The organism is Escherichia sp. Lx600-2 (assembly GCF_036662595.1).
In the GTDB taxonomy this organism is placed as follows: domain Bacteria; phylum Pseudomonadota; class Gammaproteobacteria; order Enterobacterales; family Enterobacteriaceae; genus Escherichia; species Escherichia coli.
On the sequence record NZ_JAYQWM010000031.1, the window covers coordinates 1 to 47494 of the forward strand.

The 47494-nt window shown below is 53.3% G+C and carries 39 protein-coding genes and 3 pseudogenes; 21 read left to right on the forward strand and 21 right to left on the reverse strand.

The window, feature by feature from the left end; translation table 11 throughout:
• Positions 1–74: 74 nt before the first annotated feature.
• The 6 genes and pseudogenes from OQV04_RS13040 to cusR form a co-directional block, all read right to left on the reverse strand.
• Positions 75–194 (reverse strand): annotated as a pseudogene (locus tag OQV04_RS13040) (AraC family transcriptional regulator); the annotation flags it as partial.
• Positions 195–376: 182 nt separating this feature from the next.
• Entirely contained in the window at positions 377–1267 is an 891-nt protein-coding gene (locus OQV04_RS13045; RefSeq protein ID WP_045176839.1) for a DUF4434 family protein, read from the reverse strand.
• The gene (nfrA, locus tag OQV04_RS13050) at positions 1268–4240 is read right to left on the reverse strand and encodes a bacteriophage adsorption protein NfrA (RefSeq protein WP_247806709.1); all 2973 of its coding nucleotides are present in this window, start codon (positions 4238–4240) and stop codon (positions 1268–1270) included. It abuts the gene before it with no gap.
• Positions 4227–6453 (reverse strand): annotated as a pseudogene (nfrB, locus tag OQV04_RS13055) (cyclic di-3',5'-guanylate-activated glycosyltransferase NfrB). Before nfrB ends, nfrA begins: the two are co-directional and overlap by 14 nt.
• 149 nt (positions 6454–6602) lie before the next feature.
• Complete coding sequence (cusS, locus tag OQV04_RS13060) at positions 6603–8045, reverse strand: Cu(+)/Ag(+) sensor histidine kinase CusS (RefSeq protein ID WP_032280452.1); 1443 nt, start codon at positions 8043–8045, stop codon at positions 6603–6605.
• Complete coding sequence (gene cusR / locus OQV04_RS13065) at positions 8035–8718, reverse strand: copper response regulator transcription factor CusR (RefSeq protein WP_332642022.1); 684 nt, start codon at positions 8716–8718, stop codon at positions 8035–8037. The genes cusS and cusR overlap by 11 nt, the downstream gene beginning before the upstream one ends.
• Before the next feature lie 156 nt (positions 8719–8874).
• On the opposite strand from cusR, the gene cusC reads away from it, so the two are divergent.
• From cusC to pheP, 5 genes are all read left to right on the forward strand, one after another.
• Positions 8875–10257, forward strand: coding sequence for a Cu(+)/Ag(+) efflux RND transporter outer membrane channel CusC (gene cusC / locus OQV04_RS13070; protein WP_032280453.1), 1383 nt, complete (start codon positions 8875–8877; stop codon positions 10255–10257).
• A 23-nt stretch (positions 10258–10280) separates the two neighbouring features.
• Positions 10281–10613 carry a Cu(+)/Ag(+) efflux RND transporter periplasmic metallochaperone CusF gene (gene cusF, locus OQV04_RS13075; RefSeq protein ID WP_032280454.1) on the forward strand — a complete coding sequence of 111 codons (333 nt, stop codon included), beginning with the start codon at positions 10281–10283 and terminating at the stop codon, positions 10611–10613.
• 15 nt (positions 10614–10628) lie between these two features.
• Positions 10629–11852 (forward strand): Cu(+)/Ag(+) efflux RND transporter periplasmic adaptor subunit CusB, encoded by a 1224-nt coding sequence (gene cusB, locus OQV04_RS13080; protein WP_032280455.1) that lies wholly within the window; start codon positions 10629–10631, stop codon positions 11850–11852.
• Between the two features lie 11 nt (positions 11853–11863).
• Positions 11864–15007, forward strand: coding sequence for a Cu(+)/Ag(+) efflux RND transporter permease subunit CusA (cusA, locus tag OQV04_RS13085; protein ID WP_032288167.1), 3144 nt, complete (start codon positions 11864–11866; stop codon positions 15005–15007).
• A 101-nt stretch (positions 15008–15108) separates the two neighbouring features.
• Entirely contained in the window at positions 15109–16485 is a 1377-nt protein-coding gene (gene pheP, locus OQV04_RS13090; protein ID WP_032280457.1) for a phenylalanine transporter, read from the forward strand.
• 67 nt (positions 16486–16552) lie between these two features.
• Here pheP and ybdG read toward each other — a convergent pair whose 3' ends face one another.
• The 5 genes from ybdG to OQV04_RS13115 form a co-directional block, all read right to left on the reverse strand.
• The gene (ybdG, locus tag OQV04_RS13095; RefSeq protein ID WP_001153148.1) at positions 16553–17800 is read right to left on the reverse strand and encodes a mechanosensitive ion channel YbdG; all 1248 of its coding nucleotides are present in this window, start codon (positions 17798–17800) and stop codon (positions 16553–16555) included.
• Between the two features lie 107 nt (positions 17801–17907).
• A complete protein-coding gene (gene nfsB / locus OQV04_RS13100) occupies positions 17908–18561 on the reverse strand; it encodes an oxygen-insensitive NAD(P)H nitroreductase (protein WP_000351480.1) in 654 nt (217 codons plus the stop codon).
• Positions 18562–18654: 93 nt separating this feature from the next.
• On the reverse strand, positions 18655–19023 hold the full coding sequence (locus OQV04_RS13105) for an MmcQ/YjbR family DNA-binding protein (RefSeq protein ID WP_032280458.1): 369 nt from the start codon (positions 19021–19023) through the stop codon (positions 18655–18657).
• A 63-nt stretch (positions 19024–19086) separates the two neighbouring features.
• Positions 19087–19335 (reverse strand): DUF1158 domain-containing protein, encoded by a 249-nt coding sequence (locus tag OQV04_RS13110; RefSeq protein WP_032280459.1) that lies wholly within the window; start codon positions 19333–19335, stop codon positions 19087–19089.
• Between the two features lie 65 nt (positions 19336–19400).
• The gene (locus tag OQV04_RS13115; RefSeq protein WP_032280460.1) at positions 19401–20519 is read right to left on the reverse strand and encodes a YbdK family carboxylate-amine ligase; all 1119 of its coding nucleotides are present in this window, start codon (positions 20517–20519) and stop codon (positions 19401–19403) included.
• Positions 20520–20577: 58 nt separating this feature from the next.
• Here OQV04_RS13115 and OQV04_RS13120 point away from each other — a divergent pair, with 58 nt between their 5' ends.
• A complete protein-coding gene (locus OQV04_RS13120; RefSeq protein ID WP_032280461.1) occupies positions 20578–20706 on the forward strand; it encodes a hypothetical protein in 129 nt (42 codons plus the stop codon).
• A gap of 26 nt (positions 20707–20732) precedes the next feature.
• Here the strand turns inward: OQV04_RS13120 and OQV04_RS13125 are convergent.
• Positions 20733–21000, reverse strand: a pseudogene (locus OQV04_RS13125) (hypothetical protein).
• Between OQV04_RS13125 and hokE (OQV04_RS13130) the strand changes: the two are divergent.
• Together hokE (OQV04_RS13130) and hokE (OQV04_RS13135) are read left to right on the forward strand one after the other, a co-directional pair.
• Positions 20969–21121: a type I toxin-antitoxin system toxin HokE gene (gene hokE / locus OQV04_RS13130; RefSeq protein WP_000956467.1), complete on the forward strand. Its 153-nt coding sequence runs from the start codon at positions 20969–20971 to the stop codon at positions 21119–21121. The pseudogene OQV04_RS13125 and the gene hokE (OQV04_RS13130) sit on opposite strands and share 32 nt — an antisense overlap.
• A gap of 350 nt (positions 21122–21471) precedes the next feature.
• A complete protein-coding gene (hokE, locus tag OQV04_RS13135) occupies positions 21472–21624 on the forward strand; it encodes a type I toxin-antitoxin system toxin HokE (RefSeq protein WP_000956465.1) in 153 nt (50 codons plus the stop codon).
• Positions 21625–21745: 121 nt separating this feature from the next.
• Here hokE (OQV04_RS13135) and entD read toward each other — a convergent pair whose 3' ends face one another.
• Both entD and fepA read right to left on the reverse strand, forming a co-directional pair.
• Positions 21746–22366 carry an enterobactin synthase subunit EntD gene (gene entD / locus OQV04_RS13140; RefSeq protein ID WP_077757356.1) on the reverse strand — a complete coding sequence of 207 codons (621 nt, stop codon included), beginning with the start codon at positions 22364–22366 and terminating at the stop codon, positions 21746–21748.
• 174 nt (positions 22367–22540) lie between these two features.
• Positions 22541–24781 (reverse strand): siderophore enterobactin receptor FepA, encoded by a 2241-nt coding sequence (gene fepA / locus OQV04_RS13145; RefSeq protein ID WP_032280463.1) that lies wholly within the window; start codon positions 24779–24781, stop codon positions 22541–22543.
• Between the two features lie 242 nt (positions 24782–25023).
• On the opposite strand from fepA, the gene fes reads away from it, so the two are divergent.
• The 4 genes from fes to wzz(fepE) all read left to right on the forward strand — a co-directional run bounded on the left by fes (position 25024) and on the right by wzz(fepE) (position 31674).
• Positions 25024–26226, forward strand: coding sequence for an enterochelin esterase (fes, locus tag OQV04_RS13150; protein WP_032280464.1), 1203 nt, complete (start codon positions 25024–25026; stop codon positions 26224–26226).
• 2 nt (positions 26227–26228) lie between these two features.
• Entirely contained in the window at positions 26229–26447 is a 219-nt protein-coding gene (gene ybdZ / locus OQV04_RS13155) for an enterobactin biosynthesis protein YbdZ (RefSeq protein ID WP_000885782.1), read from the forward strand.
• Positions 26444–30325, forward strand: a complete 3882-nt coding sequence (gene entF / locus OQV04_RS13160; protein ID WP_274446672.1) for an enterobactin non-ribosomal peptide synthetase EntF — start codon at positions 26444–26446, stop codon at positions 30323–30325. The genes ybdZ and entF overlap by 4 nt, the downstream gene beginning before the upstream one ends.
• Positions 30326–30540: 215 nt before the next feature.
• The gene (gene wzz(fepE) / locus OQV04_RS13165) at positions 30541–31674 is read left to right on the forward strand and encodes an LPS O-antigen length regulator Wzz(fepE) (protein ID WP_032280467.1); all 1134 of its coding nucleotides are present in this window, start codon (positions 30541–30543) and stop codon (positions 31672–31674) included.
• On the opposite strand, the gene fepC is transcribed toward wzz(fepE), so the two are convergent.
• Genes fepC through fepD form a run of 3 tightly spaced genes read right to left on the reverse strand, consistent with a single transcriptional unit; the run spans position 31671 to position 34476 of the window.
• Positions 31671–32486 carry an iron-enterobactin ABC transporter ATP-binding protein gene (fepC, locus tag OQV04_RS13170; protein WP_032280468.1) on the reverse strand — a complete coding sequence of 272 codons (816 nt, stop codon included), beginning with the start codon at positions 32484–32486 and terminating at the stop codon, positions 31671–31673. The genes wzz(fepE) and fepC overlap by 4 nt on opposite strands.
• A complete protein-coding gene (gene fepG / locus OQV04_RS13175) occupies positions 32483–33475 on the reverse strand; it encodes an iron-enterobactin ABC transporter permease (protein WP_021556580.1) in 993 nt (330 codons plus the stop codon). The genes fepC and fepG overlap by 4 nt, the downstream gene beginning before the upstream one ends.
• Complete coding sequence (fepD, locus tag OQV04_RS13180) at positions 33472–34476, reverse strand: Fe(3+)-siderophore ABC transporter permease (RefSeq protein ID WP_001298899.1); 1005 nt, start codon at positions 34474–34476, stop codon at positions 33472–33474. The genes fepG and fepD overlap by 4 nt, the downstream gene beginning before the upstream one ends.
• Before the next feature lie 110 nt (positions 34477–34586).
• Between fepD and entS the strand changes: the two genes are divergently transcribed.
• Positions 34587–35816 carry an enterobactin transporter EntS gene (gene entS / locus OQV04_RS13185; protein WP_274446673.1) on the forward strand — a complete coding sequence of 410 codons (1230 nt, stop codon included), beginning with the start codon at positions 34587–34589 and terminating at the stop codon, positions 35814–35816.
• Positions 35817–35840: 24 nt separating this feature from the next.
• Here the strand turns inward: entS and fepB are convergent, their stop codons facing one another.
• Complete coding sequence (fepB, locus tag OQV04_RS13190; RefSeq protein WP_032280470.1) at positions 35841–36797, reverse strand: Fe2+-enterobactin ABC transporter substrate-binding protein; 957 nt, start codon at positions 36795–36797, stop codon at positions 35841–35843.
• A gap of 188 nt (positions 36798–36985) precedes the next feature.
• Between fepB and entC the strand changes: the two genes are divergently transcribed.
• From entC to OQV04_RS13225, 7 genes are all read left to right on the forward strand, one after another.
• Complete coding sequence (entC, locus tag OQV04_RS13195) at positions 36986–38161, forward strand: isochorismate synthase EntC (protein WP_001307665.1); 1176 nt, start codon at positions 36986–36988, stop codon at positions 38159–38161.
• Positions 38162–38170: 9 nt separating this feature from the next.
• Positions 38171–39781, forward strand: coding sequence for a (2,3-dihydroxybenzoyl)adenylate synthase EntE (entE, locus tag OQV04_RS13200; protein ID WP_032280471.1), 1611 nt, complete (start codon positions 38171–38173; stop codon positions 39779–39781).
• Between the two features lie 13 nt (positions 39782–39794).
• Positions 39795–40652 (forward strand): enterobactin biosynthesis bifunctional isochorismatase/aryl carrier protein EntB, encoded by an 858-nt coding sequence (gene entB, locus OQV04_RS13205; RefSeq protein ID WP_032280472.1) that lies wholly within the window; start codon positions 39795–39797, stop codon positions 40650–40652.
• Positions 40652–41398, forward strand: a complete 747-nt coding sequence (gene entA / locus OQV04_RS13210) for a 2,3-dihydro-2,3-dihydroxybenzoate dehydrogenase EntA (protein ID WP_000347651.1) — start codon at positions 40652–40654, stop codon at positions 41396–41398. Before entB ends, entA begins: the two co-directional genes overlap by 1 nt.
• Before the next feature lie 2 nt (positions 41399–41400).
• Positions 41401–41814, forward strand: coding sequence for a proofreading thioesterase EntH (gene entH, locus OQV04_RS13215; RefSeq protein WP_032176060.1), 414 nt, complete (start codon positions 41401–41403; stop codon positions 41812–41814).
• Between the two features lie 180 nt (positions 41815–41994).
• Positions 41995–44100, forward strand: a complete 2106-nt coding sequence (gene cstA / locus OQV04_RS13220) for a pyruvate/proton symporter CstA (protein ID WP_001624841.1) — start codon at positions 41995–41997, stop codon at positions 44098–44100.
• A gap of 181 nt (positions 44101–44281) precedes the next feature.
• Positions 44282–44479 (forward strand): YbdD/YjiX family protein, encoded by a 198-nt coding sequence (locus tag OQV04_RS13225; protein ID WP_000460431.1) that lies wholly within the window; start codon positions 44282–44284, stop codon positions 44477–44479.
• 9 nt (positions 44480–44488) lie between these two features.
• Here OQV04_RS13225 and hcxA read toward each other — a convergent pair whose 3' ends face one another.
• A complete protein-coding gene (gene hcxA, locus OQV04_RS13230; RefSeq protein ID WP_032280474.1) occupies positions 44489–45577 on the reverse strand; it encodes a hydroxycarboxylate dehydrogenase HcxA in 1089 nt (362 codons plus the stop codon).
• Positions 45578–45685: 108 nt separating this feature from the next.
• On the opposite strand from hcxA, the gene ybdL reads away from it, so the two are divergent.
• Complete coding sequence (ybdL, locus tag OQV04_RS13235) at positions 45686–46846, forward strand: methionine-oxo-acid transaminase (protein WP_032280476.1); 1161 nt, start codon at positions 45686–45688, stop codon at positions 46844–46846.
• Here ybdL and OQV04_RS13240 read toward each other — a convergent pair whose 3' ends face one another.
• Both OQV04_RS13240 and OQV04_RS25065 read right to left on the reverse strand, forming a co-directional pair.
• Entirely contained in the window at positions 46847–47437 is a 591-nt protein-coding gene (locus OQV04_RS13240; protein WP_274446674.1) for an IbrB-like domain-containing protein, read from the reverse strand.
• Positions 47434–47494: IS1 family transposase (locus OQV04_RS25065; RefSeq protein ID WP_071528444.1), on the reverse strand; the 61-nt coding region annotated here is incomplete at its 5' end. The genes OQV04_RS13240 and OQV04_RS25065, both read right to left, overlap by 4 nt.

Consider the following 47494-nt stretch of genomic DNA (forward strand, 5'->3'; position numbering starts at 1 on the left):
ATAGAAACAGAAGCCACTGGAGCACCTCAAAAACACCATCATACACTAAATCAGTAAGTTGGCAGCATCACCTTGCACGCGAAGGCGGCCAGGTAGTTTTTCGGAAGGGTAAACGTAGCATGGTTATTGACGCTTACCTCTACCTCTTTTTCGGTCAGGATCACCACGCAAGGTTCACTGCTGCTCAATTGCATTTCGCACTCCTCAGATATCAGAAACTCCGCTCAAAGGATCTATGCTTCCTGCATGAGTGATCGGCCCGTTCGCCGATAACGATCTTCTTTCTTTAGCACGCTTTTTAGCAATTAATCTTGATGGAATTCTGACGAGAGCGAAAGAGGTAAGCCAGGTCGTACCCGACTTACCTGGAGGAGATTTAATACTCGAGAATGCCGTGCGCGACGGGCAAATAGCGCAGAGAGAAATAGAGAGTGTCTTTACCGCAAGAGGAACGTTTCGCTAACAGCGAGGCAATTTCTGCGTCCGGTTTCGGTTTCGCTGTAAAGGTTTTGCCTTTGCCGGCGACAAACAGTTCATAAACAACGCCGCTGGCTGGGGCGGAGCTTTGGCAATCGGCGCTGGCCTGTAGATAACGTTCACGCTGTTCAGCGGTAAGTTTATCCACGCCGCTGCCATCCTGTACCCAGACATTAACTCCGGTTGCTTTAACGTGTTCCAGCAGTTGGCGATAGCCATCGGGCGACATGTTTCCGGCGAAAAAACTACTGATATAAACCGGTTTTGCTGAAACATCGCTAATCAGCCGCTGCGCGTTGTTTAACCATGTTAGCAAAGGCTGACGGGCGGCTTCGCTGCGCCAGTTCAGGTCGTCAATTTCCGCGCTGATGTACCAGCCATCCGGCGTTACGCCAGGCGCGGCGCTCCATAATCTGGCTTGCTGGAGATCGGCAGCCAGCAGGCGATTAAGATAGCTTTCCAGCGCTGCAGACGACTGTTTCTGGTGCATAAAAAATTCCGGATCGGCGTTCAGCCCGACAATCAGCTTCAGGCCAGCCTGTTGCGCAGCTGCGGCACGCTTAAACAATAACGCGCGCTGTTCTGGCTGGGTGAATGCATCGCCGTAACGGGTCCATTGCAAAACCAGGGTATCGAAGCCTTGCAAACGTAACTGACTCATCAGCCCCTGCCACTGGGTATCGGTAACCTGACTATCACGGTTTTGTGGTTGCCAGATAATACCTTTCATCGCAAAGGAAAAAGGGCTGACCAAAAGCAGTGTCAGCAATACGAAAATGAACTTACGCATTTACCAGTGCACTCCAATGGTGAGAAACGCGTTGTTGCGCTCTCCGTTACGTTGATTAATCGCCTTAAAGGTATGTTGATACTCGACGCCGAGACTGACTTTGTGCGGCCAGGCGTCGTAGTGCGTCTCGCCGGTCCAAATATTCCAGCGGACCCCGACACCGCCAAGCTGCGCGCCCTGAGTGCCTTTATCACGATAGCCGTTGTCCTGAACGTGAGCGTAAGGCTCAATAGTCTGTCCGTTAGCTACCTTCTGATGCCAGCTGACGCGATAATCTGCCGTCCACGCCTGAATATCCTGGCGGATATATTGCGCCGCATCGAGGTACAGGTTTTGGGCAAACCAGCCTGAACCGTTCGGGTGCCATTCGTCGCTGTATTTGCCGCTATTAAAGAATGAGGCGCTGGCGCGCAGCATGGTATCGGATGCGCCATTTTGCCCGTTCAGCGGCAACTGCTGTTCGACGGCGAGGAAAAAGATCTGATCGCTCAGCGGCTTCCAGCGTAGACCGGTGCCGGACATCGGATTTTTCACCGGCATCATCACCCCGTTTTCTCCGGTATCGGCAAAGACGCGGCTATAAACTGAGAGCAGGTCGCCTTCCAGCAGCATATTGCGTCCGATGCGGTACTCGGCTTCCAGTTGCCCGTAGCTACGATAGCTTTTCCCTGGCGCTGCGCCGCCAACATTATTGTTAGCGGTACTCATTGCCCCGGAACGCAAGCCGATGGAAGAATCGAAACTGAACGTCCAGCGGCGACCGACCTCCTCATGCAGACGGCGGAAATTGAAGCGTTGCTGATTTTGCTCTGGGGTCAGTGGGGTTATCAGCGCCTGATTATCAATGTCATCAATCACCAGCCGGGCGTAGTACTGCGTCGCAGGCATGTCATCCAGACGCTGGTTCACATAGGCCAGTTGTCGGATCAGTGCCGGATCGTCCGGTAGCCCTTTATGCGCCTGTTCGAGCATTTCCCGCGACTGTGCGATATCACCGCTATCCCACAAGGCGTAACCAAGCGCTGCCTGGGTGTTGCTATTATTCGGTTCCAGTTCCAGCGCGGCGCGCAAATCACTCACCGCGGCCGGGACATTATGACGTTGGCGATAAATTGTCGCCCGCGCAACGTAAGCGTTGGCAGAAGGCGCAATATTGATTGAGCGCGTGAGATCGTTCAGTGCGAGTTCCGGCTGACCAGGAATGTAACGTTGCGCATGCAGCCACCAGTAGAGCGCATTGCTTCCCAGTCCACGTTTTTCTGCCTGTTGTAGCCAGCGATCGCGAGCCGCACCATTTCCTGCCGCCTGGGCGGTATTGGCAGCAGCAAGCAGATCCTCATTGCTCATGTCGTGAAGACTGATTTTCTGCCAGGCCGCCAGTGCGGTGGCGTAGTCCTCAACCTGATACGCCTGATAGGCTACCGCACGATGTTGCCAGGCGTTCGGTTGTCGTTGTTCGGCCTGAAGCCATGCATACAACGCCACACCGGGTAGCGTGTCCCGATAACACTTTGCCAGACGGTTCCAGGCGGCAGCATCGTAGGAAGGCGACATATCGCCCAGCAAGCGAACTATTGCCGGGCAATTATCTGCAATACCCGGCAACTGACTTTGCCACTGACGTTGCTCCGCCAGCGGTAAGGGTTTCGATAAAATCGCCACCTTCGCTGGAGTTGCCAGGTAAGGATGACTTTCCAGAAGAGACGCCAGTCGCGCCATTAAAGTCTGGCTGACACGCGCATCGCCCTGGAAAGGATAGCGTTGCAGCAATAAATCGGCAGCTTCGCGTGACTGCTCGCTCTGTATCAGTTGCCAGGTTAGTTGATCCAGGCGGGTAAGATTTGCCGGTTCTTGCTGATACAGCAAGCGTGCCAGACGCAGAGCTTCAGCCTTGTTACGGGTCGCCACGCTGACAGCATAACGCTCCTCAAGCATTTCATTGGCGGGGAGGGTGGCGAGCAGTTTTTGCGCTGCGTCGTACTGACCTTCTTTTAACAGCACCGGTAGCGTCGCGCCAACAACATACTGGCGGTTATCGGCAAACTGCACCGTATAATTCGCCAATGCCTGAACGGGGTTGGCGCTGTATTTAGATAACAGATAGAGCCAACTTTTCTCTTGTGCGTCCGTGGTAAACAGCGGCTTATTTTCAATGAGATAATGCTGGAGGCGTGCTTTTTCGCCACGATAAGCCAGCGCGGTCGCGTAAGTAATATATGACTGAGGATCGGTGAAGATCCCCTGTGATTGCAGTGCCAGGATCCGATCGTCCAGCTGCCCGGCAAGAAGCACGTCAAACCACTGACGGCGTTCTGCCGCGCTTAATGTGTTCTGCTGGCGTGCTTCATTGTATAGCGTATCTGCCTGGGACCATTGTTTCAGGTAGATTGCCCGTTGCAGCAGATCGGTTCGCAGCGTTTTTCCTTCCGGCGATGCAGCAAACGTCGCATCGTTCAGTTGCGCTCTGGCGACAGGTAACTGTGCCAGCCGCAGGGCATTCTGCCCGACTTCACTGCGACAACGCAGGGTCGGCGCAGCATCGCACGCTTTTTGCTGGGCAAGCAGTTCTTCAACTGTCGTAACGCTTTTCACTTCAACTGGAATAGCCGCCAGACTGCGCTCAAGTCGGGCATCTCCTGGGTGACGTTTCAGTTGATCCTCAAGCAACAGCCGCGCCCGGTCATCATGACCAAAATGGCGATAGGCTTCCGCAAGGTATAAAGTCAGCGGAATATTATCCGGCACCTGCTGGTGTATATATTCATATTCGCGGATGGCGGTTGCTTCGTCGTTATTTTTCTGTGCCTTCAGCGCCTTATCGAGACGGGGATAAATAACAAAATGGCGATAATCGCTCAGCCCCAGCTCTTCTGCGCTGGTGCCGATATTGTCTGCGAGTGCGCTGGTACTCAATAAAGACGTCAGCAGTAAACCAGACCATCCGATGACGCGATTAAGGTTATTCTCCTTCATTTTCGGACTCCAGTTGCGCAACCTGTTCTGTGTTTAAACCTGCTTTGAGTAATAGTGATTGCATCGAAACTTGTAATTCGCGTTGAATTGTCAGGACGCGATCCAACGTTTCCTGGCTGATAACGCCTTCGGTGACCAAAAACTTGCCGAGCGGCAGAGAACTGCGTTCATGGCGCAATAACAACACGTTAATTGCTGAACGATTAATATGACCGAGCGTGGTCAGTATTTCGGCGAACAGGAACTGATGCGGCACATATTGCCGCCAGATTTCACCGGCCTGCTGTTCCGTGAGCCACTGATGCTGAACCGCATTGTACAACATTGCCCGCGGATCGTGACCGCGTCGGCGTGCATACCAGTGACGTAACCCCGTGACAATTTATCCCCGCAGAACAATGACGTAACGCACTTTGCGTCCGACTTTACGCGTCAGGGCCGCCAGCGAAACCGGGTCAATACCATCTTCACTGCCGACAATTAACACATCATTTTCCAGACGCAGCGGCAGCACTGCATAATGCAGCGCCACGGAGGCTGGCATTTCGGCAATCAGCGAGGACGGGATCTGCCAGGCATCGATGGATTCCCACGCCACGCCGTTTTGCTCTGCCAACGCCTGTGCCAGTTATCAGCCCCTGCATCAGCATTGAACCGCCCAGGCGTAGACCTTCGACGCGATTACGCAGTGCTGTATCGAGTTGTTCTTCAGTGATGACCTGATTTTCCAGCAGAATTTGACCTAACGGGCGCAACGAGCGGGTATCGCCAGTGACGCTGGGGAAGTCATGCGTTGTTTTATCCCACGCCACGCGACGTGGATCGCCGTGTTGAAGTACCTGTTTTAACGCGCGCCAGTTGGCCATGAAGTTAATCAGGTTGCCCCAGAAAAGACGCAGGACGGAAAGCAGCCCCTGCGTCAGGCCGTAGTAGCCAGTAACGAAAATCACCCGCTGCACGATGCGGTTAACCATCAAACCAAAGTTTAGCCACAGCAGGGTCATTAACCATGCGCTGCCGCTGAAAATAGAAAGGAAATGCTAGGCATCGGGCCACAAACTTTCATACGCCAGCAACAGCAAAAGCTGGATCATCACCAGCATCGCGAGGAAGCTGACAAAGTTACTGATTGCCCCTTTGCGGTCGCGCCAGAGAAAGTAGTTCAGCGTCAGGCTGGAGGTCCATTTATGGGTTTTAAAACCCTGGAAAACAATGCCGATGATCCAGCGGGATTTTTGTCGAACCGCAGTCGAAAAGGTATCGGGGAAATATTCGCGCACGCAGATCATGTTTGACGTCCGTGCGTGCTGTAAAAATTTACGCTGCTCGCGTTCTTTGGCTTCGTCCACCACCGGAAAACGGACAAAAATTTCCGTCATACCTTTTTCTTTCAGGCGGAAGCCAATGTCGTAATCTTCAGTAAGACTCTGCACGTCGAAAGCAATACCGTCACCGTCAGCTAACAGTGCGGTCACGGCGCGGCGGCTGAAACAGGTGCCGACGCCTGCGCTGGGCACTTGTCCGGCGAGGGCTTCACGCACCGGAACATCTTTGCCATGCAGTTCTGAAAACTCATCAATGTAAGTCATGCTGGTGAAGTGCGTCCATTCGCGTTCGAATGGGTATACCGGGATCTGAATCAGATCTTTACGCTCGACCAGATAGTTGAACAGACGCAACTCCATCGGTGAAATCACATCTTCGGCGTCATGCAGAATAAAACCAGCAAAAGCGAAATTGGCGCTACGCTCAAACTGGGTGATGGCGTCCAGCACGTTGTTCAGACAGTCGGCTTTGCTGGTGGGGCCAGGACGCGCGCAGACTACCTTATGCACATTCGGGAAGCGAGCGCACACTTCGTCAACATCACGCTGAGTGTCCGGGTCGTTGGGGTAGGTGCCAACAAAGATATGATAGTTTTCGTAGTCGAGCGTGGTCGCCGCCAGCTCGGCCATATTGCCGATGACGCCCGTTTCATTCCACGCCGGAACCATAATCGCTAACGGTTTTTCATCTGGTTTATACAGTTCGCGGTAACTCATTCGCGGGTAGCGGCGATAAACACTCAACTTGCGTTTAATGCGGCGTACCCAGTAGACGACATCAATAAAAAAATCGTCCAGCCCGCTGATGAACATGATGACCGCTAACGTTATCGCGATTACTTTTAAGCCGTAGAGCCAGGTAGCAAAAACATCAAGAAGCCAGTCCACACAAAAACCTTACATTAACGCTGGTTATGTTTAGGGTGGCGTATATTAAGGTTTTTTATGAATTGTGACAGCTTTTTACCATTAATAGGTATGACTATTGCGGCACGTTATTTTTACACTGGTTATAAAAGTTGCCGTTTGCTGAATAATTAAGCGGGTAATGTGATAACAAACCTTGTCCCCCGCGCATCTGACGTTACTGCAACCGTGCCTTTATGCGCGACAACAATCGATTTCACTATCGCCAGCCCAATGCCGCTACCTTCGCCTTTTCGTTGGCGGGAGGGGTCAACGCGGTAGAAACGGTCAAACAATCGCGGTAAGTGCTCGGGCGCAATGGGCGTACCGGGGTTTTCGACGATAACTTGCACCTGATGATCGACCGTCTGGCAGCGCACTACAATAGCCTCTCCGGGTGGCGTATAACGCAGGGCATTAGAAAGCAGGTTGCTTAATGCCCGACGCAGCATCAGCGGATCGCCCGCAACCTGACATTCGTCGCCAACAAATCGCAACTCCACGCCGCGATCTTCCGCTAACGCCTCGAAAAAATCGAACACTTTGCCGACTTCATCCGCCAGGTTGAGCATTTTCTTTTCGGGGATTAGCTGGTTGTTATCGGCCTGAGCGAGAAACAGCATATCGCTGACCATTTTCGCCATTCGCGTCAGCTCTTCGAGATTAGAGTAGAGCACATCTTCCAGCTCCTTCTGGCTGCGAGACTGGCTGAGGGCGATTTCCGTTTGCGTGATGAGATTGGTAATCGGCGTGCGAATTTCGTGAGCGATATCCGCTGAGAAATTGGACTGGCGGGTAAAGACATCCTCAATACGCTCGATCATATGGTTGAACGACAGTACCAGCTGTTCCAGCTCAATCGGCACGGTCTGCGGGTCGAGGCGAACGTCGAGATCTTTCGAGGTGATATTCTGGATTTGACGGCTGACGCTGCGGATCGGCGCGTGACCTTTATGTACCGCCAACAGCACGATAAAGACGATCAGGATGCTGATTACCGATGCGGTCATAATAAGTTTATTCATCAAATCATTTATGTAATGAAGATGAAAATCGATCGACAGCGCGATGTAGAGCGTATAAATCGGTTTGCCGTCCACCAACGGGCCAACCGGCAAGTTAATCATCCGCCAGTTGCTGTGTTCCATATGCCCGTGACCGTGGCCTGGCATCATAATTGTCGGGCCGGAAAGGAGATACACCTCGCCACCCCGCGCGTCTTTATCGGGTATGGCATCACGTGCAAACTCGCGGATATCCGGCGCACCGGGGGAGTGATACACCGTTTTGCCGTGGCTATCTGCCAGGGAAATCAACACGTTGGAATAACCACTGACGATATCTTCCAGCGTCATTAAGCGTCGGGCTTGCGTTTCGTCAGGGTGATTTAGTACCCGTTCAAGGGTGGCGCTAATCTCTTTTAAATCATTAATATCCTGCTCGGCAAAATGCACTTTTACTGAGTGGATCATGATCCATGCAAAGGCGAAAAACGCCGCGATGGTGGCCAGGCTGATAAAAAAGGTCAGGCGGGTTGCCAGCGAAAACGGGCGCTGAAATGGCTTACTGACCATCCGGCACCTCAAGCATGTAACCCACGCCGCGCACGGTTTGAATCAGCTTCGGCTCAAAGTCGTTGTCGATTTTGCCGCGTAGCCGCTTCACCGCCACATCAATAGCATTGGTATCGCTGTCAAAATTCATGTCCCATACCTGCGAGGCGATAAGCGAGCGGGGCAGCACTTCGCCCTGATGGCGAAGGAAGAACTCCAGCATAGTAAACTCTTTACTGGTCAAAGTGATGCGCGTGCCGCTGCGGGTGACTTTGCGGCTGACGAGATCGACCATCAAATCGGCAACCTGAAACTGACTTTCGATAATCACCGCCGCCCCGCGCCGCAGTAATGTGCGCACCCGCGCCAGCAGTTCAGCAAAAGCGAATGGCTTCACCAGGTAGTCATCTGCCCCCAACTCCAGCCCCTTGACGCGATGTTCAATGGTGCCAAGCGCGGTAAGCAACAGAATCGGCATCCCTTTATTGGCGGAGCGTAACATGCGCACGATATCCCAGCCGTTCACGTCCGGCAGCATAATATCGAGGATTATCAGATCATAATCACCGGTCATCGCCAGATGGTAGCCATTCAGCCCGTTGTCGGCCAAATCGACCACAAAACCGGCTTCGGTTAACCCTTTGGTCAAGTATTCTCCGGTTTTCTTTTCATCTTCGACAATCAACAGTTTCATATTTCCTCCGCATGTTGCCCGGGCAATTCTAGAGTAGCGGGATCAGATGGCAATCGCTTATTGGCAAAATGACAATTTTGTCATTTTCCTGTCACCGGAAAATCAGAGCCTGGCGAGTAAAGTTGGCGGTATAAAATCACCAGAAATTATGAGCCTATGTCTCCTTGTAAACTTCTGCCATTTTGTGTGGCCCTTGCGCTAACCGGTTGTTCACTGGCACCGGATTATCAGCGTCCGGCAATGCCCGTTCCTCAGCAGTTCTCACTCAGCCAGAACGGCTTGGTTAACGCAGCAGATAACTATCAGAACGCGGGCTGGCGCACCTTTTTTGTTGATAATCAGGTGAAGACGCTGATTAGCGAGGCGCTGGAGAATAACCGGGATTTGCGCATGGCGACGCTGAAAGTGCAGGAGGCACGGGCGCAATATCGTCTGACCGATGCCGACCGCTACCCACAGCTCAATGGCGAGGGCAGCGGCAGCTGGAGCGGTAATCTTAAAGGGAATACCGCCACGACACGGGAGTTTTCGACCGGCCTTAACGCCAGCTTTGACCTCGATTTTTTCGGTCGCTTAAAGAACATGAGCGAAGCCGAGCGACAAAATTATTTAGCCACTGAGGAAGCTCAGCGCGCGGTGCATATTCTGCTGGTTTCTAATGTCGCGCAAAGCTATTTCAATCAGCAGCTGGCGTATGCGCAATTGCAAATAGCCGAAGAAACGCTGCGTAATTATCAGCAGTCATATGCGTTTGTTGAAAAACAACTGTTGACCGGTAGCAGCAATGTTCTGGCGCTGGAACAGGCTCGCGGGGTGATAGAAAGTACCCGCAGTGACATCGCTAAACGTCAGGGGGAACTGGCGCAGGCGAATAATGCATTGCAACTGTTATTGGGAAGCTACGGCAAGCTGCCGCAAGCGCAGACAGTAAACAGCGACAGCCTGCAAAGCGTTAAATTACCGGCGGGCTTGTCGTCGCAAATCTTATTGCAGCGCCCGGATATTATGGAAGCTGAACACGCGTTAATGGCGGCTAATGCCAATATTGGGGCCGCACGCGCGGCATTTTTCCCATCTATAAGCCTGACCAGCGGAATATCAACCGCCAGCAGCGATCTGTCGTCATTATTTAACGCCAGCAGCGGGATGTGGAATTTTATTCCTAAAATTGAGATCCCCATTTTTAATGCCGGACGCAACCAGGCCAATCTGGATATCGCCGAAATTCGCCAGCAGCAGTCGGTAGTGAATTATGAACAGAAAATCCAGAACGCCTTTAAAGAAGTGGCAGATGCGCTGGCATTACGTCAAAGCCTGAACGATCAAATCAGCGCCCAGCAGCGTTATCTGGCGTCGCTGCAAATTACTTTGCAACGGGCGCGGGCATTATATCAGCACGGCGCGGTAAGTTATCTGGAAGTGCTGGATGCCGAGCGTTCTTTATTTGCAACCCGACAAACCTTACTTGACCTGAATTATGCCCGTCAGGTCAACGAAATTTCTTTATATACCGCACTTGGTGGCGGTTGGCAGCAATAATTTTTAACTCCAGGAGAGAATAAATGAAAAAAGCACTGCAAGTCGCAATGTTCAGTCTGTTTACCGTTATTGGCTTTAATGCCCAGGCTAACGAACATCATCATGAAACCATGAGCGAAGCACAACCACAGGTCATTAGTGCCACCGGCGTGGTAAAAGGTGTTGATCTGGAAAGCAAAAAAATCACCATCCATCACGATCCGATTGCTGCCGTGAGCTGGCCGGAGATGACCATGCGCTTTACCATCACTCCGCAGACGAAAATGAGTGAAATTAAAACTGGCGACAAAGTGGCGTTTAATTTTGTCCAGCAGGGCAACCTTTCTTTATTACAGGATATTAAAGTCAGCCAGTAACCCAGGTTTAATGAGATGAAAAAAATCGCGCTTATTATCGGCAGCATGATCGCGGGCGGTATTATTTCTGCGGCAGGTTTTACCTGGTTTGCAAAGGCGGAACCGCCCGCAGAAAAAACGTCGACCGCAGAACGTAAAATCTTATTCTGGTACGACCCGATGTATCCCAATACGCGGTTCGATAAACCAGGTAAATCGCCGTTTATGGATATGGATCTGGTGCCGAAATATGCCGATGAAGAGAGTTCTGCGTCTGGTGTGCGCATTGACCCGACTCAGACGCAGAATCTGGGGGTGAAAACGGCTACCGTCACGCGCGGACCGCTGACTTTTGCCCAGAGTTTCCCGGCGAATGTCAGTTACAACGAGTATCAGTATGCCATTGTGCAGGCTCGCGCTGCCGGGTTTATCGACAAGGTGTATCCGCTTACCGTGGGCGATAAAGTGCAAAAGGGCACACCGCTTCTCGACCTGACCATTCCCGACTGGGTGGAAGCGCAGAGTGAGTATTTACTGCTGCGCGAAACCGGCGGTACGGCGACCCAGACTGAAGGCATTCTTGAGCGGCTGCGACTGGCGGGAATGCCGGAGGCGGATATTCGCCGCCTGATCGCCACGCAAAAAATCCAGACTCGCTTTACGCTCAAAGCGCCCATTGATGGCGTGATCACCGCGTTTGATCTGCGCGCGGGAATGAATATCGCCAAAGATAACGTGGTAGCGAAAATTCAGGGTATGGACCCGGTGTGGGTCACTGCTGCGATCCCGGAGTCCATCGCCTGGCTGGTGAAAGATGCCTCGCAGTTTACGCTCACCGTTCCGGCGCGACCTGATAAAACACTCACCATCCGCAAATGGACGCTACTACCTGGCGTGGATGCCGCGACCCGCACGCTGCAGCTGCGTCTGGAAATCGACAACGCCGACGAGGCGCTAAAACCGGGAATGAACGCCTGGTTGCAACTCAATACCGCCAGCGAACCGATGCTGCTCATTCCGTCACAGGCGCTGATTGATACCGGCAACGAACAGCGGGTGATTACCGTTGATGCCGACGGGCGCTTTGTACCAAAACGCGTTGCCGTTTTCCAGGCATCGCAAGGTGTCACCGCATTACGCTCTGGTCTGGCGGAAGGTGAAAAGGTGGTTTCCAGCGGCCTGTTCCTGATTGATTCCGAAGCCAATATTTCTGGCGCACTGGAGCGGATGCGCTCTGAAAGTGCTACCCATGCGCATTGAGGGAATAACCAATGATTGAATGGATTATTCGTCGCTCGGTGGCGAACCGTTTTCTGGTGCTGATGGGCGCGTTGTTTCTGAGTATCTGGGGCACCTGGACCATCATTAACACGCCAGTGGATGCACTGCCGGATCTCTCCGATGTGCAGGTGATTATTAAAACCAGCTATCCCGGGCAGGCACCGCAAATCGTTGAAAATCAGGTGACTTATCCGCTAACTACCACCATGTTGTCGGTACCTGGCGCGAAGACTGTGCGCGGTTTCTCGCAGTTTGGCGACTCTTATGTGTATGTCATTTTCGAAGATGGCACCGATCCGTACTGGGCGCGCTCGCGGGTGCTGGAGTACCTCAACCAGGTACAGGGTAAGCTGCCTGCGGGAGTCAGCGCCGAGCTGGGGCCAGATGCCACGGGTGTTGGCTGGATCTATGAATATGCATTGGTGGATCGCAGCGGTAAGCACGATCTGGCCGATTTACGCTCATTGCAGGACTGGTTTCTCAAATATGAGCTAAAAACCATCCCTGACGTTGCGGAAGTGGCGTCGGTGGGCGGTGTGGTGAAAGAGTATCAGGTGGTTATCGATCCCCAGCGCCTGGCGCAGTATGGCATCAGTCTCGGCGAAGTGAAAAATGCGCTGGATGCTTCAAACCAGGAAGCGGGCGGTTCGTCGATCGAACTGGCGGAAGCGGAATATATGGTGCGCGCCAGCGGCTATCTGCAAACGCTCGACGACTTTAATCACATCGTTTTAAAAGCCAGTGAAAATGGCGTGCCCGTTTATCTGCGTGATGTTGCGAAGGTCCAGGTTGGCCCGGAGATGCGCCGGGGCATTGCCGAACTGAACGGCGAAGGCGAAGTTGCGGGCGGGGTGGTGATCCTGCGCTCCGGCAAAAACGCCCGAGAAGTGATCGCCGCCGTGAAGGACAAACTGGAAACGCTGAAAAGTAGTCTGCCGGAAGGCGTGGAGATAGTTACAACATACGATCGCAGCCAGCTCATTGACCGGGCCATCGACAACCTCAGCGGCAAGTTGCTGGAAGAGTTTATTGTGGTGGCGGTAGTCTGTGCGCTGTTTCTCTGGCATGTGCGCTCGGCGCTGGTGGCGATTATTTCGTTGCCGCTGGGGTTGTGTATTGCTTTTATTGTCATGCACTTCCAGGGACTGAATGCCAATATTATGTCGTTGGGTGGCATTGCGATTGCCGTCGGGGCGATGGTCGATGCTGCTATCGTCATGATCGAGAATGCGCATAAACGGCTGGAAGAGTGGCAGCACCAGCATCCTGACGCCACGCTGGATAATAAAACGCGCTGGCAGGTGATCACCGATGCGTCTGTTGAAGTGGGGCCGGCGCTGTTTATCAGTCTGCTGATTATCACGTTGTCGTTTATCCCGATCTTCACCCTGGAAGGGCAGGAAGGGCGTCTGTTTGGCCCGTTGGCGTTCACCAAAACGTATGCGATGGCGGGTGCGGCGCTGCTGGCGATCGTAGTGATCCCTATCCTGATGGGTTACTGGATCCGTGGCAAAATTCCGCCGGAAAGCAGTAACCCGCTCAATCGCTTTTTGATTCGTGTTTATCATCCGCTATTGCTGAAAGTACTGCACTGGCCGAAAACCACGCTGCTGGTGGCAGCGCTTTCGGTGCTGACGGTTCTCTGGCCGCTCAATAAAGTTGGCGGGGAGTTTTTACCGCAGATCAATGAAGGCGACTTGTTATATATGCCATCGACGCTGCCGGGGATCTCCGCAGCAGAGGCGGCGAGTATGCTGCAAAAAACCGACAAGCTGATTATGAGCGTACCTGAAGTGGCGCGGGTATTTGGCAAAACCGGGAAAGCGGAAACCGCCACCGATTCTGCTCCGCTGGAGATGGTAGAAACGACCATCCAGCTTAAGCCGCAGGATCAGTGGCGGCCAGGCATGACAATGGACAAAATCATTGAGGAACTGGATAACACCGTGCGTCTGCCGGGGCTGGCGAATCTGTGGGTGCCGCCAATTCGTAACCGTATCGATATGCTCTCAACCGGCATTAAAAGCCCCATCGGCATTAAAGTTTCCGGCACTGTGCTGGCGGATATCGACGCGATGGCGGAGCAAATTGAAGAAGTGGCGCGAACGGTGCCAGGCGTAGCTTCTGCGCTTGCCGAGCGTCTGGAAGGTGGGCGCTATATCAACGTTGAGATTAACCGTGAAAAAGCCGCGCGTTACGGTATGACGGTGGCGGATGTGCAGTTGTTTGTGACTTCTGCGGTGGGCGGGGCGATGGTTGGCGAAACGGTGGAAGGGATTGCCCGTTATCCCATTAATCTGCGTTATCCGCAAAGCTGGCGCGATAGTCCGCAGGCACTGCGCCAGTTGCCGATCCTGACGCCGATGAAGCAGCAAATCACCCTGGCAGACGTGGCCGACGTTAAAGTCTCTACCGGACCGTCGATGCTGAAAACCGAGAATGCGCGCCCGACGAGCTGGATTTATATCGATGCCCGCGATCGTGACATGGTATCGGTGGTTCACGATTTGCAAAAAGCGATAGCTGAAAAAGTGCAGTTAAAACCGGGCACCAGCGTGGCATTCTCCGGGCAGTTCGAGCTACTGGAGCGCGCCAACCATAAGCTGAAACTCATGGTGCCGATGACACTGATGATCATCTTCGTGCTGTTGTATCTGGCATTCCGTCGGGTGGGCGAAGCGTTGCTGATTATCAGCAGCGTACCGTTTGCGCTGGTGGGCGGCATCTGGTTGCTGTGGTGGATGGGCTTTCATCTTTCTGTGGCGACGGGCATCGGTTTTATTGCCCTTGCCGGGGTCGCCGCCGAATTTGGCGTGGTGATGCTGATGTATTTACGTCACGCCATAGAGGCCGAGCCGTCGTTGAATAATCCGCAAACATTCAGCGAGCAGAAGCTGGATGAGGCGTTGTATCACGGCGCGGTACTGCGCGTGCGCCCGAAAGCGATGACGGTGGCGGTGATTATCGCTGGTCTGCTGCCGATTCTGTGGGGAACAGGAGCAGGGTCAGAGGTGATGAGCCGGATTGCCGCGCCGATGATTGGCGGCATGATCACCGCGCCTTTGCTGTCGCTGTTTATTATCCCGGCGGCGTATAAGCTGATGTGGCTGCACCGACATCGGGTACGGAAATAAAAGCAGGATACCCCGTTTAACCGTGTGGATTGTGTCTTGCGACGATGGGCACTAAATGTTAAAAGGTGCCCCTCAACAAAAAAGACACACAGGGGAAAGGCGTGAAAAACGCGTCAACCGTATCGGAAGATACTGCGTCGAATCAAGAGCCGACGCTTCATCGCGGATTACATAACCGTCATATTCAACTGATTGCGCTGGGTGGCGCAATTGGTACTGGTCTGTTTCTTGGCATTGGCCCGGCGATTCAGATGGCGGGTCCGGCTGTATTGCTGGGCTACGGCGTCGCCGGGATCATCGCTTTCCTGATTATGCGCCAGCTTGGCGAAATGGTGGTTGAGGAGCCGGTATCCGGTTCATTTGCCCACTTTGCCTATAAATACTGGGGACCGTTCGCGGGCTTCCTCTCTGGCTGGAATTACTGGGTGATGTTCGTGCTGGTGGGAATGGCAGAGCTGACCGCTGCGGGCATCTATATGCAGTACTGGTTCCCGGATGTTCCAACGTGGATTTGGGCTGCCGCCTTCTTTATTATCATCAACGCCGTTAACCTGGTGAACGTGCGCTTATATGGCGAAACCGAGTTCTGGTTTGCGCTGATTAAAGTGCTGGCAATCATCGGTATGATCGGCTTTGGCCTGTGGCTGCTGTTTTCTGGTCACGGCGGCGAGAAAGCCAGTATCGACAACCTCTGGCGCTACGGTGGTTTCTTCGCCACCGGCTGGAATGGGCTGATTTTGTCGCTGGCGGTGATTATGTTCTCCTTCGGCGGTCTGGAGCTGATTGGGATTACTGCCGCTGAAGCGCGCGATCCGGAAAAAAGCATTCCAAAAGCGGTAAATCAGGTGGTGTATCGCATCCTGCTGTTTTACATCGGTTCACTGGTGGTTTTACTGGCGCTCTATCCGTGGGTGGAAGTGAAATCCAACAGTAGCCCGTTTGTGATGATTTTCCATAATCTCGACAGCAACGTGGTAGCTTCTGCGCTGAACTTCGTCATTCTGGTAGCATCGCTGTCAGTGTATAACAGCGGGGTTTACTCTAACAGCCGCATGCTGTTTGGCCTTTCTGTACAGGGTAATGCGCCGAAGTTTTTGACTCGCGTCAGCCGTCGCGGCGTGCCGATTAACTCGCTGATGCTTTCCGGAGCGATCACTTCGCTGGTGGTGTTAATCAACTATCTGCTGCCGCAAAAAGCGTTTGGTCTGCTGATGGCGCTGGTGGTAGCAACGCTGCTGTTGAACTGGATTATGATCTGTCTGGCGCATCTGCGTTTTCGTGCAGCGATGCGACGTCAGGGGCGTGAAACACAGTTTAAGGCGCTGCTCTATCCGTTCGGAAACTATCTCTGCATTGCCTTCCTCGGCATGATTTTGCTGCTGATGTGCACGATGGATGATATGCGCTTGTCAGCGATCCTGCTGCCGGTGTTGATTGTATTCCTGTTTGTGGCATTTAAAACGCTGCGTCGGAAATAAGGCATTCACGCTACATCCGACAAAACGATGTCCGCTCTCATCCATTCGATGAGAGCGGTTTTTTTAATTACTGCTTAAATGCACCCGCCAGAGAGCGAATATCATTGCCGGTTGGCGACTGATGAAGTCGCAGACCAAACTCTTCGACAATCGCAAATATGTGATCGAATATATCAGCCTGAATGCTTTCATATTCCAGCCACACCACGGTGTTGGTAAACGCATAGATCTCGAGCGGTAAACCGTTATCACCTGGAGCCAGTTGGCGTACCATTAAAGTCATATCTTTACGAATCCGCGGATGGTTACGCAGATATTCGTTCAGATAGGCACGAAAGGTTCCAATATTGGTCATTCGGCGCAGGTTTAATACCGACTCCGTAGAACCTTGCTGGCGATTCCACTCATTAATTTCCTGATGGCGGCTGGTTAAATAAGGCTTTAACAAATGCGCTTTATTCAGACGTTGCATTTCGTCTTCATCAAGAAAACGAATACTGGTGACATCAATACTGATACTGCGCTTAATACGTCGCCCGCCAGATGCTGACATCCCGCTCCAGTTTTTAAAGGAGTCAGAAACCAGAGACCAGGTGGGAATAGTGGTAATGGTATTGTCCCAGTTACGCACCTTGACGGTGGTTAACCCAATATCGATCACCGCGCCATCCGCGCCGTATTTCGGCATCTCCAGCCAGTCGCCCAGTTTCAGCATATCGTTCGCGGAAAGCTGAATACCTGCCACCAGACCAAGAATCGGATCTTTAAATACCAACATCAGCACGGCAGCCATTGCACCAAGACCGCTGATCAGAATCGCTGGCGACTGACCAATCAGCAGCGAGATCATCAAAATGCCGACCAGAATCGCGCCGATCAGTTTAATCCCCTGAAATATCCCTTTCAGCGGTAACTGAGATGCTGCCGGGAATTTCTGCGCCAGATTCAAAATAACATCCAGCAACGAGAAGACTGAAAGCAGCGCATACATCATGATCCACAACTGCGCGCAGGTAGTCAGAATATCTGCCGCTTCGGTGCCTTTTTGCAGCCAGAATACCGCCTGAATATTGACGATAATCCCCTGCAGGGTAAAAGCTAAACGGTGGAAGAGTTTATTCTGGGTAATGATTTGCAACCAAAGCCGTGAACTGGCGATGGCACGTTTTTCGAAGGTCCGCAGTACCACCCAATGCAAAATAATATGCACCACGACGGCGGTCAGAAAAATAATACCGAAAATCATCACCATCGAGGTGGTGTGATCGATCTCAATACCCGCTAAATCTTCAACCTGGGATATTAAATCCTGCATAACGTCTCCTTTATACAACAGCAGCCTATGATGACGGCTGAAACAGGGTTATGCAAATCAGGAGAATCTGAGGGGAAATAGCCGGGCAGATGCCCGGCAAGAGAGAATTACACTTCGGTTAAGGTGATGTTTTGCGGCAGACGAGATTTCGGCAGCGTAGCGTTAAAATCTTCAACGCTGTGATGACCTACCGGAACAACCACCAGACTGGTGTAGCCTTTCTCTTTCAGACCAAATTCTGCATCGAGGATGGCGGCGTCAAAACCTTCGATGGGTACCGCGTCCAGACCCAGAGCCGCCACGCCGAGCAGGAAGTTACCGACGTTGAGATAAACCTGTTTTGCCATCCACTCTGCATCATCATGCAGATCTTTACGGTGCATATCAGCGAAGAACTTGCGACCTTTATCGTTCGCGGCTTTCGCTTCCGGCGTGGCAAAGCGGCCATCGGCATCTTCCTGGTCAACAACCAGCTTCAGCCAGGCATCGTCCATCGCGGTTTTTGCACAGAACACCACGACGTGCGAGGCATCAAGCATTTTACGCTCGTTGAACACGTAATTACCGGCAGCGGATTTGGCAACACGCGCTTTACCTTCTTCCGTGCTGGCAACAATAAAATGCCACGGCTGGGAGTTGGTGCTGGACGGGCTGTATTGCAGTAGCGTTTTGATCTGCTCGGCCTGTTCCGGGGTAAGTTTTTTGCTGGCATCAAATGCCTTAGTGGAATGACGCTTTAAGGCGACAGAAATGATATCCATAAAGACTCCATGTGTAAGTAATTTTGCGTGCCAGCAGATTACAAGGTTCAACGAGAAATGGTAAGCGAGAAAAATGCGCTATAGATTTCCGCTTTACCCTGGACGCACTCTTTTTTGATCGCGTTTAGCTAAGCCATCAACCACCAGATTCCACGAATCGTTGATCAGATCGCAAAGTAACGCTGCGGAGATTTCCTCGCCGGGATAAACCGAAATCCAGTGCTTTTTATTCATGTGATACCCTGGCTTAATGCTCGGGTATATCTGCTGATTTAACAGGGATTTTTGTGGATCGGACTTCAGATTGATAAACGGAATGCCGCGCATCTCCGACGACAACATAAAAATCTTGCCGCCAATTTTAAAAACATCGAACTCCGGGCCAAACGGCCAGCAAAGCTCGACAAAAGGTAGCTCAAGGGCCAGGCGTTTCGCCGTTTCGTGCAGTGATTGCTTATCCATAAACTTTCCTTAGGCGAAGGAGAATAAGCAAAGTATGCCGCGAAGTTCGGCGATAATCGACGTTTAATCCGCCAGCGAGAACCAGCGTCGCCAGATAAAGCGCAGAATAAAATACTCGATAGCGCCCAGCGCTAAAAACCACAGGCAAAACAATAAAGTGTAAAGCTGGCTAAGATCCATCAGATGGAACGTGGTCACCAGTTTCTGTGCCAACGTCAGTCCCAGTGCGGGGGCGGGCAGCAGCAGGCAAGAGAGGAAAGCCATCAGTAAAATGCCTGCTGCGGTGGTCAAGGTTTCTAAAGGGTGTTTCATAACATTGTTAAATGTAAGTTAAAACACCATTGTCAGGGATATTCTTCTGTAAGGCAATTCCCGACTTATTCTCCGGCCCAGATCTCACAATGCTTTTTCACCAGCCCAATCAGCGAGCCGCCATCGGCGACGAAATCGCGCATCAGCTGCGCTTCATTCAGACCGCTGACGACCTGGCGATTCAGGGCCTCAATCGCGCTCGATGCACCAATTTTATGTGCGGAAGGGGCGATTTTTTCCAGCAATCGCAAGGTGTCTTCCTTTAGCGGTCGACGATCGCCAGTATGCGGATCGGTAACGACGCCTTCCAGCCCATAGCGGCAGGCCTGGAAACGGTTGAATTTATACAGCAGGTAATCTTTCTCCTGATGTTTAAACGGGCGTTCCGTCAGTAACCAGTGGGCGGTGGCCTGAATTAATCCTGCCATATTTACCGCGTGGCTAAGGGTTAACGGGGTATCCATCACCCGAACTTCCACCGTACCAAAATGGGGGCTAGGGCGAATATCCCAGTGCAGATCTTTAATGCTGTCGATCATCGTGGTGTAACTCAGACAGCGAAACAGGGCTTCAAATTGTTGCCAGTTACTGACCCACGGCATCGGGCCATTATCAGGAAAGGCGGAAAAAATATTCGGTCGTGAGGAGGCAAAACGCGTATCCGTTCCCTGCATATATGGCGACGCGGCGGAAAGGGCGATAAAGTGCGGCACAAACCGTGACAAGCCGTGCAGCAAATAAATGGCGTCATCGCCACTGGCACAGCCAACATGGACATGCTGACCAAAAACGGTCGCCTGCTGGATGAGATAGCCAAAGTTTTCCAGCGTTAGTTGATAGCGTTCGTTGTCGCATACCTCCTGACGCTGCCATTTCTGAAACGGGTGCGTGCCACCGCCGCAAATTTCCAGATGATGGTCTGCGGCTGCCTGCAATACGACTTTCTGCATCGCTGAAAATTGCCCGGCAGCCTGGTTGATATCACGGCAAACATCCGTCGCCAGCTCCAGCATACTTTCGGTGATATCGTGCTTTACCTCTCCGGCCGTGATCTCATTTTTAACCGCGTCAATCAGCATTGAAGAGTCCTGGCTTAAGTCATAGCCCGGCGGATTAACCACCTGCATTTCCAGTTCAATACCGAGTGTAAAAGGTTCAGAAACATGAAAATCGGATAATGGCATAGGTTTCTCTTATGTTGGCGTTTTCTATTCAGTATAGAAGTCGGAGCGGCTGGGCGAGATGCGGAAGTTCTGGAATGTTTCTTTTTTTGGTGATGGTGAACTGATGGTGCCTGAAGCAATTTGGCTACTTTTGCAATGTGACAAGTTATGGCACGGCTGGCTGGTGGCGAAGAATTTTGACGATTGAGGCATGCAGAAAAAACGGGCTCAGCTTCAGTTGATTAAATGAGGAGTGAGAAGTCCGAAACAGGATTTACTGTATAAATAAACAGCTATTTTGTTGAGGAAGGGTAAGATAACGGCGGGTGCCTGAAGCTTTCCGGTTTCAGGTTTACTCTGAGGTCTGGAAAGATGAAGCCCCAGGAGATATTTCTATCAACCCTGGGGCTGCCACTCCAAACCAGACAATTTGGATGGTAGTTCCTTCTTCGCATGGAGGCAATATAAACATGCTGACGAAATATGCCCTTGTGGCAGTCATAGTGCTGTGTTTGACGGTACTGGGATTTACGCTTCTGGTCGGAGACTCGCTGTGTGAGTTTACGGTGAAGGAACGTAATATTGAGTTCAGGGCTGTTCTCGCTTACGAACCGAAGAAGTAGCCGTTGTGCGGGGAGTAATCCCCGCATATCCGGTTGTCAGGTCAGGATGGTAAGGCACCTGCTTTACACTTTCGCCCGCGGTCAGTGATGGCTGCGGGCGGTTTCGTTTTAAGAGCAATGATGAGTTTTGCCGACAGAAGTCCGAAACAGGATTCACTGTATAAATAAACAGCTATTTTGCTAAGGAAGGGTAAGATAACGGCGGGTGCCTGAAGCTTTCCGGTTTCAGGTTAACTCTGAGGTTTGGAAAGATGAAGCCCCAGGAGATATTTCTATCAATCCTGGGGCTGCCACTCCGAACCTGAACAACTCGGATGGTAGTCCCTTCTTCGCATGGAGGCAATATAAACATGCTGACGAAATATGCCCTTGTGGCAGTCATAGTGCTGTGTTTGACGGTGCTGGGATTTACGCTTCTGGTCGGAGACTCGCTGTGTGAGTTCACCGTAAAGGAACGTAATATTGAGTTTAAGGCTGTTCTCGCTTACGAACCGAAGAAGTAGCCGTTGTGCGGGGAGCAATCCCCGCATATCCGGTTGTCAGGTCAGAGTGGTAAGGCACCTGCTTTACACTTTCGCCCGCAGTCAGTGATGGCTGCGGGCGAATCGTACCAGATGTTGTCAATTAATCGTGTTGGCACAGAGTTATGACTATTTTTTCTTTTATCTGCCAGTGCACAGCAAACATCTCATTCTCACGATGAATGATGATCTGCTGTTTATTCCAGCTAATTATCTGATAGTCCAGAAAACCTGCATCAGTTTGGATCTCACTTGCCTTAAATGCGCTCTCTTTGGCGGAAAATGCCAGTGTCAGCGCCAGAGAAAAGGCTAAACCGCAGTCTGCGAGTCGCTCGTGTTCTGCTGGTGTAATAATGTTGTCTGTCAATTCGGTCGCTGTTTGCGCAGAAAAAATTTCTTCGATATCAACGCCAATCGGTTGACGGGAAACCACGGCCAATGCCGTAGCCCCGCAGTGGCTAATACTGCCGTATACCTCCGCAGGCCACACCGGTTGGCGTAGCTCGCCGATTGCGGGCACACATTTATAGCCATATTCCCGCAAGGCATAAACAGCAGCGATCCGTCCGGCTAAATGCTCTGTTTTACGTTTACGTCCAGCGTGTTGCAGTTGTGCGTAGTGCGGCAGCCAGAGTAAATCCTGCTCACAAAAATTCGCCGGATCGAACTCAACAAAATGCAGCGTATGTCCGGCAAAGGGGAGGGAGGTATGCGTAGTTTTCATATCGACCATATTCGAGACTGATGACAAACGCAAAACTGCCTGATGCGCTACGCTTATCAGGCCTACATGGTCCTGCAATATATTGAATTGGCAAGATTTTTGTAGGCCGGATAAGGCGTTCACGCCGCATCCGGCATGAACGACGCGCACTTTGTCAACAATCTGACGTTAGCATCAGAAGTGAGTGTTTACGCTCATATACCACGTACGTCCCGGCTCGTTATAGGTATACGCCCCGGCACCGGCGATATAGTTGGCCCCTGCCAAATCGCCCGTGGTCTGGGCATTACCCGCACGCCACAAACGTTTGTCGAACAGATTGTCCACGCCGCCGGTCAGACTGACATTCTTCGTCACATCCCACGTCGCGCTCAGCCCAACAATGCTGTAAGGACTAATTTCTTTGGTTTCCGGTCCAACCGCTGGCTGACCTTTATAGTTGTACTTCTTCGGCTGCTGCTTACCGTACCAGGTGAAGGTCGTTTGCATCGACAAATCTTCTCGTGCCTGCCAGCTCAGCGTTGAGTTCAACGTATACTCCGGGATGATCGACAAACGGTCGCCCGTGGTTTTGTTTTCACTCTTCAGCATATAAGTGATGTTATTAGTCCACATCACCGTTTCGCTAACCGGTACGTTTAACGATCCTTCCAGACCTTCAACCACCGCTTTCGGCACGTTATCCCACTGATAGAGATCGGTGCCGACTGCGTTTTGCCCTACAGCAACATAGCCTGCTTCAATCTTATTGCGATAATCGTTGCGGAACCAGGTCACACCCGCCAGCCAACCGTCGCGTTTGAACTCCAGACCAATCTCCTTGTTGATGCTGGTTTCTGCTTTCAGGTCATCGTTACCTTGCAGATAGCAGCCGCCCGCGCTGGCATAGCAGCCCTGGCCTTTACTATAGAGGATATAGTTAGGGTTAGTCTGGTACAGGCTCGGCGCTTTATAAGCACGGGCAATGCCCATTTTGAGCGTGAAGTCATCGCCTAAACCTTGCGATATGTTCAGCGCCGGGCTCCAGTTATTGCCGACAATACTGTGATGATCGAAACGCAGCCCCGGCGTTACGATGGTGCTGTCAGTCAGCTCCATGTTGTTTTCGGCAAACAGCGAGAAAATTTCTGCTTTTGAATACGGGCTACGGTCGGTGGCACTCACGCCATCAATAGCGCCACCGGTATTCGTTCCGGTCAGTGCCTGGGTGTTGGAACTTAAGTCCTTCATCCGTTGCTGATTCCACTCCGTACCCAGCGTCAGCGTTTGGTTAACGAGGAAATCAATCGGCAGGTTAACTTCGCTGTGCAGCATCACGTCATCAAGATCGATATCGACGAAATCCTGTGTCGCTTTTTCGTTAAATTTCCCTTCGGTGCCACCCGCCAGACCTTCCGGAATACGCGAGTTACGGGTGTGTTCATACTGCACCCAGTTGCTGGTGGTCACGCCGTTATCCCAGCCGCCGTTCCAGGTCAGCGAGTAGTTCTGGCGATACAGGCGGTTGGTTTCATCGCCATATTTCGAGCGAGTATAGGAGTCAGAGTTGGTGTTCTGGGTATCGCCCGCATACAGGTTACCCTGGCGGCTGTAGCCCGCTTCCAGTTCCAGCGATTGCAATGGTGCGAAGTCCCAGCGCACCACGCCGTTAATATCTTTATTGATCACCCCTTCGCGCCCGGCTGGTAACGTCGTGGCATACGTTCCGGCACGCGCGGACTGATGGCCCTGGTTGATATCCCACGCGTCAGCCTGAGTTTTGTCGAGGTTGCCATACAAGCGGAAGCTGAATTCGTCGCCCAGCGGACCGGTCAGGCTAAAGTTAGTGCGTTTGGTGGCACCTTCCTCTTTATGTTCTGGCGCATTGAAATATGCGTCCCAGGAGCCGTGCCACTCGCCGCTGCCTTTTTTGGTAATGATGTTAACCACGCCGCCCGCCGCGCCGTTGCCATAACGCGCAGCTGCCGGACCACGCAGAACTTCAATACGTTCAATCATTTCAGGTGGCACCCAGGAGGTATCACCACGGGTATCGCGCTCGCCACGCCAGCCCTGGCGCACCGAGTTACGGCTGCTTACCGGCTTGCCGTCAATCAAAATCAGCGTGTTTTCCGGACCCATACCGCGAATATCAATCTGTCGGTTATTCCCTCGCTGACCACTGGTGGAGTTACCGGTCAGGTTAACGCCTGGCATGGTACGGATGATCTCCGACACATCGCGGGCAACGGGGTTTTTGCGGATTTCATCTGCGGTGATGGTCGAAACGCCAGGCGCCTGTAAGTTCTGCTCGGCGGCGGTAACGACAATGGTATCGTCATGTGAAACAGGAGTATCGGTCGGCTCTTGTGCCTGCGCTACCCCATAAATCCCCAGATTGACCAACAAGGCCATGGAATGAATCTTCTTGTTCATTGTTTTATTCCTGCATTTTTGCCACGAATTGCAACTGTCGGGCATGGTCGTCCTCAACACGACGCATCCCGCTACCGCGAAAACCTTTGATCCTGAAAGACACGCAGTGCAGTTGGTTAATTAATGTCCGCGCTTCCCACGGCGCGCCATTACGCTATTGCAAATGCAAATAGTTATCAATTATATTATCAATATATTTCTGCAATCAATGAAAAATTGCACAGTAAACATGGGGTTATGGTGTGACGGCGTTAAAAGTAGGAAGTGAGAGCTGGTGGCAGTCGAAACATGGCCCGGAATGGCAGCGTCTGAATGACGAAATGTTTGAGGTCACTTTCTGGTGGCGTGATCCCCAAGGTTCTGAAGAATACTCGACGATAAAGCGCGTATGGGTCTACATCACTGGCGTGACTGATCACCATCAGAACAGCCAGCCCCAGTCGATGCAGCGAATTGCAGGTACTGATGTCTGGCAGTGGACGACACAACTCAATGCCAACTGGCGCGGCAGCTACTGCTTTATTCCCACCGAACGCGATGACATTTTTTCTGCACCATCCCCCGATCGCCTCGAATTACGTGAAGGCTGGCGAAAACTATTACCCCAGGCAATAGCCGATCCGCTGAATCCACAAAGCTGGAAAGGCGGGCGAGGGCACGCTGTTTCTGCACTCGAAATGCCGCAAGCGCCTCTGCAACCGGGATGGGATTGTCCGCAAGCGCCAGAAATACCAGCCAAAGAAATTATCTGGAAAAGTGAACGGTTGAAAAATTCACGTCGTGTATGGATTTTTACCACCGGCGATGTAACAGCAGAAGAACGCCCGCTGGCAGTTTTGCTCGATGGCGAATTTTGGGCGCAAAGTATGCCCGTCTGGCCTGTGCTGACTTCGCTGACCCATCGTCAGCAACTTCCTCCCGCCGTGTATGTGTTGATCGACGCTATCGATACCACGCACCGCGCCCACGAACTGCCGTGTAATGCGGATTTCTGGCTCGCAGTACAGCAAGAGTTATTACCCCTGGTGAAAGCTATTGCCCCTTTTAGCGATCGTGCCGATCGCACCGTGGTTGCCGGGCAGAGTTTTGGTGGGCTTTCCGCGCTGTATGCCGGACTGCACTGGCCTGAACGCTTTGGCTGTGTATTAAGCCAGTCAGGATCGTACTGGTGGCCGCATCGGGGCGGGCAGCAAGAGGGCGTGTTACTTGAAAAGCTAAAAGCTGGTGAAGTTAGCGCCGAAGGTCTGCGCATTGTGCTGGAAGCGGGTATTCGCGAGCCGATGATCATGCGGGCCAATCAGGCGCTGTATACGCAATTACACCCTATAAAAGAATCCATTTTCTGGCGTCAGGTTGACGGCGGACATGATGCGCTTTGTTGGCGCGGTGGCTTGATGCAGGGGCTAATCGACCTCTGGCAACCACTTTTCCATGACAGGAGTTGAATATGGCATTCAGTAATCCCTTCGATGATCCGCAGGGAGCGTTTTACATTTTGCGCAATGCGCAGGGGCAATTCAGTCTGTGGCCGCAACAATGCGCCTTACCGGCAGGCTGGGACATTGTGTGTCAGCCGCAGTCACAAGAGTCCTGCCAGCAGTGGCTTGAAGCCCACTGGCGTACTCTGACACCGGCGAATTTCACCCAGTTGCAGGAGGCACAATGAGCCAGCATTTACCTTTGGTCGCCGCACAGCCCGGCATCTGGATGGCAGAAAAACTGTCGGATTTACCCTCCGCCTGGAGCGTGGCGCATTACGTTGACTTAACCGGAGAGGTTGATGCGCCATTACTGGCCCGCGCGGTGGTTGCCGGATTAGCGCAAGCAGATACGTTGCGGATGCGTTTTACGGAAGATAACGGCGAAGTCTGGCAATGGGTCGATGATGCGCTGATATTCGAACTGCCAGAAATTATCGACCTGCGAACCAATATTGATCCGCACGGTACTGCGCAGGCATTAATGCAGGCGGATTTGCAACAAGATTTGCGCGTCGATAGCGGTAAACCACTGGTCTTCCATCAGCTGATACAGGTGGCGGATAACCGCTGGTACTGGTATCAGCGTTATCACCATTTGCTGGTCGATGGCTTCAGTTTCCCGGCCATTACCCGCCAGATCGCCAATATTTACTGTACATGGCTGCGTGGCGAACCAACGCCTGCTTCGCCGTTTACGCCTTTCGCTGATGTAGTGGAAGAGTACCGGCAATACCGCGAAAGCGAAGCCTGGCAGCGTGATGCGGCATTCTGGGTAGAACAGCGTCGCCAACTGCCACCGCCCGCGTCACTTTCTCCGGCACCTTTACCGGGGCGTAGCGCCTCGGCAGATATTCTGCGCCTGAAACTGGAATTTACCGACGGGGAATTCCGCCAGCTGGCTATGCAATTTTCAGGTGAGCAGCGTACCGATTTAGCTCTTGCGCTGGCGGCTTTGTGGCTGGGGCGATTGTGCAATCGCATGGACTACGCTGCCGGATTTATCTTTATGCGTCGACTGGGGTCGGCGGCGCTGACGGCTACCGGACCTGTGCTCAACGTTTTGCCGTTGGGTATTCACATTGCGGCACAAGAAACGCTGCCGGAACTGGCAACCCGACTGGCGGCTCAACTGAAAAAAATGCGTCGCCATCAACGTTACGATGCCGAACAAATTGTCCGTGACAGCGGGCGAGCGGCAGGTGATGAACCGCTGTTTGGTCCGGTACTCAATATCAAGGTATTTGATTACCAACTGGATATTCCTGATGTTGAGGCGCAAACCCATACCCTGGCAACCGGGCCGGTTAATGACCTTGAACTGGCCCTGTTCCCGGATGAACACGGTGATTTGAGTATTGAGATCCTCGCCAATAAACAGCGTTACGCTGAGCCAACGTTAATCCAGCATGCTGAACGCCTGAAAATGCTGATCGCCCAATTCGCCGCGGATCCGGCGCTGTTGTGCGGCGATGTCGATATTATGCTGCCAGGTGAGTATGCGCAGCTGGCGCAGATCAACGCCACTCAGGTTGAGATTCCAGAAACCACGCTTAGCGCGCTGGTGGCAGAACAAGCGGCAAAAACACCGGATGCTCCGGCGCTGGCAGATGCGCGTTACCAGTTCAGCTATCGGGAAATGCGCGAGCAGGTGGTGGCGCTGGCGAATCTGCTGCGTGAGCACGGCGTTAAACCAGGGGACAGCGTGGCGGTGGCATTACCGCGCTCGGTCTTTTTGACCCTGGCGCTACATGCGATTGTTGAAGCCGGTGCGGCCTGGTTACCGCTGGATACGGGGTATCCGGACGATCGCCTGAAAATGATGCTGGAAGATGCGCGTCCGTCGCTGTTAATCACCACCGACGATCAACTGCCGCGCTTTGCCGATGTTCCAGATTTAACCAACCTTTGCTATAACGCCCCGCTTACACCGCAGGGCAGTGCGCCGCTGCAATTTTCACAACCGCATCACACGGCTTATATCATCTTTACCTCTGGCTCCACCGGCAGGCCGAAAGGGGTAATGGTCGGGCAGACGGCTATCGTCAACCGCCTGCTGTGGATGCAAAACCACTACCCGCTTACAGGCGAAGATGTCGTTGCCCAAAAAACGCCGTGCAGTTTTGATGTCTCGGTGTGGGAGTTTTTCTGGCCGTTTATTGCCGGGGCTAAACTGGTGATGGCTGAACCGGAAGCGCACCGCGACCCGCTCGCTATGCAGCAATTCTTTGCCGAATATGGCGTAACGACCACGCACTTTGTGCCGTCGATGCTGGCGGCATTTGTTGCATCGCTGACGCCCGAAACCGCTCGCCAGAGTTGCGCGACGTTGAAACAGGTTTTCTGTAGTGGTGAGGCCTTACCGGCTGATTTATGCCGCGAATGGCAACAGTTAACCAGCGTGCCGTTGCATAATCTGTATGGTCCAACGGAAGCGGCGGTGGATGTGAGCTGGTATCCGGCTTTTGGCGAGGAACTGGCACAGGTGCGCGGCAGCAGTGTGCCGATTGGTTATCCGGTGTGGAATACGGGCCTGCGCATTCTCGATGCGATGATGCATCCGGTGCCGCCGGGTGTGGCGGGAGATCTCTATCTCACCGGTATTCAACTGGCGCAGGGGTATCTTGGACGACCCGATCTGACCGCCAGCCGTTTTATTGCCGATCCTTTTGCCCCAGGTGAACGGATGTATCGTACCGGAGACGTTGCCCGCTGGCTGGATAACGGCGCGGTGGAGTACCTCGGGCGCAGTGACGATCAGCTAAAAATTCGCGGGCAGCGTATCGAACTGGGCGAAATCGATCGCGTGATGCAGGCGCTGCCGGATGTCGAACAAGCCGTTACCCACGCCTGTGTGATTAACCAGGCGGCAGCCACCGGTGGTGATGCGCGTCAGTTGGTGGGCTATCTGGTGTCGCAATCAGGTCTGCCGTTGGATACCAGCGCATTACAGGCACAGCTTCGCGAAACATTGCCGCCGCATATGGTGCCGGTCGTTCTGCTGCAACTGCCGCAGTTGCCACTTAGCGCCAACGGCAAGCTGGATCGCAAAGCCTTACCGTTGCCTGAACTTAAGGCACAAACGCCGGGGTGTGCGCCGAAAGCGGGCAGTGAAACGATTATCGCTGCGGCATTCGCGTCGTTGCTGGGTTGTGACGTGCAGGATGCCGATGCTGATTTCTTCGCGCTTGGCGGTCATTCGCTACTGGCAATGAAACTGGCAGCGCAGTTAAGTCGACAGTTTGCTCGTCAGGTGACGCCGGGGCAGGTGATGGTCGCGTCAACTGTCGCCAAACTGGCAACGATTATTGATGGTGAAGAGGACAGCGCCCGGCGCATGGGATTCGAAACCATTCTGCCGTTGCGTGAAGGTAATGGCCCGACGCTGTTTTGTTTCCACCCGGCATCCGGTTTTGCCTGGCAGTTCAGCGTGCTCTCGCGTTATCTCGATCCACTATGGTCGATTATCGGCATTCAGTCGCCGCGCCCTCATGGCCCCATGCAGACAGCGACGAACCTGGATGAAGTCTGCGAAGCGCATCTGGCAACGTTACTTGAACAACAACCGCACGGCCCTTATTACCTGCTGGGGTATTCCCTTGGCGGTACGCTGGCGCAGGGCATTGCGGCGCGACTACGTGCCCGTGGCGAACAGGTGGCATTTCTTGGCTTGCTGGATACCTGGCCGCCAGAAACGCAAAACTGGCAGGAAAAAGAAGCTAATGGTCTGGACCCGGAAGTGCTGGCGGAGATTAACCGCGAGCGCGAGGCCTTCCTGGCGGCACAGCAGGGAAGTACTTCAACGGAGTTGTTTACCACCATTGAAGGCAACTACGCTGATGCTGTGCGCCTGCTGACGACTGCTCATAGCGTACCGTTTGACGGTAAAGCGACGTTGTTTGTTGCTGAACGCACGCTTCAGGGAGGTATGAGTCCTGAACGCGCCTGGTCGCCGTGGATTGCGGAGCTGGATATCTATCGTCAGGATTGTGCGCATGTGGATATTATCTCTCCAGGGGCATTTGAAAAAATTGGGCCGATTATTCGCGCAACGCTAAACAGATAAATTAACATTATCTATAAACCCATAATTGCAGGAAATAATTATGGGTTTATCATTTATTTAATTTATAAGGTTGCTGGTTATTTTTCTTAAATAGAGTGAATGTTGCATTCAGTGGAATGAATTTACAAACTTCAGCTTCGGATAATTCTCACCAACTGGTAAAGTGAGCGCCGTGGAGATTTCCCCCTATTGGACTCATTTTCAGGTTATACCCCATGTCATCACTGAATATTAAACAGGGAAGTGACGCTCATTTTCCCGATTATCCTCTGGCGTCGCCCAGTAATAATGAAATTGATTTACTTAATCTAATCTCAGTTTTATGGCGGGCCAAAAAAACGGTCATGGCGGTCGTTTTTGCGTTTGCCTGTGCAGTCTTGCTGATCTCTTTCATCCTGCCGCAAAAATGGACCAGCGCGGCGGTTGTCACGCCTCCAGAACCTGTTCAGTGGCAAGAGTTGGAGAAAACATTCACTAAGCTTCGTGTGCTGGATCTGGATATCAAAATTGATCGTACAGAAGCATTTAACCTGTTTATCAAGAAGTTTCAGTCGGTTAGCTTGCTGGAAGAGTACCTGCGTTCATCACCTTATGTGATGGACCAATTAAAAGAGGCGAAAATCGACGAACTGGATTTGCATCGCGCAATTGTCGCATTGAGCGAAAAAATGAAAGCGGTTGATGACAATGCCAGTAAGAAAAAAGATGAACCGTCACTGTATACCTCCTGGACGCTAAGTTTTACCGCGCCAACCAGTGAAGAGGCGCAGACCGTTTTGAGCGGGTATATCGATTATATCTCTGCGTTGGTGGTGAAAGAGTCGATAGAAAACGTCCGTAATAAACTGGAGATCAAAACCCAGTTTGAAAAAGAAAAACTGGCTCAGGACCGCATTAAAATGAAAAATCAACTTGATGCAAACATTCAGCGCCTCAATTATTCACTCGACATTGCCAACGCGGCAGGAATTAAAAAGCCCGTTTACAGTAATGGTCAGGCCGTTAAAGATGACCCCGATTTCTCTATTTCTCTCGGCGCAGACGGTATTGAACGCAAACTGGAAATTGAAAAAGCGGTCACTGACGTTGCGGAACTGAACGGTGAATTACGTAATCGTCAGTATCTTGTTGAGCAGTTAACAAAAGCAAATATCAACGATGTGAATTTTACGCCGTTTAAATATCAGTTAAGCCCGTCATTGCCAGTGAAAAAAGACGGTCCGGGTAAGGCGATTATTGTGATCCTTTCCGCGCTGATCGGCGGGATGGTGGCTTGTGGTAGCGTGTTATTGCGCTATGCGATGGCATCCAGAAAACAGGATGCCATGATGGCAGACCACTTAGTTTAACTATTTGCGGTTGAAGGTGCCGTTCGTCCGAGCGGCACCACGAGCGGCGTTCCGGCTACCGGATCGTCAATGATCATGCAGCGGAGACCATAAATGCGCTCAATCAGTTCAGCAGTGACAATCTCCTTCGGCGCTCCCTGAGCAACAATTTTCCCTTCTCGCAATGCAATCAAATGGCTGGCGTAACGACAGGCCTGATTAAGATCGTGCAGCACCGCCGCCAGGGTATAGCCTTTCTCGCGGTTCAGTTCGCTTAACAGTTCCAGCAAATCAATCTGATGACTGATATCCAGCCAGGTCGTGGGTTCGTCGAGCAGCATAATTGCCGTTTCCTGGGCCAGCACCATCGCGATCCACGCTCGCTGGCGTTGCCCACCGGAAAGGGTATCCACGCTTTGATCTGCAAGATGAGTTATTCCCGTGGCCTGCATCGCTTTCGTTACCGCCTCTTCATCTTCTTTGCGCCAACGGGTAAACAGCGGTTGATGCGGATAACGCCCACGCGCCACCAGCTCCTGCACGGTGATATCGCCCGGCGTGGTAGCATTTTGCGCCAACAGACCAATCCGGCGTGCAACTTCTTTACTGGCGTAATGTTGAATGTGCTCGCCATCCAGCCAGACATGCCCGTGAGTAGGCGTCATCAGGCGGCTTAAGGTACGCAGCAACGTGGATTTACCGCAGCCATTTGGCCCGATAATTGCCGTGAAGTGACCATCAGGTATTTCTACAGTCAGATTTTCCGCAACGGTATATTTGCCATATCCCAGGGTTAACTGTTCGCCGCGCAAACGGGCTACTGATTCGGTCATTTTTTGCGAGACTCCTGAATTAACAAGACGATAAGGTAAATACCGCCGAGGCTGACGGTAACGACGCCAACCGGAAGTTGATACGGCATAAACAGTTGTTGGGCGCAGAGATCGGCCGCCAGCAGTAACAACGCCCCGCACAGCGCCGCCTGGGTTAGCCCCCAGCGAGCGGTGCCGCTAATGCGTCGGGCAATGTGCGGCGCGACTAAAGCAATAAAGGAAATCGGCCCGGCAAGCGCTGTTGCCGCAGCGGTAAGCACCACTGCAACCAGCATCATTAACAGACGCGAACGTTCGACGCTGACGCCCAGCGCACACGCGGTATCATCGCCCATTTCCAGCAAGCGCATCCGGCGTACCAGTAAGGCGGCGGCAATTAGCATCAATATAATGATGGGTGCGGAAGGCGAGGTTTTTGCCCACGTCAGGCCGTTGAGCGATCCGGCATTCCACAAACCTGCTGTTAGCGCCGTTTCTAAAGACGCTTTCAGCAACAGCCAGGTATTAAAGGCCACCAGCATGGCGCGAACGCCGATACCGATAATAATCAACCGAAAGGTGTCGATACCGTTACGCCAGGCGAGCAGCCAGACCAACAGCGAAGTGATAATGCCGCCCACCATTGCTGCCAGCGCGATAGCCGTCAGGTCCTGACCAAACAGCACCATCGCCACCAGCACGCCGCTCCACGCCCCGGTGTTAAAACCCATTACGTCAGGGCTGCCGAGCGGGTTACGCATCAGCGACTGAAAAATCGCGCCACTGACGCCCAGTGCTGCGCCAATCAACAGCGCCATCAGCACGCGTGGTAAACGCCATTCGGTGACCACCATCGTCATACTGCGCGGCGCATCGCCCATCAGCGCGGCGAATACCTGCGAGGTTTCCAGCGTGACGGCACCGCTGCGTAATCCCCAGATACCTGCAACCACACAGGCGGAAATCAGCAGCAAACAGGTGATGAGTAATCGGCGAGAGACGTAAATCATGCACCACCTCGCGTTTTACGTCGCACGAGGAAGATCAGCACCGGTGCACCAATAAACGCACTGACCACAGAAACGCGCAGTTCACCGGGCACAATCACCCGCCCGATGATATCGGCAAACAGCAGCAGGGCAGGGGTAGCAAGTAGCGTGACGGGCAGCGACCAGCGATGATCGGCACCCACCAGCCAACGCGCCATATGCGGCATCATCAGGCCAATAAAGGCAATCGGGCCAACTACCGCCGTCGCACTACCACAAAGCACGGTAATCGCCAGCAGACCAATCAACTGTGTGCGCGCCACGCGACTGCCCAGCGCCGTCGCGGTGTCACTGCCGAGGCTCAAACTGTTCAGCGCGCGGCTCAGTAATAGCGCGGTTGCTCCGGCGATCAGCACCGGGATCAGCACCACTTTTAAGGTATGTAGATTGCGAATATCCAGCGAACCGGCTTGCCAGAAACGCAGTTGATCGTAGACGTCAGGATTAAGCAGGGCGATGCCGCTGGTCAGCCCTTCCAGCACCGCCGCCAGCGCCACGCCCGCCAGGGTTAAACGCACCGGACTTAACTGCCCGCCGCCCTGGCTGCCGGTAAAGGCAACAATCAATGAGGCCACCAGCGCCCCGGCGAAGGCCATCGCCAGTTGTTCCTGTGCGGAAGAGTAACCAAACAGCGCCGCACCCAGCACAATGGCAAAGCTGGCTCCGGCGTTCACGCCAAGCAAGCCGGGGTCGGCAAGTGGGTTTCGGGTGAGGGTTTGCATTAACGCCCCGGCAAGGCCAAGCGCGCCGCCTGCCAGTAAACCGGCAAGGGTACGCGGCAGCCGCGCGTCGAGCACGATGGTGCAGTCGGCGCTCTGGCAGGTGCCGGAGAAGGCCTCCAGCACTACGGAAGCGGGGAGTGATTTTGCCCCAATGAGCAGACTTAATGCCGTCGCGATAATCAGTAATAACAGCAATCCGGGCACGGCAATGGCGCGTGTCACGGCAACAGAACCAGACATACGAACTTCCATGATAATGAAATTAATTATCGTTATCGATCTTATTTGGATATGTTAGCATGTGCAGCCTAAGAATAGGTATTTAAAATATTTGATGGCAAGGCATTGTAATGAATAAACAATCCTGGCTGCTTAACCTCAGCCTGTTGAAAACGCACCCGGCGTTTCGCGCAGTATTCCTCGCTCGTTTCATCTCTATTGTTTCTCTGGGTTTGCTCGGCGTCGCGGTGCCGGTGCAGATCCAGATGATGACACATTCCACCTGGCAGGTGGGGCTTTCGGTGACGCTGACCGGCGGCGCGATGTTTGTTGGCCTGATGGTCGGCGGTGTGCTGGCGGATCGCTATGAGCGCAAAAAAGTGATTTTGCTGGCGCGCGGCATCTGTGGCATTGGCTTCATTGGACTGTGCCTGAACGCGCTGCTGCCGGAGCCGTCATTGCTGGCAATCTATTTACTTGGTTTATGGGATGGTTTTTTCGCATCGCTTGGCGTTACGGCGCTATTGGCGGCGACACCTGCACTGGTAGGGCGTGAAAACTTAATGCAGGCCGGGGCGATCACCATGTTGACCGTGCGTCTGGGGTCGGTGATTTCGCCCATGATTGGCGGTTTACTGCTGGCGACTGGCGGTGTGGCCTGGAACTACGGACTGGCGGCGGCGGGCACGTTTATTACCTTGCTACCGTTGTTAAGCCTTCCGGCACTGCCACCGCCACCGCAGCCGCGTGAGCATCCGTTGAAATCATTACTGGCAGGATTTCGTTTTCTGCTCGCCAGCCCGCTGGTGGGAGGGATTGCGCTGCTGGGTGGTTTATTGACGATGGCGAGTGCGGTGCGGGTACTGTATCCGGCGCTGGCTGACAACTGGCAGATGTCAGCGGCACAGATTGGTTTTCTCTACGCGGCGATCCCGCTCGGCGCGGCTATTGGTGCGTTAACCAGCGGGAAGCTGGCACATAGTGCGCGACCAGGGTTATTGATGCTGCTCTCCACGCTGGGATCGTTCCTCGCCATTGGTCTGTTTGGCCTGATGCCGATGTGGATTTTAGGCGTGGTTTGTCTGGCGCTGTTCGGCTGGCTGAGCGCGGTTAGTTCGTTGCTGCAATATACAATGCTGCAAACGCAAACTCCGGAAGCGATGTTAGGGCGGATTAACGGTTTGTGGACGGCGCAGAACGTGACGGGCGATGCCATAGGCGCAGCGCTGCTGGGCGGTTTGGGAGCGATGATGACACCGGTTGCTTCCGCAAGCGCGAGCGGTTTTGGTTTGTTGATTATCGGCGTGTTGTTATTGCTGGTGCTGGTGGAGTTGCGACGTTTTCGCCAGACGCCGCCGTAGGTGACAGCGTCTGACGGTTAATGCTTAAAACAGCGCCTTAAGTCGTTCCAGCACTTGCATGGCGCTGTAGTAATCCAGACGGAACGTCTCGGTTCCCAACGCATAAACCTGCTTGTTTTGTACTGCAGGCAGGTGCGCGAGCAGCGGATTAGCATAAATAGCATCGGCATCTTTCTGATCACCGGCGAACAGGAATAGTGACTCGCCATTTAACCCTGCAGCCAGATTTTCCCCACCAAGCTGAATGATGTCATGGCGTTTACCCTGACTTTGGCTGGCATTTAACCCTGCGGGTAACTTCGCCAGCGTAAAGCCGAGTTGTTCCAGCATCTGCCCTTGTGCTGATTCCGGCGTCCAGAGATTGGCACTGTGTGCAGCGGCAGTATAGACAATGGCAGTGACCGGCTGCGGCGGTAATTTGATTTGCTCTTTCGCCGCCGCCAGTTGCTTATCAAACTGCGCAATCCGCTCTGCCGCTTGTTTCTCATGCCCGGTAATTTCGCCAAGTTGCGTTAACAGCGCCTGCCAGCTTTTGTCGTCGTAATTGATGATTAATGTCGGAGCGATGGTGGAAAGCTGATCGTACAGCGCCAGCGCCGAATCACCGCCGGTTGCGCTAATTAAAATCAGATCCGGCATTTGCGCGGCAACGGCTTCTGCACTCGGTTCGCCGATATAGAGCCGTTGCAGTTTGCGTTCTTTCGCCACCTTGCTCCACTGGCGTAAAAAGCCCTGGTCATCCGCGACGCGGTTATTTGGCGTGGTCGCGCCGCTGGCGATCACCGGAGCATCAATCGCCAGCAGTGAGCCGGTCAGGGTGACGCTGGTGGAAACAATACGCTGCGGCTGGCTTTCCAGGGTATGAATGCCACGGCTGTCAGTAATCTGACGCGGCCAGTCGGCGGCCTGAACTGCGGCTATTCCTGAAAGCAAAAGTCCTGTTAATAGAAGGGCATTGCGGTAGAGCGGGGCGAGTCTCACAAATCAGCTTCCTGTTATTAATGAAGTTAATGCTTCTCATTTTCATTGTAACCACAACCAAATGCAACCCCGAGTTGCAGATTGCGTTACCTCAAGAGTTGACATAGTGCGCGTTTGCTTTTAGGTTAGCGACCGAAAATATAAATGATAATCATTATTAAAGCCTTTATCATTTTGTGGAGGATGATATGGATACGTCACTGGCTGAGGAAGTACAGCAGACCATGGCAACACTTGCGCCCAATCGCTTTTTCTTTATGTCGCCGTACCGCAGTTTTACGACGTCAGGATGTTTCGCCCGCTTCGATGAACCGGCTGTGAACGGGGATTCGCCTGACAGTCCCTTCCAGCAAAAACTCGCCGCGCTGTTTGCCGATGCCAAAGCGCAGGGCATCAAAAATCCGGTGATGGTCGGGGCGATTCCCTTCGATCCACGTCAGCCTTCGTCGCTGTATATTCCCGAATCCTGGCAGTCGTTCTCCCGTCAGGAAAAACAAACTTCCGCACGCCGTTTCACCCGCAGCCAGTTGCTGAATGTGGTGGAACGCCAGGCAATTCCGGAACAAACCACGTTTGAACAGATGGTTGCCCGCGCCGCCGCACTTACCGCCACGCCGCAGGTCGACAAAGTGGTGTTGTCACGGTTGATTGATATCACCACTGACGCCGCCATTGATAGTGGCGTATTGCTGGAACGGTTGATTGCGCAAAACCCGGTTAGTTACAACTTCCATGTGCCGTTGGCAGATGGTGGCGTCCTGCTGGGGGCCAGCCCGGAACTGCTGCTACGTAAAGACGGCGAGCGTTTTAGCTCCATTCCGTTAGCCGGTTCCGCACGTCGTCAGCCGGATGAAGTGCTCGATCGCGAAGCGGGTAATCGTCTGCTGGCGTCAGAAAAAGATCGCCATGAACATGAACTGGTGACTCAGGCGATGAAAGAGGTACTGCGCGAACGCAGTAGTGAGTTACACGTTCCTTCCTCTCCACAATTGATTACCACGCCGACGCTGTGGCATCTCGCAACTCCCTTTGAAGGTAAAGCGAATTCGCAAGAAAACGCACTGACTCTGGCCTGTCTGCTGCATCCGACCCCCGCGCTGAGCGGTTTCCCGCATCAGGCCGCGACCCAGGTTATTGCTGAACTGGAGCCGTTCGACCGCGAACTGTTTGGCGGCATTGTGGGTTGGTGTGACAGCGAAGGTAACGGCGAATGGGTGGTGACCATCCGCTGCGCGAAGCTGCGGGAAAATCAGGTGCGTCTGTTTGCCGGAGCGGGGATTGTGCCTGCGTCGTCACCGTTGGGTGAGTGGCGCGAAACAGGCGTCAAACTTTCTACCATGTTGAACGTTTTTGGATTGCATTAAGGAGCGATGATGAGCATTCCATTTACCCGCTGGCCAGAAGAGTTTGCCCGTCGCTATCGGGAAAAAGGTTACTGGCAGGATTTGCCGCTGACCGACATTCTGACTCGCCACGCTGCGAGTGACAGCATCGCGGTTATCGACGGCGAGCGGCAGTTGAGTTATCGGGAGCTGAATCAGGCGGCGGATAACCTCGCGTGTAGTTTGCGCCGTCAGGGAATTAAACCTGGTGAAACCGCGCTGGTACAACTTGGTAACGTCGCTGAACTTTATATTACCTTTTTCGCGCTGCTGAAACTGGGCGTTGCGCCGGTGCTGGCGCTGTTCAGCCATCAGCGTAGTGAACTGAACGCCTATGCCAGCCAGATTGAACCGGCGTTACTGATTGCCGATCGCCAACATGCGCTGTTTAGCGGGGATGATTTCCTCAACACATTTGTTGCAGAGCATTCTTCTATTCGCGTGGTGCAACTGCACAACGACAGCGGTGAGCATAACTTGCAGGATGCGATTAACCATCCGGCAGACGGTTTTACTGCCACGCCGTCACCTGCTGATGAAGTGGCCTATTTCCAGCTTTCCGGCGGCACCACCGGCACACCGAAACTGATCCCGCGCACTCATAACGACTACTACTACAGCGTGCGTCGTAGCGTCGAGATTTGTCAGTTTACGCAACAGACGCGCTACCTGTGCGCGATCCCGGCGGCTCATAACTACGCCATGAGTTCGCCAGGATCGCTGGGCGTCTTTCTTGCCGGAGGAACGGTTGTTCTGGCGGCCGATCCCAGCGCCACGCTCTGTTTCCCATTGATTGAAAAACATCAGATTAACGTTACCGCGCTGGTGCCGCCGGCAGTCAGCCTGTGGTTGCAGGCGCTGACCGAAGGCGAAAGCCGGGCGCAGCTTGCCTCGCTGAAACTGTTACAGGTCGGCGGCGCACGTCTTTCAGCCACGCTTGCGGCCCGTATTCCCGCTGAGATTGGCTGCCAGTTGCAGCAGGTGTTTGGCATGGCGGAAGGGCTGGTGAACTACACCCGTCTTGATGATAGCGAGGAGAAAATTATCCATACCCAGGGTTACCCAATGTGTCCGGACGATGAAGTGTGGGTTGCTGATGCCGAAGGAAATCCACTGCCGCAAGGGGAAGTTGGACGCCTGATGACGCGCGGGCCGTACACCTTCCGCGGTTATTACAAAAGCCCGCAGCACAATGCCAGTGCCTTTGATGCCAACGGTTTTTACTGTTCCGGCGATCTGATCTCTATTGATCCAGAGGGTTACATCACCGTGCAGGGGCGCGAGAAAGATCAGATCAACCGTGGCGGCGAGAAGATCGCTGCCGAAGAGATCGAAAACCTGTTGCTGCGCCATCCGGCGGTGATCTACGCCGCACTGGTCAGTATGGAAGATGAGCTGATGGGCGAAAAAAGCTGTGCTTATCTGGTGGTAAAAGAGCCGCTGCGCGCGGTGCAGGTGCGTCGTTTCCTGCGTGAACAGGGTATTGCCGAATTTAAATTACCGGATCGCGTGGAGTGTGTGGATTCACTTCCGCTGACGGCGGTCGGGAAAGTCGATAAAAAACAATTACGTCAGTGGCTGGCGTCACGCGCATCAGCCTGAAGGAGAGAACACGATGGCTATTCCAAAATTACAGGCTTACGCACTGCCGGAGTCTCACGATATCCCTAAGAATAAAGTCGACTGGCCCTTTGAACCGCAACGTGCCGCGTTGTTAATCCATGATATGCAGGACTATTTTGTCAGCTTCTGGGGTGAGAACTGCCCGATGATGGAGCAGGTGATCGCGAATATTGCGGTACTGCGCGACTACTGCAAACAGCACAATATCCCGGTTTATTACACCGCCCAGCCGAAAGAGCAAAGCGATGAAGATAGGGCGCTGTTGAATGATATGTGGGGGCCGGGCCTGACCCGCTCGCCGGAACAGCAAAAGGTGGTGGATCGCCTGACGCCAGATGCCGACGACACGGTGCTGGTGAAGTGGCGCTACAGCGCGTTTCATCGTTCTCCGCTGGAGCAAATGCTCAAAGAGAGTGGACGTAACCAGCTGATTATTACAGGGGTATATGCCCACATTGGCTGTATGACCACCGCAACCGACGCATTTATGCGCGATATTAAACCGTTTATGGTGGCGGATGCGCTGGCCGATTTCAGCCGTGACGAGCATTTGATGTCGCTGAAATATGTGGCCGGACGTTCTGGCCGGGTGGTGATGACCGAAGAATTACTGCCAGCACCTATCCCCGCCAGCAAAGCGGCGCTGCGTGAGGTTATCCTGCCGTTGCTGGACGAGTCCGATGAACCGTTCGATGACGACAACCTGATCGACTACGGTCTGGATTCGGTGCGCATGATGGCGCTGGCGGCGCGCTGGCGCAAAGTGCATGGCGATATCGACTTTGTCATGCTGGCGAAAAACCCGACCATCGACGCCTGGTGGAAGCTACTCTCCCGCGAGGTGAAATAATGGATTTCAGCGGTAAAAATGTCTGGGTAACTGGCGCAGGTAAAGGTATCGGCTACGCCACGGCGCTGGCGTTTGTTGAAGCGGGAGCGAAAGTTACAGGTTTTGATCAAGCGTTCACTCAGGAGCAATATCCCTTTGCGACCGAAGTAATGGATGTTGCCGACGCTGCGCAGGTCGCGCAAGTGTGTCAGCGACTGTTAGCTGAAACGGAGCGACTGGACGCGCTGGTCAATGCGGCGGGAATTTTACGCATGGGCGCGACAGACCAACTGAGCAAAGAGGACTGGCAGCAGACTTTTGCGGTTAACGTCGGCGGTGCGTTTAACCTGTTTCAGCAAACCATGAACCAGTTTCGCCGTCAGCGGGGCGGGGCGATTGTCACTGTGGCGTCCGACGCCGCACACACGCCGCGTATTGGTATGAGTGCTTATGGCGCATCGAAAGCGGCGCTGAAAAGCCTGGCGTTGAGCGTCGGGCTGGAACTGGCGGGTAGCGGCGTGCGCTGTAATGTGGTTTCGCCTGGCTCCACCGACACCGATATGCAACGCACGCTGTGGGTGAGCGATGACGCCGAAGAACAGCGTATTCGCGGCTTTGGCGAGCAGTTTAAACTCGGCATTCCGCTGGGGAAAATCGCCCGTCCACAAGAGATCGCCAACACGATTTTGTTCCTCGCCTCTGACCTCGCCAGCCATATCACCCTACAGGATATTGTGGTCGATGGCGGCTCAACGCTGGGGGCATAAGCATGATCTGGAAACGCCATTTAACGCTCGACGAACTGAACGCCACCAGCGATAACACAATGGTGACGCATCTGGGAATTGTGTATACCCGTCTGGGCGATGATGTGCTGGAAGCCGAAATGCCGGTTGATACCCGTACTCATCAGCCGTTTGGCCTGCTGCATGGCGGCGCGTCGGCGGCGCTGGCTGAAACGCTGGGATCGATGGCCGGATTTATGATGACCCGTGACGGGCAGTGTGTGGTGGGCACGGAACTTAACGCCACCCATCATCGCCCGGTGTCTGAAGGCAAGGTACGCGGCGTCTGCCAGCCGCTGCATCTTGGGCGGCAAAATCAGAGCTGGGAAATCGTCGTTTTCGATGAACAGGGGCGGCGTTGCTGCACTTGTCGGCTGGGTACGGCAGTTTTGGGATGAACCCGACAGAATTAAATGAGATTGCAGGAAAACTCGGTTAACGGAGTGATCGAGTTAACATTGTTAAGTTAAATATTGGTTTCAACTCCGATTTACATGGTTGCCGTGTTGTTAAATTGTACAAAGATGTTATAGAAACAAAATGTAACATCTCTATGGACACGCACACGGATAACAACTATGAACAAATCAGGGAAATACCTCGTCTGGACAGTGCTCTCTGTAATGGGAGCATTTGCTCTGGGATACATTGCTTTAAATCGTGGGGAACAGATCAACGCGCTGTGGATTGTGGTGGCGTCGGTCTGTATCTATCTGATCGCTTACCGTTTTTATGGGCTGTATATCGCCAAAAATGTGCTGGCGGTTGACCCGACGCGTATGACGCCAGCGGTGCGCCATAACGACGGGCTGGACTATGTGCCGACGGACAAGAAAGTGCTGTTCGGTCACCATTTTGCGGCCATTGCCGGAGCAGGTCCGTTGGTTGGGCCGGTACTGGCGGCGCAAATGGGTTACCTGCCGGGGATGATCTGGCTACTCGCCGGGGTGGTTCTCGCCGGTGCAGTGCAGGATTTCATGGTGCTGTTTGTTTCTACGCGTCGTGACGGTCGCTCGCTGGGTGAGCTGGTCAAAGAAGAGATGGGGCCAACCGCCGGGGTGATAGCGCTGGTGGCCTGCTTTATGATCATGGTCATTATCCTTGCAGTACTGGCGATGATCGTGGTGAAAGCCCTGACTCATAGCCCGTGGGGAACGTATACCGTTGCGTTCACCATTCCGCTGGCGATTTTTATGGGAATCTACCTGCGCTATCTGCGTCCGGGGCGTATTGGTGAAGTGTCGGTCATCGGTCTGGTATTCCTGATTTTTGCCATTATCTCTGGCGGCTGGGTGGCAGAAAGTCCGACCTGGGCACCGTACTTTGACTTTACCGGCGTGCAGCTAACCTGGATGCTGGTGGGTTACGGTTTTGTGGCGGCGGTGCTGCCGGTGTGGTTGCTGCTGGCTCCGCGTGACTACCTCTCTACCTTCCTGAAAATCGGGACGATCGTCGGTCTGGCGGTAGGCATTTTGATTATGCGCCCGACGCTGACCATGCCTGCACTAACTAAATTTGTTGATGGTACTGGCCCGGTATGGACCGGTAACCTGTTCCCGTTCCTGTTTATCACCATCGCCTGTGGCGCGGTGTCTGGCTTCCATGCGCTGATCTCTTCCGGCACCACGCCGAAGATGCTGGCGAACGAAGGGCAGGCGTGCTTTATCGGCTACGGTGGAATGTTAATGGAATCCTTCGTGGCGATTATGGCACTGGTTTCCGCCTGTATCATCGATCCGGGCGTGTACTTCGCCATGAACAGCCCGATGGCGGTGCTGGCTCCGGCAGGGACGGCTGATGTGGTCGCTTCTGCCGCGCAAGTGGTGAGTAGCTGGGGCTTTGCGATTACTCCGGATACGCTCAACCAGATTGCCAGCGAAGTGGGGGAACAGTCGATCATTTCCCGTGCGGGCGGTGCGCCGACGTTGGCGGTGGGGATGGCTTACATCCTGCACGGTGCGCTGGGTGGTATGATGGATGTGGCGTTCTGGTATCACTTCGCCATTCTGTTTGAAGCTCTGTTTATTCTGACGGCGGTGGATGCAGGTACGCGTGCTGCGCGCTTTATGTTGCAGGATCTGCTGGGCGTGGTTTCTCCGGGCCTGAAACGGACCGATTCACTGCCTGCTAACCTGCTGGCAACGGCGCTGTGCGTGCTGGCGTGGGGCTACTTCCTGCATCAGGGTGTGGTCGATCCGCTGGGCGGTATTAACACTCTGTGGCCGCTGTTTGGTATTGCCAACCAGATGCTGGCAGGGATGGCGCTGATGCTCTGTGCCGTGGTGCTGTTCAAGATGAAACGTCAACGTTACGCCTGGGTGGCGCTGGTACCAACGGCCTGGCTGCTGATTTGTACCCTGACCGCTGGCTGGCAGAAAGCGTTTAGCCCGGATGCGAAAGTCGGCTTCCTGGCCATTGCTAACAAGTTCCAGGCAATGATCGACAGCGGCAATATTCCGTCGCAGTATACTGAGTCACAGCTGGCGCAACTGGTGTTCAACAACCGTCTGGATGCCGGGTTAACCATCTTCTTTATGGTGGTCGTGGTGGTTCTGGCACTGTTCTCGATTAAGACGGCACTTGCGGCATTGAAAGATCCGAAGCCAACGGCGAAAGAAACGCCGTATGAGCCGATGCCGGAAAATGTTGAGGAGATCGTAGCGCAGGCGAAAGGCGCGCACTAAAGTCAGAGTGAGGGGGGATGTTGGCGAATGTTGGCATAGTGCCGAGGGTTCCCCCTCACCCTAACCCTCTCCCCGATGGGGCGAGGGGACTGACCGAGCGCGTTGATAGCATTTGTAGGCCGGATAAAGCGTTCACGCCGCATCCGGCACTCTTTCAGCAACATGGTTAGCGGAGGCCAAGATGTTTGATTCACTGGCAAAAGCCGGAAAATATTTAGGTCAGGCGGCGAAGCTGATGATTGGTATGCCTGATTACGACAACTATGTCGAACATATGCGGGTTAACCATCCCGATCAAACGCCGATGACCTACGAAGAGTTTTTCCGTGAGCGGCAGGACGCGCGCTACGGTGGAAAAGGCGGCGCGCGCTGCTGCTAAATTTGCACGTCAGGCTTTAAACGATTCCACTTTTTCGAACGCTGCACGCAACGTATCTGGTGTCAGCGTGACCGGCAGGTAATGAATGGATTCCACCGGACGTAAGGTGTGGGCAATCACTTTGTCGATCTCCGCCTGATTATTGATATCCACTTCCAGCTCCGCCAGCGTAGTCGGCAGATGAAAACGCTGATACGCTCCAGTTAATTGCGCCAGAACATCATCCTGACCCAGCAAGGCGCTTTGCACCAGAATTCCGTAGGCGACTTTGGTGCCGTGAAGAAACTTCTCGGTTTGCGGCAGCACGGTCAGACCGTTATGCACGGCATGAGCCGCCGCTACACGCGTAAAACGATCGCCCAGACCACCGACCATCCCACCACCAGCAATAATAGCATCCACCACATCGCAAAATGATTGCGTTAACTGTTGATTTTGCTGATCGCTCAGCGCCTGTTCGCTACTGTTTAACAAGACGTCGCGAATGGCCTGCGCATTATTGATTCCCAGCCGCACGGTTAGCGGCAACGTTTCTGGTTGCGGAGCCAGCACCACCGCTTCATACCATTTCGCCAGCGTATCACCGATCCCCGCCAGCAGATATTGTTGCGGCGCATTGAGGATAATCTCCGGTTCCACCAGCACCATAAAATTGGCGTCGTCGAAAATCTCATAATGCAGCGCCTGTCCGGCATCGTTATACCAGACGGAGAGCGGTGTCCAGGCGGCGCAGGTGGCGGCGATCGTCGGAGCGGCAACAAATGGCAGATCGAGACGGCGGGCGAGGGCTTTCGCGGTGTCGAGCAGTGCGCCGCCGCCGACGCCAATCACCACGCTGCGATCGTCACCGGACTCAGCCGCCAGTTGCTGTACATCGCTTTCGCTGCAATGACCACGAAACAAAATATGCTTTGCCCCTGGAAGTCCAAACGCTGGCGGAAGTTTGGTTTGCGCCGCAGCAATGGCGCGTTTGCCGTAGATCCACACCGCGCGAGAAAGTTGTTCATCAGTGAAAAAATCGTGCAGGTGATTGAAACTTCCTGGATGTGAAAAGTAGTTAGCCGGGCCGACGACCACGCGGATAGGATTGTGAGGCATGTTGTGTTGTCCTTATTGTTTTATTTAGACATCTAAACGTCTTGATTGCCAAATACTAGCATCGTGTTATAGTGCCTTCAACTCGCAACTTCGTCAGGTACAATAAAAATGACAAATAACCCTCTGATTCCACAAAGCAAACTTCCACAACTTGGCACCACTATTTTCACCCAGATGAGCGCGCTGGCGCAGCAACACCAGGCGATTAACCTGTCGCAAGGCTTTCCTGATTTTGATGGTCCGCGCTATTTACAGGAGCGGCTGGCGTACCACGTTGCCCAGGGGGCAAACCAATACGCGCCCATGACCGGCGTGCAGGCCTTGCGCGAGGCGATTGCTCAGAAAACGGAACGTTTGTATGGCTATCAACCAGATGCCGATAGCGATATCACCGTAACGGCAGGGGCGACGGAAGCGTTATACGCGGCGATTACCGCACTGGTGCGCAATGGCGATGAAGTGATTTGTTTTGATCCCAGCTATGACAGTTACGCCCCCGCCATCGCGCTTTCTGGGGGAATAGTGAAGCGTATGGCACTGCAACCACCGCATTTTCGCGTTGACTGGCAGGAATTTGCCGCATTGTTAAGCGAGCGCACCAGACTGGTGATCCTCAACACACCACATAACCCTAGCGCTACTGTCTGGCAGCAGGCTGATTTCGCCGCTTTGTGGCAGGCGATCGCCGGGCACGAGATTTTTGTCATTAGCGATGAAGTCTACGAGCACATCAACTTTTCACAACAGGGCCATGCCAGTGTGCTGGCGCATCCGCAGCTGCGTGAGCGGGCAGTGGCGGTGTCATCGTTTGGCAAGACCTATCATATGACCGGCTGGAAAGTGGGTTATTGCATAGCGCCAGCGCCCATCAGTGCCGAAATTCGCAAGGTACATCAGTATCTGACCTTTTCGGTAAATACCCCGGCACAGCTGGCAATTGCGGATATGCTACGTGCAGAACCTGAGCATTATCTTGCGTTACCGGACTTTTATCGCCAGAAGCGCGATATTCTGGTGAACGCCTTAAGTGAGAGTCGGCTGGAGATTTTACCGTGCGAAGGCACATACTTTTTGCTGGTGGATTACAGCGCCGTATCTACCCTGGATGATGTTGAGTTTTGCCAGTGGCTGACGCAGGAGCACGGCGTAGCGGCGATTCCGCTATCGGTGTTTTGCGCCGATCCCTTCCCACATAAACTGATTCGTCTCTGTTTTGCCAAGAAGGAATCGACGTTGCTGGCAGCAGCTGAACGCCTGCGCCAGCTTTAGCTATTTAACCGTCCAGGCGCGGGAATATTGACGGTCGGCAAACAACTCTTGCAGGCCGTTAATTTGCTTCAGGCGCAGCACTTCGTCGCTGTCCATTCCCAGCTCTTTGCCAATTTTATTATCGTCCCATCCCAACTGGCTAAGTTCACGGACGATTTCCGACATGGCGGTGATTTGATGGCGTCCACGAGCGCGATTATGACGAATAGTCGCGGCGATGCGTTGATTACGCGTACCTTCCAGACAGGTCACCGGCAAATAACCTTTTAAGCGTAATTGTAATGATGATGAGCCTTTACCAATTTCATGGCGGTGAAAACCATCCACGATTTCCAGAGCATTTTTATCCGTATGCGTGACCACAATGGGTTGGGTAAAACCATCTATTTCAATGGATTTTTGCAGCAGTTTCTTCTCTGGCGGTGCCACATTATTGGGATTGTAATCATTTGGCACGAGCTGGCTATTTTTCACCCACAGAACGCAATCCACTGGCTCTTCACGAAAGGGGCTAACCTGATGGATCGCCATGCGGATTTCATTAATCGCTTTGATGCGATCATCTTCCGGCAGGTAATGACTCCAACTTATTGATAGTGTTTTATGTTCAGATAATGCCCGATGACTTTGTCATGCAGCTCCACCGAT

Bases quoted from the DNA above. Each gene is read 5' to 3' on its own strand.
- cusC (WP_032280453.1), top strand. From the start codon at position 8,875: ATGTCTCCTTGTAAACTTCTGCCATTTTGTGTGGCCCTTGCGCTAACC.
- entH (WP_032176060.1), top strand. From the start codon at position 41,401: ATGATCTGGAAACGCCATTTAACGCTCGACGAACTGAACGCCACCAGC.
- cusB (WP_032280455.1), top strand. From the start codon at position 10,629: ATGAAAAAAATCGCGCTTATTATCGGCAGCATGATCGCGGGCGGTATT.
- OQV04_RS13120 (WP_032280461.1), top strand. From the start codon at position 20,578: ATGCGGAAGTTCTGGAATGTTTCTTTTTTTGGTGATGGTGAACTGATG.
- cusF (WP_032280454.1), top strand. From the start codon at position 10,281: ATGAAAAAAGCACTGCAAGTCGCAATGTTCAGTCTGTTTACCGTTATT.
- ybdG (WP_001153148.1), bottom strand. From the start codon at position 17,800: ATGCAGGATTTAATATCCCAGGTTGAAGATTTAGCGGGTATTGAGATC.
- entB (WP_032280472.1), top strand. From the start codon at position 39,795: ATGGCTATTCCAAAATTACAGGCTTACGCACTGCCGGAGTCTCACGAT.
- entC (WP_001307665.1), top strand. From the start codon at position 36,986: ATGGATACGTCACTGGCTGAGGAAGTACAGCAGACCATGGCAACACTT.
- entA (WP_000347651.1), top strand. From the start codon at position 40,652: ATGGATTTCAGCGGTAAAAATGTCTGGGTAACTGGCGCAGGTAAAGGT.
- OQV04_RS13110 (WP_032280459.1), bottom strand. From the start codon at position 19,335: ATGAAACACCCTTTAGAAACCTTGACCACCGCAGCAGGCATTTTACTG.
- OQV04_RS13105 (WP_032280458.1), bottom strand. From the start codon at position 19,023: ATGGATAAGCAATCACTGCACGAAACGGCGAAACGCCTGGCCCTTGAG.
- ybdL (WP_032280476.1), top strand. From the start codon at position 45,686: ATGACAAATAACCCTCTGATTCCACAAAGCAAACTTCCACAACTTGGC.
- OQV04_RS13045 (WP_045176839.1), bottom strand. From the start codon at position 1,267: ATGCGTAAGTTCATTTTCGTATTGCTGACACTGCTTTTGGTCAGCCCT.
- fepC (WP_032280468.1), bottom strand. From the start codon at position 32,486: ATGACCGAATCAGTAGCCCGTTTGCGCGGCGAACAGTTAACCCTGGGA.
- hokE (WP_000956465.1), top strand. From the start codon at position 21,472: ATGCTGACGAAATATGCCCTTGTGGCAGTCATAGTGCTGTGTTTGACG.
- fepA (WP_032280463.1), bottom strand. From the start codon at position 24,781: ATGAACAAGAAGATTCATTCCATGGCCTTGTTGGTCAATCTGGGGATT.
- OQV04_RS13225 (WP_000460431.1), top strand. From the start codon at position 44,282: ATGTTTGATTCACTGGCAAAAGCCGGAAAATATTTAGGTCAGGCGGCG.
- cstA (WP_001624841.1), top strand. From the start codon at position 41,995: ATGAACAAATCAGGGAAATACCTCGTCTGGACAGTGCTCTCTGTAATG.
- entF (WP_274446672.1), top strand. From the start codon at position 26,444: ATGAGCCAGCATTTACCTTTGGTCGCCGCACAGCCCGGCATCTGGATG.
- fepD (WP_001298899.1), bottom strand. From the start codon at position 34,476: ATGTCTGGTTCTGTTGCCGTGACACGCGCCATTGCCGTGCCCGGATTG.
- entD (WP_077757356.1), bottom strand. From the start codon at position 22,366: ATGAAAACTACGCATACCTCCCTCCCCTTTGCCGGACATACGCTGCAT.
- OQV04_RS13115 (WP_032280460.1), bottom strand. From the start codon at position 20,519: ATGCCATTATCCGATTTTCATGTTTCTGAACCTTTTACACTCGGTATT.
- ybdZ (WP_000885782.1), top strand. From the start codon at position 26,229: ATGGCATTCAGTAATCCCTTCGATGATCCGCAGGGAGCGTTTTACATT.
- cusS (WP_032280452.1), bottom strand. From the start codon at position 8,045: ATGGTCAGTAAGCCATTTCAGCGCCCGTTTTCGCTGGCAACCCGCCTG.
- entS (WP_274446673.1), top strand. From the start codon at position 34,587: ATGAATAAACAATCCTGGCTGCTTAACCTCAGCCTGTTGAAAACGCAC.
- hokE (WP_000956467.1), top strand. From the start codon at position 20,969: ATGCTGACGAAATATGCCCTTGTGGCAGTCATAGTGCTGTGTTTGACG.
- nfrA (WP_247806709.1), bottom strand. From the start codon at position 4,240: ATGAAGGAGAATAACCTTAATCGCGTCATCGGATGGTCTGGTTTACTG.
- nfsB (WP_000351480.1), bottom strand. From the start codon at position 18,561: ATGGATATCATTTCTGTCGCCTTAAAGCGTCATTCCACTAAGGCATTT.
- cusR (WP_332642022.1), bottom strand. From the start codon at position 8,718: ATGAAACTGTTGATTGTCGAAGATGAAAAGAAAACCGGAGAATACTTG.
- fepG (WP_021556580.1), bottom strand. From the start codon at position 33,475: ATGATTTACGTCTCTCGCCGATTACTCATCACCTGTTTGCTGCTGATT.
- cusA (WP_032288167.1), top strand. From the start codon at position 11,864: ATGATTGAATGGATTATTCGTCGCTCGGTGGCGAACCGTTTTCTGGTG.
- hcxA (WP_032280474.1), bottom strand. From the start codon at position 45,577: ATGCCTCACAATCCTATCCGCGTGGTCGTCGGCCCGGCTAACTACTTT.
- entE (WP_032280471.1), top strand. From the start codon at position 38,171: ATGAGCATTCCATTTACCCGCTGGCCAGAAGAGTTTGCCCGTCGCTAT.